The following is a 57,399-nucleotide window of genomic DNA, read 5'->3' as shown; positions in this document are numbered from 1 at the left end:
AACCTGCGCCAGCCAGGGGTAATCGGCGGCCAGGGCCAGCCGCGGGCGACGGTCGGCATGCGCTACGCGCGGGAACTGGCCGACATCGACACCGCGGGGAATGATCTGCAGTTTTTCTTCCGGCACCGTCGGATAGTGGCGTTGCACGAAGGCGCGCACGGTGTTGGACACGCAGATCACGCGTTCGCCACTGGTCATCACCGCACTGTAGCGGCTGGGCGAATTCAACCCGTGCACGGTGGTCACCCAGTGCGGGCGCTGTGCGGCGGGCATGGCGCGGATCGCGTACAGGCCCAGCCAGGCCGGCAGCCGCGAACGGGCGTGCACGATGTCCGCACCGACCTCGGCAAACAGGCGGCGCAGGGTCGGCAGATGGCGCAGGGTCAGCAGCGACTTGCGGCCGATGTCCAGGGTGAGGTGCTCGGCACCGCTGTCCAGCAGCGGCTGCACCAGGCGGCCACCGGCGGACACCACCAGCGCACGATGGCCGGCCGCGACCAGGGCAGCAGCGATTTCCAGGGTCGAGCGCTCGACACCGCCGGAGTGCAGCGCCGGCAGCAACTGCACCACGGTCAATCGGCGCATCGAAGGGGCCGCCGTTTAGTCGGCCAGCACGAACACGGAACCGCAGTACGGGCACTGCGCTTCGCCGTTGGGCTCGTCTTCGATCGGCAGGTACACGCGCGGATGCGAGTTCCACAGCGCCATTTCCGGGGTCGGGCAGCTCAACGGCAGATCGCTGCGGTGCACGGTGTAGCGCTTCTCGGCGTTGGCGGGCGCGGTGGCGGTATGGCTCATGGCGGATGTCGGTAAACGGGTTGCGAGGCCTGTGATTCTAGCATCTGGGCCGCACCGACATTGCGCCACCACGGGCCTTTGCGCGCTCCCGCGAATGTCACGCAGCTGCGCGCGGCACGCCGGGCGATGGCACCCATGGGGATTCTGCGGCAGATCCGGCAGGTTCGCTCGCCAGAATCGACTCCAGCGATATTTCCCGCATTTGGATCGAACTAAATGGCACTTGCCAGCGCGCGACGGCTGTTGCAGGATCGGGCCAGGTCGCACCCCGACCCACCCAATCCAACCCGATCGCATGGCCCGCCCCCACCGGACCGGCATCGCCTCTTCCACTGCCAGCCTGGCGGGCGGAGCGATGCTGTCCGTGGTGTCCGCCGATGCGGGTTCTGCCCGCCGCCAGCCCTTCCGGGAGACCCTTGCATGACCCTGTCCGATCCGCGCCGCGCCCTGCTTCCACTCGCCTTGGCCCTGGCCTGTGCGACCACTGCGATGCCGGTGCTGGCACAGGGGCTGCAGACCTCGTTCGAGCCCGGCGAACCTGCCCCGACGCAGGCCGCGGGTGCACTTCAGGTCACGATCGGCAACGGCCCTGCGGCGCCTTACGCGGCCAAGCGCAACGCCGGCTACAGCGGCCTGCATGCACTGCGCTACAGCAGCGAAGGCGGCAGCGCGCGGCGCGAACTGTTCAAGGCCGACCTGCCCATCGAGGCCGATACCACGCTGTCGTGGCTGGTGCTGCCGGAGATCGTCGGCAAGGACACCGTCGCTTCGACCTATGTCTCGCTGGACCTGCTGCTGGACGATGGCAGCCGCGTGTCGGCCGGTACGGCGCGCGACCAGCATGGGGTGGCGATCGGCGCGCTCGCGCAGGGCGAATCGAAGACGCTGTACCCGCAACAGTGGGCGCGCAAGGCAGTGCGGCTGGGCGACGTACCCACGCTGAAGGGCCGCCGCGTGGTGGCGATCGAGCTGGAGGTGGCCAGTGCCGAGGGCGCGCCGGTCTCTGGCTGGATTGATGACGTGCGCCTGGACGCACAGCCGCGGCAGCAGCCACAGCGCGTCTCCGACTGGGTGCTGACCACCCGCGGCACCCAGGCCAACGGCACCTTCTCGCGCGGCAACAATTTCCCGGCCACGGCGGTGCCGCACGGCTTCAACTTCTGGACCCCGGTGACCGATGCCGGCGCACTGAACTGGCTGTACCGCTGGAACGAACAGAACGACGCACAGAACCGCCCGCAGCTGCAGGCGCTTGCGCTGAGCCACCAGCCCAGCCCGTGGATGGGTGACCGCCAGACCTTCCAGGTGATGCCCTCGGCCAGCCGTGGCGTGCCGGAGGCCGACCGCCGCAAGCGCGCGCTGTCGTTCGATCGCCGCCATGAAAGCGCGCGCCCCTACCGCTACGACGTGCGCTTCGACAACGGCATCGCTGCCGCCATCGCGCCAACCGATCATGCCGCGTTGTTCCGCTTCGACTTCCCCGAAGGCGGTGACGCCAACCTGCTGTTCGACAACGTCGATGCGCGTGGTGGCCTGACCCTGGATGCCGCCACACAGACGCTGTCCGGCTACACCGATACGCGCAGCGGCCTGTCCAACGGCGCCAGCCGCATGTATGTCGTGGCCAGCTTCGACAAGCCCTGGCGCAGCAGCGGCCGCCTCGACACCGGGCGCCCGACCGGTTACATCAAGTTCGATGCCGGCAGCGAGCGGCGGGTGACGATGCGCATCGCCACCTCGCTGATCTCGGTGGAGCAGGCGCGGCACAACCTGGCACTGGAAATCGCCGCCGCCGATACGCTGGAGAGCGTGGCCGGCCGCGCACAGGACGCGTGGGACGCGCGCCTGGCCCGCTTCGACATCGGCGATGCCAGCGACGACCAGAAGACCACGCTGTACTCCAGCCTGTACCGGCTGTACCTGTACCCGAATTCCGGCCACGAGAACGTGGGCAGCGCCGCCGCACCGGAGTGGCGCTACGCCAACCAGGCCAGCGCCAGCGATGACAACACCGAAGGCAGCGCGACCCGCAGTTACGCCGGCGTGCGCGATGGCAAGGTGTTCGTCAACAACGGCTTCTGGGACACCTTCCGCACCACCTGGCCGGCCTATGCACTGTTCACGCCCGACGATGCCGGCCAGCTAGTGCAGGGCTTCATCGAGCAGTACCGCGCCGGCGGCTGGATCGCACGCTGGTCGTCGCCGGGCTATGCGGACCTGATGGTCGGTACCAGCTCGGACGTGGCCTTCGCCGATGCGTGGCTGAAGGGCATCGGCGGTTTCGATCCGGCCGAGGCCTACGCCGCCGCGCTGAAGAACGCGACCGTGGTCCCGCCCGACCGCCATGTCGGCCGCAAGGGCATGGACCGTTCGACCTTCCGTGGCTACGCCAGCGCGGACGTGCATGAAGGCATGTCGTGGACGATGGAAGGCGCACTCAATGATTTCGGCATCGCCAACATGGCCGACGCGCTGGCCAAGCGTGCGACCACGCCGGCCGCACGCGAGCGCTACAGCACCGAGGCCGACTACTTCCGCCATCGCGCCGCCAGCTACACGACGATGTTCGATCCGGCCGCCGGCTTCTTCCAGGGCCGCACTGCCGATGGCCAGTGGCGCGTGGACGCGAAGGACTACGACCCGCGCGTGTGGGGCCACGACTACACCGAGTCCAATGGCTGGACCTTCGCCTTTACCGCCGCCCACGATGGCGAGGGCCTGGCCGCGCTGTACGGTGGCCGCGACAAGCTGGCGGCGAAACTGGATGCCTTCTTCGCCACGCCGGAAACCGCGGACCCGGCACTGGCCGGTTCCTACGGCGGCACCATCCACGAGATGACCGAGGCGCGCGACGTGCGCATGGGCATGTACGCGCACAGCAACCAGCCGGCGCACCACATCCCGTGGATGTACCTGTACGCCGGGCAGCCGTGGAAGACCCAGCAGCACGTGCGCGAGATCCTGTCGCGGCTGTACGTCGGCAGCGAGATCGGCCAGGGCTATCCGGGCGACGAGGACAATGGCGAGACCTCGGCGTGGTACGTGCTGGCCTCGCTGGGCCTGTACCCGCTGCGCATGGGCGCCCCGGAGTATGTGATCGGTTCGCCGGCCTTCCGCCACGCGCGGGTGGAACTGCAGGGCGGCGCGGTGCTGACCGTGAACGCGGCCAACAATTCGCGAGAGAACGTCTACGTGCAGTCGCTGAAGATCAACGGCACGCCCTGGACGAAGACCTGGGTGCCGCACGAGCTGATCGCCAAGGGCGCGACGCTGGACTTCGTGATGGGCCCGCAGCCGTCGCGCTGGGGCAGCGGCGTGGATGACGTGCCGCGCTCGCTGACCGCCCGTGGCCAGCGCCCGCAACTGCTGCACGACCTGCTCGGCAGCGGCGCGAAGGCGACGCTGGCCGATGGCCGCGCCCTGCCGGCGCTGGTCGATGACGATGCGGCCACCACCGTCGGCCTGGATGGCGGCGCGACCATCGCACTGACCGGCCTGAGCAATGGCACGCCGACGATGTATACGCTGACCAGCGGTGACGGCCGCATCCAGGGCGGCGAATGGACGCTGGAAGCGCGCAATGGCAACGGCCACTGGATCGTGCTCGACCAGCGCAGCGGCGAAGCCTTCGAGTCTGCCCGCCAGACCCGTCCGTTCCGCATCGCCAGACCCGGTCGTTACAGCGAGTACCGGCTGCGCCTGGCCGCGCCGGGCCTGCTGCCGCTGGCGGAGATCGAACTGTTGGCGCCCAGCGCCGTACAATGAGCCCTATGCGCTACCGTCTGTTGCCTCTGGCCCTTGTTGCCCTTTCCTTCTCCAGCTTCGGCCAGACCCAGGCCTTTGATGCGCAGCTGACCCGCGACGGCGTGACGCTGAACTACCAGGACGCCCGTGGCGCCCTGGCCGCGCCGCAGCGCAAGCGGGTGATCGATACGTTCTACTTCGCCTACCTGCGCGAACGTGCGGACTTCCACCCGGCCGCGCCATCGATGGTGCGCATCGTGATCGATCCGGCCTACACCGGGATCGCCTTCGTCGGTGACAAGGACCAGGCGGCAACGATCACCATCAATCCGGGTTGGCTGGCGCAGCACCCCAACGACATCGACCTGGTCACCCATGAGGCCATGCACATCGCGCAGGGCTATCCGGGCCATGGCGACGCACGGGTGCCGGGTTGGCTGGTGGAGGGCATCGCCGACTACGCACGCGACCGCTACGGCATGGACAATGCCGCCGCGGGCTGGTCGCTGCCGGGCAAGGTCGAGAAGGGCCAGAACTTCGACAGCGGCTACCGGGTCACCGGTGCGTTCCTGAAATGGGCCGACGCCGAACACCCCGGCCTGGTGCTGGCACTGGACACGGCCCTGCGCGATGGCCGCTATGCACCGGCGCTGTGGCAGAAGCACACCGGCAAGGCACTGCCCGCACTGTGGGCCCAGTACGCCAAGCCGCGTTCGGATGCACCGCCGCCGGCCCCTGCACGCCGCGGCAAGCGGCGCTGACTGGCTGGTCAACTGGGAATTGGGGCGACTGGGTAGAGTCGACTGTTAGTCGACTGACTTTCGTACAGCCCCCGAAAACCCCGCGCTTCGCGCGATAGTCGACCAACGGTCGACTCTACCTCGCTGCTTTCTACGCCTCAGCGCGACTGCACGAAACCGGCGTACAGCGCGAACAGCTGCTGGAAATATCGCCGCGTGCCTCGATTACGCATGACACCCTCGCCCATGAAAGTTGGTCGGGCCCAGGGTGGGAAGGCCGGTCCGGTCCCTTCCCACGGCCGGGCCGCGTGGGCGTATTGGGCCGCAACGGCGTTGCAGGGAAATGACCGGGCGGCGTAGCGCGTGTGGCAGGTTCTGCGGCCGTTGCGGCAAATGAAAACACCGGGCAATGCCCGGTGTTTTCACTTGCGCCGACGTCCAGCCGCGCCAGCGCCATCATTCTTCCGACCAGGAGCCCCTTCTTGTTGAAGGGGCGCGCCGAAGGCGGGGGTAGAGGAAGAATGCGTGGGCAGCGGAAGTGGGAAAGAAGGCTTATGCCTTCTTTTCCGCTTCCAGCTGCTTGCGGATCTGCGCATCGACCGCCGCGATCGCGGTCATGTTCAGGATCCGGCGCGAAGTGGCGCTGGTGGTCAGGATGTGCACCGGCTTGTTCACGCCCATCAGGATCGGGCCGATCGCCACGCCATCGGTGAACACGCGCACCAGGTTGTAGGCGATGTTGGCCGCTTCCAGGTTCGGCAGCACGAACAGGTTGGCGCGGCCCTGCAGGGTCGAGCCAGGCAGCAGCTTCTGGCGCAGCGCTTCATCCCATGCGGTGTCGCCCTGCATTTCGCCGTCCACGTTCAGGCGCGGGTTGCGCTTGAGCAGCAGCTCGCGCACCTGGCGCATCTTCAGCGCGTCCTTCGAGTCATGGCTGCCGAAGTTGGAGTGCGACAGCAGCGCAACCTTCGGCTCGATGCCGAACAACTTCATGCGGTAGGCCGCCTGCAGGGTCGCTTCGCACAGCTGCTCGGCGGTCGGGTCTTCCTGCACGTGGGTATCGACGAAGAAGAACACGCCCTGCTGGTTGATCACGCCGGTCATCGCCGAGGTCGAGGTGACCTTCGGCTCCAGCGGCAGCACGCTGCGCACGTAGCCCAGCTTCTTGTGGAAGCGGCCGACGATGCCGGTCAGCATTGCATCGGCTTCGCCACGGGCCACCATCACTGCTGCGATCAGGGTCGGGCGCGAACGCATCAGGTTCTTCGCCGCGGCCACGGTCACGCCACGACGGCCGGTCAGGCCGTGGTAGTACTGCCAGTATTCGTTGAAGCGCGGATCATCGTTGATGTTGGTGACTTCAACGTTCTCGCCGATCTTCAGGCGCAGGCCGAGGCGCTCGATGCGCGATTCGATCACTTCCGGGCGGCCGATCAGGATCGGGTGCGCCAGGCCGTCATCGACCACGTTCTGCACCGCCTGCAGCACCACTTCCTCTTCGCCTTCGGCGTACACCACGCGCTGCTTGTCGCTGCGCGCGCGGTCGTAGACCGGCTTCATCATCAGGCTGGTGCGGTAGACGAACTGGGCCAGCTTGTCGCGGTAGGCGCCCATGTCGTCGATCGGGCGCGAGGCCACGCCCGAGTCCATCGCGGCCTGGGCCACGGCGGCCGACAGCTCCACCAGCAGGCGACGGTCGAACGGACGCGGGATCAGGTATTCACGGCCGAAGCTCGGGGTGTCACCGCCATAGGCCGAGCCCATGTCGGTGGCGGCGCGGCGGGCCAGTGCAGCGATGGCACGCACGCAGGCGATCTTCATTTCCTCGTTGATCGCGGTGGCGCCCACGTCCAGCGCACCACGGAACAGGTACGGGAAGCACAGCACATTGTTGACCTGGTTCGGGTAGTCCGAACGGCCGGTGCCGATGATCGCGTCCGGACGGGCGGCGCGCGCCAGTTCCGGCATGATTTCCGGGGTCGGGTTGGCCAGTGCGAAGATCACCGGATCCGGCGCCATGGTCTTGACCATGTCGGCGGTCAGGATGCCCGGCGCCGACAGGCCCAGGAAGATGTCCGCGCCGTCGACGATCTCGGCCAGGGTGCGCTTGTCGGTGTCGCGCGCATAGCGCTGCTTTTCCGGGTCCAGGTCGGTACGGCCGGTGTGGATCACGCCCTCGCGGTCGAAGGCCAGGATGTTTTCCGGCTTCAGGCCCAGCTGCACCAGCATGTTCACGCAGGAAATACCGGCCGCGCCCATGCCCGTGGTCGCCAGCTTCACGTCCTCGATCTTCTTGCCAGTGATCGCCATGGCGTTGAGCACCGCCGCGCCGACGATGATCGCCGTGCCGTGCTGGTCGTCATGGAACACCGGGATCTTCATGCGCTCGCGCAGCTTGCGCTCGACCACGAAGCATTCCGGCGCCTTGATGTCTTCCAGGTTGATGCCGCCGAAGGTCGGTTCCAGCGAGGCGATGATGTCGACCAGCTTGTCCGGGTCGGTCTCGTCGACTTCGATGTCGAACACATCGATGCCGGCGAACTTCTGGAACAGCACGCCCTTGCCTTCCATCACCGGCTTGCCGGCCAGCGCGCCGATGTTGCCCAGGCCCAGCACCGCGGTGCCGTTGGAGATCACCGCCACCAGGTTGCCGCGGGCAGTCAGCTCGCTGGCCTGCTGCGGGTCGGCCTTGATCGCTTCACAGGCGTACGCCACGCCCGGCGAATACGCCAGCGACAGGTCGCGCTGGGTCAGCATGGGCTTGGTAGCGGAAACCTTGATCTTTCCCGGCGGGGACATCCGGTGGTAATCGAGGGCGGCCTGTTTGAAATCTTCGTTGGACATCGATGTGGGTTACATGAATGGGCAGAAGGGACAGGGGATGATACCCCCGTTGGAGCGTCTGGACCTGTCGCTATCCTGTCGCAAGCATGCTGCGACCGCACAATTCCGTGCCGTATGCGACGGTACCGGGATGTCAGCTTCGGCGTTGCCCATGACAGCCATGGGACGCCCTGAAACGCCGCGGGGCCGTACCACTGTCGTGACCGGCCCCGCGGTACCACACACCTGGATCAGCCCTTGGCCGGCAGTGCCTCGGGCAGCGCATCGACCGGCGGCGGCAGTTCGCTTTCGCGGCCATCCAGCGCCAGCTTCAGGCGGTTGCGGTCCAGCGCGCCTTCCCAGCGCGAGACCACCACGGTGGCCACGGCATTGCCGATGAAGTTGGTCAGCGAGCGGCATTCGCTCATGAAGCGGTCCACGCCCAGGATCAGCGCCATGCCGGCAACCGGCACTTCCGGCACGACGGCCAGGGTGGCGGCCAGGGTGATGAAGCCCGCGCCGGTGACGCCGGCCGCGCCCTTGGAGCTGAGCATGGCGACCAGCAGCAGTGCGATCTGGTGGCCCAGGGTCAGTTCGGTGTTGGTGGCCTGGGCGATGAACAGCGCCGCCAGGGTCATGTAGATGTTGGTGCCGTCCAGGTTGAACGAGTAGCCGGTCGGGACCACCAGGCCCACCACCGACTTGCTGCAGCCGGCGCGTTCCATCTTCTCCATCAGCGACGGCAGCGCCGACTCCGACGACGAGGTGCCGAGCACCAGCAGCAGTTCGGCCTTCAGGTAGCGCGCCAGCTTGAATACCGAGAAGCCGCACAGGCGGCAGACCACGCCGAGGATCACCGCCACGAACAGGAAGGCGGTGAGGTAGAACGAGCCCACCAGCCAGGCCAGGTTGATCAGCGAGCCGACGCCGTACTTGCCGATGGTGAAGGCGATCGCACCGAAGGCGCCGATCGGGGCGGCCTTCATCAGGATGTGCACCAGCTTGAACACCGGAGCGACCAGCGCCTCCAGGAAGTTCAGCACCGGCTTGCCCTTCTCGCCCACCATCGCCAGCGCGATGCCGAACAGCACGGCCACGAACAGCACCTGCAGGATGTTGCCGTCGACGAAGGCGCTGAGCAGCGTCTTCGGGATGATGTCCATCAGGAAGCCGACCAGGGTCAGGTCGTGCGACTTCTCGACGTAGCTGTGCACCGCGGTCTGGTCCAGCTCGGCCGGGTTGATGTTCATGCCGGCGCCGGGCTGCACCACGTGCGCCACGATCATGCCGACGATCAGCGCCAGCGTGGAGAAGAACAGGAAGTACGCCATCGCCTTGGCAAAGACCCGGCCCACCGTACGCAGGTGGGTCATGCTGGCGATGCCGGTGACGATGGTGAGGAAGATCACCGGCGCGATGATCATCTTCACCAGGTTGATGAAGGCATCACCGAGCGGCTTCATCTTCTCGCCGATCAACGGCTCGTAATGGCCGAGGATGGCGCCCAGGACGATCGCCACGATCACCTGGAAGTACAGCTGGCGATAGATCGGCAACGGCTTTGCAGGCACCGGTGCTGCGGTCGGGATGTGCATGGCGGACTCCGGAAGGGGCGTTTTCAGGCACGTACGGCCCCGGAGCTGCACGGGAACCGTTACCGTGGAAACTGATCGCAGGCCCTGTGCAGCACGCACAGGAGGTGCGACCAATGGACGCCTTTGTACGCGCCAGGCACGCCAGCGCAGATAACCTATTGGTACTAGCCTCCCGGTTCAGGTGGCACAGGTGCCTACACTGGCGCCGCACCGCCCGATCCTGGGGAGGCTGGTGGCCCGGGCTGAACGGCTGGGTGAGTCTTTGCGAAAGTTCCGGCCCTTCCGGCCGTTGATGTCCTGTCCACACGCAATCTGAGAGAGCCGCACCCAACATGCGCCCGAATCCCACCTTGCTGGCCCTGTCGCTGGCCGCCCTTCCCGCCTTCGCCTCGGCCGCCGATTTCGACAACTGGCCGACCAAGTACACCTTCGGTGATGGCACCGAGCTGGCGGCCACCGCCAACATCGCCTACGACTACAACGACTTCTCCTCGGCCAGTGGCCTTGAGGACGACGATGCCGTGCGCCGCAAGGAATTCGGCGCGACGCTGAAAAAGAAGGGCGTCTACGATGCGATGGTCTACTACGACTTCCAGGCCGATACCTGGCTGGACGTGTTCGTGCGCTTCGAGAGCAAGGCCTTCTTCGGCCGTGACGTCGGCCGCTTCCGCTTCGGCTACATGAAGACCCCGGTCGGCCTGGATGCGAACACCTCTTCGCGTGCCGGCAGCTTCCTGGAAACCTCGCTGCCGGTGCAGGCCTTCTACGAAGGCCGCCGCACCGGCGTGGAGTGGGTGCTGGAGCGCCCGCAGTACCTGCTGCAGGCCGGGGCCTATGGCGGCAAGGACCTGCAGGGCGACAACCCCGGCACCACCCAGGCGGTGCGTGCGGTGTGGACGCCGGTGAAGGCACCAGGCGATGTGATCCACCTGGGCCTGGCCTACTCGCAGGAAAACCCGCGTGGTTACAGCGATGGCCGCGACGTGCATCACGAGGCCAGCGCCCGCCTGCGCGCGCGCCCGGAAGCCGGCCTGACCGACATCCGCTACGTCGATTCCGGTGCGCTGGTCACCGCCGACCAGATCCGCCGCACCGGCGTGGAAGGCATCTGGATCCGGGGCCCGTTCTCGCTGCAGGCCGAAGCGCTGCGCGCTACGGTCACCCGTCATGACGGCAAGCCCGACTACACCGGCAGTGGCCAGTACGCGATGGCCAGCTGGGTGCTGACCGGCGAATCGCGCCCGTACAACGCCGGCGCGGTGGCCAACATCAAGCCGGCGCACGATTACGGCGCGGTCGAACTGCTGGCCCGATACAGCCGTCTCGACCTGGACGATGGCAGCATCCTCGGCGGCCGCCAGCACGACCTGACGCTGGGTGCGAACTGGTACCTGACCAGCCACTTCAAGTTCCAGGCCAACTACGTGAAGGTCGACGCCAGCCGTCGTGGCGTGCACAGCACGCCGGAGATCTTCGAACTGCGCGCGCAGATGCACTTCTGACCCCTTCCACGTCAGACCCCGGCGGGCGTGCACGCCACGCCCGCCGGCCCTGCGTAGACTGCCGCCATGTACTGGCTCAGCCGCCACCGGATGCTGTTGCTGACCATCCTGGTGATGGTCGGCGGTACTGTGCTGTGCGCGGTCGCCGCCGGTCATTACGCCTGGCGGCGCGCGCTCGGCGAGGAAAGCAGCCAGGTGCAACGCCAGCTGCAGCTGTATGGCCAGGGCCTGCAACAGCGCATCGACCGCTTCGGCACCTTGCCGCAGGTGCTGGCACTTGACCCGGATCTGCTGCATGCACTGCGCGTGCCGCCCTCGCCCAGCGAACGGCAGCGGCTGAACCTCAAGCTGCAACGCGCCAACGAAGTCACCCGTGCCTCGACCCTGACCCTGGTCGGCCACGACGGTGTGGCGGTGGCGGCCAGCAACTGGGACCAGCCGACCACCAATGTCGGCGAGAACTACAGCTACCGCCCCTACTACCGCCAGGCGCTGGCGCAGGGCCGTGGCCGCTTCTACGGCATCGGCATGACCACCGGCGTGCCCGGCTATTACCTTTCGCAGGCCATCGAAGAAGACGGCAAGCGGCTGGGCGTGGTGGTGATCAAGGTCGAGTTGTCCGCGCTGGAACAGGAATGGCTGAGCAGCCCGGACGTGGTGCTGGCCAGCGACGACCACGACGTGGTGTTCCTGGCCAACCGGGACAGCTGGCGCTACCGGCTGCTGCGCCCGCTGGGGGCCGATGAGCGCCGCGAGATGCTGGACGCCCGCCAGTACGCCGACCGCGCATTGCAGCCCCTGCGCGCACGCACCGAAGACGTGCTGGCCGATGGCGGCCGCATGGTGCGCCTGCTGGACCCGGCGCTGCCGCAGCCGATGCTGTGGCAGAGCCTGCCGCTGCCCGCCGAAGGCTGGAACCTGCACCTGCTGCACGATGCCAGTGCCGCCACCGGCGCCGGCCGCGCCGCAGCACTCACCGGTGGCGCTGCATGGCTGGCGCTGGGCTTCCTGGTGCTGTTCGTGCAGCAGCGCCGGCGACTGTCCAAGCATCGCCTGCGCAGCCGCCGCGAGCTGGAAACCCTGCTCAAGCAGCATGCACAGGAACTGCGTACCGCGCAGGATGGCCTGCTGCAGGCCGCCACCGATGCCGACAGCGGCCTCAGCCGCAGCCTCGAACACCTGCCGCAGGGCGTGGTGGTGATCGACCGCGAACTGCGCCTGGTCGCGTGGAATTCGCGCTATCTGGAACTGTTCCGCTTCCCGCAGGACCTGGTTCGCGTCGGCCGGCCGATCGAGGAACTGTTCCGCTTCAACGCACGCCGTGGCCTGCTTGGTCCGGGCCCGGTCGATGAAGCCATCGAGCGCCGCCTGAACCACCTGCGCAGCGGCCGCCCGCACATGCGCGAGAGCGAAAAAGACGATGGCACCGTGCTGGAAATCCGTGGCAACCCGCTGCCCGACGGCGGCTTCGTCACCAGCTATGCCGACATCACCAGCTACAAGAACGCCGCGCGCGAACTGCGCTCGCTGGCCGATGCGCTGGAACACCGCATCGCCGAGCGCACACATGACCTGGAGGAAGCACGCCGCGAAGCCGAGCAGGCCAACCGCTACAAGACGCGATTCGTCGCCTCGGCCGTGCACGACCTGCTGCAGCCGCTCAACGCGGCGCGCATGTTCGTTTCGGTGCTGCGCGGCAAGCTGGGCGACCCGGCGCAGCAGCAGACTGCGGACCACATCGATGCTGCACTGGCCGCGCAGGATGCGATCCTCAATAGTCTGCTGGATATCGCGCGCCTGGAATCCGGCAGCCTGCCGACCCGAGTGCAGGCGTTCCGGCTCGGGCCTTTGCTGCAGACGCTGGCGCGCGAATTCGGCATCGCCGCACAGTCGCGTGGCCTGGTGGTCGACTGGGTCGATACCGATGCGGTAGTGGTCAGCGATGAAGCCCTGCTGCGCCGAATCCTGCAGAACTTCCTGTCCAACGCGCTGCGCTACAGCGAACGCGGCCGCGTGCTGCTCGGCTGCCGTCGCCGTGAAGGCATGCTGTGGATCGAGGTGCACGACCAGGGCCCCGGCATTCCCGACGCGTTGCAGGGCGAGATCTTCGAGGAGTTCCGCCGCCTGCACGACGGCCAGCAGCGCGGCGCCGGCCTTGGCCTGGCCATCGTCGATCGCATCGGCCGCCTGCTTGGGCATCCGATCCGGCTGCGCTCGCAGCTGGGCCAGGGCAGCGTGTTCGCGGTGGGCGTGCCGTTCGGCGAAGCCAGCGCGATTCCCGCTACTGCTCCTGTGCCGGTGCTGGTGCAGGAACCGGCGGCGGACAACCCGCTTCGCGGTCGCCGGGTGTGGGTGATCGACGACGATCCGCACGTGTGCGCGGCCAGCCGCGCGCTGCTGGAGCGCTGGGGCTGCGAGGTGGCGCTGGCCGATGGCCCACAGGCGGCGCTGCAGCTGGCAGCAACAGGCGCAGTACCGGAGCTGGTGCTGCTGGATGTGCGCATGGGCGATCACCATGGGCCGGTGCTGTACGAGACATTGGCCGAATTGTGGCAGGCCCGCCCGCCGGTAGTGCTGGTTACTGCCGAGCGCGATGCGGGATTGCGTGAGATGGCCGCCGAACGCGGCTGGGGGATGATGGCCAAGCCGGTGAAGCCGCCGGCGCTGCGGGCACTGATGAGTCAGTTGCTGATCCGCCATCGCGGGTAGTTTCCAGCCAACGGCGCAGCCCCTCGTGGGTGGTGTCTGGTTGGTCGTGGAAAGCAGAAGCCGTGGGTGGGCCGGTCGGGTTGGGTGCGCGGGGGACGCCGTGAATCCGTCCCTGGAGGCTTGGCAGCCGCTTGCTCGTGTGCGCTGTCCTGCGCACACGGCAAGACCCGGGTTGGGCGTCCTGCCCAACCCGCCCGAGGCATGCCTCGGGCCCATGCGGCTGACACCCCCGCGCACCCAACCCGACCGGCCTCCGACAGATTTCGGTGGCCTGCACCCACGGAGAAGAAAATAAGATCAAAAGCGGGTCGCGCGCTGCGCTTGCTCGTGTAGAGCCGAGCCCATGCTCGGCTTCACGGACCGGCCAGAAAGCAGCCGAGCGTGGGCTCGGCTCTGCAAAAAGCGGCCTGTCAGGCTGCCTTTGCTTTTGATCTTCTTTTCTCTTCCGTGGGTGGATGCGCACGGAACCTGTCCGTGGCCGGGCAGGTGGGCTGCGCAGGGGCGTGAGCCGCATGGATGCGGCGACCGAGCTTACATGGATGTACTTGCAGCGGCCCCTGTGCAGTCCACCTGCCCGGCCTCACCCATGAACTGCTCTACGTGTCCACCCACGAGGGGCTGCGCCGTTGGCTGGAAACTACAGCCCGATGCCGGCGTCGCCCTCGGGCTCCAGCGCCTTCACCAGCACCGCCGCCTGTGTGCGGCTGTGGCACTCGAGCTTCTTCAGGATGGCGGTGACGTGCACCTTCACCGTGTTCTCGGCCAGCCCCAGGGTGTAGGCAATCTGCTTGTTGAGCAGGCCATCGGCCAGGCAGAGCAGCACGCGGAACTGCTGCGGGGTCAGCTGGGCCAGGCGGCTGGCCAGTAGTGCATCGGCCTCGGAACGCTCGGCGGCCATCGCCGGGAACCACAGGCCGCCATCGAGTACTGCCTGCACGGCCTCGCCGATGGTCTCGGCCGGCGCGGACTTCGGGATGAAACCGGCGGCGCCGAACTGCTGGGCACGGCGGATCACCCGCGGATGGTCGTTGGAGGAAAGGATCACCACCGGGATGTCCGGATGCGAGCCGCGCACGTGCAGCAGCGCGGAAAAACCGTGCGCGCCGGGCATGGTCAGGTCGAGCAGCACCAGGTCCACGTCCGGCTGTGCGTCGAGCGCCTCGGCCAGCGCATCGGCACTGGCCACCTCGCGCACCTGCGCCAGCGGCAGGCTCTGCCGCAAGGACTGCACCACCGCCGAACGCAGCAGCGGGTGGTCGTCGGCGATCAGGATGGTGTATTCGCTCATGCCGCCATTGTACGGGCAGGCCGGAGCCTCAGCGCCCCGCCGGCTCGACGCTGCTGCGCCAGGCATCGAGGAACTGGCGGCGCTTGAGCGCATCCAGGTACACCAGCAGGCCCGGGCCGAGCTGGATCGGACGCCGGCTGCGGCCGGGCGCATCGTCGCCACGTGCGTTGCCGGTCACGATCGGCATCAGCCGCGCCTCGCGCGACAGCACCTGCTGGCCACGGGGCGACAGCAGGTAGTCGAGGAAGCGCCGCGCTTCTTCCGGGTGTGGGCCGGTACGCGGAATCACCGCGGTGCGCAGCACCACCAGCGTGTAGTCCTCAGGCTCGACGATGGCCAGTGGCGCGCCGGCATCGACCCGTGCCTGCGCGTAGGAACCAAGCACGTTGTAGACCAGCGACAGCTCGCCGCTGGCCACCTTGTCCAGCAGCACGCCGGTGCGCTCTTCGCGCACCACGTCGTTGTCGCCGAGCGCCCCCAGCAGCGCGCCGGCGATGCTGCCGCGCTGCGCATCCTGGGTTGCCAGCAGGTAGCCGACACTGCTGCGCTCGATGTCATAGGTGCCGACCCTGCCGCGCAGCGGTGCACCTTCGGCACGCAGCCGGTCCAGCAGCTGGCGGCGCGTGTGCGGCACCTTTGCCGAAGGCATTGCGCGGGTGTTGTAGACCATCACCACCGGCTCGTAGCTGATGCCGAAGGCCTCGTTGCGCCACTGCGCCCAGGCTGGCAGCGCAGCGGTCAGCGCCGAGCGATGTGGCAGCGCGTGGCCATCGTTGACCAGCTTGGTCTGCAGGTCCATGCCGCTGGAGATCAGCAGGTCCGGCGATGCCGGTCCACCGCGGTCGTGCAGGTAACGCGCGTACAGGTCCTGGGTGATGATGTCCTCGTACACCACCTCGGTGCCCGGGTGCAGCCGCTGGTAATCGGCAATCACCACCGCGAACACTTCGATGTCGGTAGTGCCGTGAATGCGCAGCTGCGCGGTGGCCGCCCCCTGTGCGGGAAAACGACGCACATCGCCGGGCGCGGCCAGCACCGGCAGGGCCAGCAGCAGGGCAACGGCCGTGGCAAACAGGCGGATCATGGACTGCTCCGTGGCAGGCGGATGGTGGCGATCAGCCCGCCCTGCGGGCGGTTGCTGAGGTCGATGCGGCCGCCGTGGCTGTCGACCACCCGCTTGACGATGGCCAGGCCCAGCCCGGCACCGCCGGATGGCGCGCCTTCGCCACGCGCGAAGCGCTCGAATACGCGTTCGGCATCGGCAGCCGCGATGCCGGCGCCATGGTCGGCGATGGTCAGCACGGCCTGCCCGCTTTCCACGGTCAGCGCGATCTGCAACGGGCCGTCGCCGCCGTACTTCAACGCGTTGTCGACCAGGTTCTTGATTGCCTCGCGCAGCAGCAGCGCGTCGCCATGCACCTGCACCGGCTCGGCAGTCATCGCCAGTTGCACGCGCGGTGCCGGGCTTGCCTGCGGCAGTGCTTCATGCAACGCCTGGTGCACGGTCTCGGCCAGATCCACCGCCGCAAAGCGCTGCAGGTGCGAACGATGGATCACGCTGGCATCGCTGAGCAGCTGGTTGAGCAGCCGGCTCATATGCGTGGCGTTGCGCTCGATCGCCTGCAGGCTGCGTCGCATGTCCTCCGGATCGTCATCATCCAGCGCCAACTGCGCCTGAGCTCGCAATGCCGCCAGTGGCGTGCGCATCTGGTGTGCGGCCTCGGCCATGAACGCGCGCAGTGTCTCGTTGCTGCTGGACAGGCGCTCCATGAAGCGGTTCAACGCGGCCACCATCTGGTCCATCTCGCGTGGCACGCGGGCATCGAGCGGCTTCAGGTCGGACGGCTCGCGGCGCGACAGCTCGCGCTCCACCCGCACCAGCGGCCGGAACGCACGATGCACGCCGAACGCCACCAGCGCCAGCAGCAGCCCGGACAACACACCGATCGCCAGCAATGCACGATTGACCATGTCCTGCGCAACGGCTTCGCGCGCGCGCCGGGTCTGGCCCACCTGCACCTGCACCTCGCCCTGTGCCGAGGCCGCGGCGAAACTGCGGCCGACCACCACGAAGCGCACGGTTTCGCCGCTGTAGGGGGCGTCGAACAGCTGCGGCTGGGTACCGGGCCTGCGCGGCGGTGTCGGCAGATCACCGTAGCCGGTGATCAGCGTGCCGCGGCTGTCGGCCACCCGGTAGAACACGCGGTCCTCCGGCGCCATCGCCAGCAGGTCCAGCGCCGCATAGGGCAGATCGACCTGCCACTGGCCGTCGACCAGGGCCACCGAATCGGCGATGGACAGCGCCGAGGACACCAGCAGGTGATCGTAGGATCGGTTGGCGGCGCGCTGGCCGTAATCGCGTGCGGCGAACAGCAGGGCCACCGCGAACACCGCCAGCAGCACGCCGAGGTAGAGCAGCAGCGTGCGCCGCAGCGAACCCGGCGCCGCAGTCGCAGCACGCGTGTCAGCCATCGGCGTCGGCATGGGTATCGCTGGCTTCCAGCAGGTAACCGACGCCACGCACCGTGGTGATGCGCAGCGGCGCGCCCGCCAGCTTCTTTCTCAGGCGACCAACGTACAACTCGATGGCATTCGGGCCCGCTTCGTCATCGAAACCAAACAGGCCGTTGCCGATCTCGTCCTTGCCGACCACCTGGCCAAGACGGCCGACCAGGATCTCCAGCAGGCGGTACTCGCGATTGGGCAGTTCGATCGGCTCCCCGTCGAGGCTGACCCGGTGCGCCGCGTTGTCGAACTGGAAGCCGCCGATCTGCACCACTTCGCTGGCCTGGCCGCGCGCACGCCGCAGCAGCACGCGGCAGCGCGCTTCGAACTCGCGGAAATCAAACGGCTTGCCCAGGTAGTCGTCGGCCCCCACATCCAGCGCCTGCACGCGATCTTCGATGCCGTCACGCGCGGTCAGCATCAGCACCGGCGTGCTGTCACCGCGCTCGCGCATGCCGGCCAGCACGCGCAGGCCATCGAGCTTGGGCAGGCCGATGTCCAGCACCACCAGGTCGAAGCTCTGGTAGCGCAGCACGCTGGCAGCGGCCAGCCCATCGGCCTGCCAGTCCACGGCGTGCCCGCTGCGGCGCATCCGGCGGATGATCGCATCGGCCAGATCCGGATTGTCTTCGACCAGCAGCAGGCGCATGGGCACACGGGTGGGAGGGGAACCGAATGCTACCGCATGCCGCCGCTGGGCTCGCCGGGCGCGGCACGGCGAGCCCAGCGGCCTGCTTTTCGCTGCACCGCACAATCCGTTGACAGGACGATGACAGCTTGCCCGACCCAGACTGCGGCCGCGCACCGTCCGGTGCCCACGATTGCCGCGCGCCTGGCGCGCACCTGGGAGGGTTTGTGGAATTCACGTTTGCCTGGCGGCGTCCTGCCGCCATGATGGCGCTGGCTGTCCTGTCGGTGCCGGCCTTCGCCGCCGAAGACGACCGTCCGGTCACCGCCACCCTGGGGGGCCGCCTGCACCTGGACTTCGCCACCTTCGACAACGACAACCGCGGAACGCCGAACAAGGATGACACCGAGATCCGCCGTGCATGGGTCGATGTGTCCGGCAAGTTCTTCGTGGTCGACTACAAGCTGGAAGCCGACTTCTCCGGCGACCGCGTCGAGGCCAAGGATGTCTACCTGGCACGCAGCTTCGGCAAGGCCGGCAAGCTGACCGTGGGCCAGTTCAAGCAGTACTTCTCGCTGGATGACCGTACCAGCTCCAACTACGGCAGCTTCCTGGAGCGCGGCAACGCCGGCACCACCCTGGCGCCGCTGTACCGCCTGGGTGCGTCCTGGCAGGCCAACCCCGGTGACTTCACCTGGGCGGCCAGCCTCTACAGCCTGGAGAGCATCGACGCCTGGCAGGTGAAGGGGCGCGCTGCCGGTGGCCGCGTCACCTGGGCGCCCTCGCCCAGCGATGGCGACGTGCTGCACCTGGGCCTGTCGCTGGCCCGCGAGGCCTACGACAACCCCGGCGCCAACGGCGTGCCCGGCCTGCGCATCCGCCCGCGCCCGGCCGGCCATCTGTCGGACGAGAGCCGCCTGACCCTGGTCGACTTCTCCGCCGGCCGCGATACCGACGTCAACAAGTGGTCGCTGGAATACGCGCAGGTGCGCGGCCCGCTGTCGTGGCAGGGCGAGTTCAGTGGCGCCACCTTCGATGACGGCGCCCAGCGCGGCGATGTGATGGCTGCCTACGGCATGCTCAGCTGGTTCGTCACCGGCGAAAGCCGCGCCTATGACCGCAAGACCGGGCGCTTCGCGCGGGTGAAGGACATCCGCCACAAGGCCGGTGCATTCGAAGTGGCGCTGCGCTACGACCAGATGTGGGGCGCGCAGCACCTCGACGGCGCGCCGGACCTGCGCCGTGGCAGCACCGAAGCCTGGACGCTGGGCGGCAACTGGTACCTGCGCGACAACCTGCGCTTCATGCTCAACGTGATCGAAAGCCGCAACCGCGACCGCCTGGCCGGGGTGACGGTGGACCGCACGCGCGCGGTCACCGGCCGCCTGCAGTACGACTTCTAGGCCCGACATTCCGGGCGCGCGGCGCCCGGCCCCTTCCACTCCCCACGTCCTGTTTTCGCAAGGAGTCCGCAGATGATGCTGAGCATCCTCGGCTTTGGCATGGTCATTACGTTCATGTACTTGATCATGAGCAAGCGCCTGTCGCCGCTCGTCGCCCTGATCACCATTCCCATCCTGTTCGCGCTGATCGGTGGCTTCGGTGCCGGCATCGACGAGATGATGCTGGAGGGCATCAAGAAGATCGCGCCGACCGGCGTGATGCTGATGTTCGCCATCCTCTACTTCGGGGTGATGATCGACGCCGGCCTGTTCGATCCGCTGGTGCGGGTGATCCTGCGCTTCGTCAAGGGCGATCCGATGAAGATCGTGCTTGGCACCGCGGTGCTGGCGATGCTGATCTCGCTCGACGGCGATGGCTCGACCACCTACATGATCACCGTCTCGGCGATGCTGCCGCTGTACCAGCGGCTGGGCATGAACGCGCTGAACATGACCTGCGTGACCATCCTTGCCGGCGGCGTGATGAACCTGACCCCGTGGGGCGGCCCGACCGCACGCGCGGCCACCGCGCTGCACGTGGACCCGGCCGACGTGTTCGTGCCGCTGATCCCGTCGATGGTGATCGCCTGTGCCGGCGTGCTGCTGCTGGCCTGGTACCTGGGCCTGAAGGAACGCCGTCGCCTCGGCGTGGTGACCCTGCCCAAGGGCGGCAGCTGGATGGACAACAGCGTGTCCGATGACAGCAACCCGCTGCCGACCGTGGAAGACGCCGAAGACATCAAGCGCCCGAAGCTGCTGTGGGTGAACCTGGCGCTGACCGTGGCACTGATGACCGCGCTGATCATCGGCGTGCTGCCGATGCCAGTGCTGTTCATGGTCGGCTTCGCCATCGCCCTGGTGATCAACTATCCGAACCTGGCCGAGCAGCGCCGCCGTGTGGTCAACCATGCCGGCAACGTGCTGTCGGTGGTGTCGCTGATCTTCGCCGCAGGCATCTTCACCGGCATCCTCAACAACACCGGCATGGTCGAAGCGATGTCGCACAGCTTCCTGGCGGTGATTCCGGAATCGTGGGGCCCGTACCTGGCGGTGATCACCGCGGTGGCATCGATGCCGTTCACCTTCTTCATGTCCAACGACGCATTCTACTTCGGCGTGCTGCCGATCCTGTCCGAGGCCGCCGGCAACTACGGCATCACTCCGGTGGAAATGGCGCGCGCCTCGCTGGCTGGCCAGCCGGTGCACCTGCTCAGCCCGCTGGTGCCGTCCACCTACCTGCTGGTGGGCTTGGCCAAGGTCGAATTCGCCGACCACCAGAAGTTCACCCTGAAGTGGGCCATCGCCATCTCGATGCTGCTGATGATCGGCAGCCTGCTGTTCGGCCTGTATCCCCTCGCCGCCTGACCCTTTGCCAAGGAGCCTTCTGCAATGACGCTTCGAATCGCTTACGTCACCAGTGGAATGGGCAGTGTCGGCACTGCCATCTGCCAGAGCCTGGCCCGCAGCGGCCACACCGTGGTTGCCGGCTGCGCGCCGAACTCGCCGCGCAAGGCCAACTGGCTGCGCGAGCAGCGCGAACAGGGCTTCGACTTCATCGCCTCCGAAGGCAACGCGACCGACTGGGCCTCGACCAGCGCCGCGTTCGCCAAGGTCCGCGCCGAAGTGGGTGAGGTCGATGTACTGGTCAACAACTCCGGCGGCAGCCGCGACCTGCTGTTCCGGCAGATGACGGTGGAGGACTGGAACGCGGTGATCGCTTCCAACCTCAACGCGCTGTTCAACCTGACCAAGCAGGTGGTCGACGGCATGGCCACGCGGGGCTGGGGCCGCATCATCAACATCGGCTCGGTCAGCGCCCACAAGGGCCAGATCGGCCAGGTGAACTACGCCACCGCCAAGGCCGCGATGCATGGCTTCAGCCGTGCGCTGGCCGCCGAAGTGGCTTCGCGCGGCGTCACCGTCAACACGCTGTCGCCGGGCTACATCGCCAGCCAGGCGATCAGCAGCTTCCCGCCGGATGTACTGGACCGGCTGGCGGCCTCGGTGCCGGTGCGCCGCCTGGGTCGCCCCGAAGAAGTGGCCGGCCTGTGCGCGTGGCTGGCCTCGGATGAAGCCTCGTACGTGACCGGCGCCGACTATCCGGTCAACGGTGGCCTGTACATGGGTTGAGCCTTTCTCCACGCTGCGCGTGGACCGCCTCCCCCACGGAGTGCGCGGGGCCGGTGAACCTTTGCTTGCGAAGGGAATCCGGCCCCTTTTTCATCCGGCTGCGGGACCTGCGCGGGTGCCCGGCACCATTCGTTGGTTTTCCGTAAAGAAGGTTTCATGTTCCGTTCGCATAGTGGCCCTGCACCGCGCACGCGTGCCGGTGATCACCCCCCATGCAACGGACCACCATGCAGACCCGACACCTGACGATCGCCGTAGCGATCGTGCTCTCCGCCGCTGCCAGCGCCCATGCCGCCACCACCGCCGATACCGGCGCCAGCACCGATGCCGCGCTGAGCGCGCAGACGCTGGATACCGTCTCTGTGATCGGCCAGGGCGAGACCCGCCAGGTGCAGCGCATCACTGCCGTGGACAAGCAGGTGCTGCCGCCGGGCACCAGTGGCCAGAAGATCCTCGATCGCCTTCCGGGCGTGTCGGTGCAGTCCAACGATGCCTTTGGCGCCAACGAGGAATCGCAGACCATCAGCCTGCGCGGCTTCGACAAGAGCCGCCTGGGCTACACGCTGGACGGCATCCCGCTGGGCGACAACAGCTACGGCAATTACAACGGCCTGAGCATCGCCCGCGCGATCATCGCCGAGAACCTGGCCGGCGCCGAACTGTCGCAGGGCATTGGTTCGCTGGGCGTGGCCTCGACCAGCAACCTGGGCGGCACCATCCAGTATTTCTCGATGGATCCATCCACCGAATTCGGTGGCCGCGCCAGCGTCACCGTCGGCGACAACCACCAGCGCCGCGGCTACCTGCGCGTGGACACCGGCGACCTCAACGGCTTCTCGGCCTATGTGTCCGGCGTGCACCAGGACCAGGACATGTGGGCCGCGCCGTACCAGAACCAGACCACCCGCCAGTTCAATGCCAAGGCAGTGTGGAACGTTGGCGACCACCGTTTCGGTGCGTTCGTGGCGACCTCGCGCGCCAGCCAGGCCAACTATGCCTACCTGTCCAAGGACATGCTGGCACGCGGACTGGGGTATGACTGGAACATCTACGCGCCGGACTGGGATCGCGCCGTCGCCGCCGCGTACTGCGCGCCTGGCACCTACAACAAGGCGCGCTGCAAGTTCAGCGGCGGCGTCAACAGCATCGACGATGCGTACTATCAGAGCCGTGCGCTGCGCGACGACAACCTGTACTCGGTCGATGCCGACCTGCGCCTGGGCGAGCAGGGCCGCCTGAAGCTGCTGGCCTACCACCACGACAACCGTGGCCAGGGCCACTGGTGGGCACCGGGCCAGCCGTCCTACCCGGGTACCGACAGGATGCTGCCGATCTCGATCCGCAGCACCAACTACACGATCAACCGCGATGGCCTGACCGCCGCGCTGTCGTGGACGGTGGGCATCCACGAGCTGGAAGCCGGCCTGTGGTACGAGCAGAACGACCATAACGTGTCGCGCAACTTCTACTACATCAGCGGCCCGTTCCTGGACGACCTGTACCTGAAGAACCCCGACCGCTTGCTGTTCAACCAGGACTTCGACATCCGCACGCGCCAGTTATACGTGCAGGACCGCATGCGCTTCCTGGACCAGCGCCTGACCGTGGACGTGGGCATCAAGAGCCCCAACACCCGCATGCGCGCCACCGCGCAGCCCGGCGTTGAAACCCGCATTGCGTCGGGCACACTGACCGCCAAGGAATCGGTGCTGCCGCAGGTAGGCCTGGGCTTCAAGCTCAACGCCAACAACGAGCTGTTCGCCTCCTACGCCGAGAACATCGCCGCCTTCGTCGGCGGTGGCAGCGGCGGCCCGCTGCAGGTGTCGCCGGAATCGTTCGCGGCCAGCGCCGGGCTGGAACCGGAGAAGTCCAAGAGCCTGGAAGCCGGCTTCCGTACCTTCGGCGAGAAGTACCAGGCGTCGATCGCTGCATACAACGTCAAGTTCGACAACCGCCTGCTGTCGCTGAACCCGTGTTCGAGCATCGAAGTCGGCACGCGCCCGGAGTGCGTGACGCGCTTCATCAACGTCGGTTCGGTGAAGAGCCATGGCGCGGAACTGACTTTCATCCTCAAGCCGATTGATGGCCTGCAGTGGTACAACGCGCTGTCCTGGAACAAGACCACCTACGAGGATGACTACACCTCGGGCGGTGCGATCGTTCCGGTGGCCGGCAAGATCACGGTGGATACGCCGCAGCGCATGGCCTCCAGCGAGATCAGCTGGAACCGCGACGGCTTCTTCGCCAGCCTGCGTGCGAAGTACACCGGCAAGCGCTACTACACCTACACCAACGACCAGTCGGTGCCGGGCGTGACCACCTTCGACGCCGGTGCGGGCTACGATTTCGGCCCGGGCCTGGGCCTGCGCAACGTGCGGGTGTCGTTGAACGCGACCAACCTGACCAACAAGCGCTACGCCGGCCAGCTGAGTTCGTTCGCACCGACTGATCCGAAGGGCACGCGCTATGCGATCCATGCGAGCGCACCGCGGCAGCTGTTCATGACGGTGGCGGCGGAGTTCTAAGTCAGAAGCGGGCGCTGCGGCGCATTGAGTGTTCCTGCATGGCGCAGGTAGGCAATTCCCAGCGCCGGCGCGGAGGCAATGGAAAGCTAGAGCAAAAGCAAAGCGCCGGGCATTGACCGGCGCTTTGCTTTTCAAGCTTTTCAAACGCAATCCCTCTGGTGGACCTGCTGCCGCGCCCGCAGGAAATTGTCTGGAGGAGGCGGGGCACCCTGGTCAGGACCGTTGGCGCCATGGATGGCGCCATCGAGCACCATGGAGGGGCTTTTGCGTGTCCTGACCAGGGTGCCCCGCCTCCTCCCAGCCGATAGCAGGCAGGCGCAGGAGGATCCGCCAACGCATTTCATTCCGGCGCCAGCTGGTCCATCCGTATCCGGTTGGCGAACAGCGAGAACGCCAGCATGCCGGCCAGGCCGTTCGCCCGACTCACCCAATGCGGCAGCCAGCGCGGCGGCTTCAGCACCCCCGCCTCGAACAGCGGCGCGAACGCGATCGCATCGGCCAGGCTCATCTTGCCGGCGAACAACCAGCGGCAGACCTGCAGGCGGTCCTCGGCCAGCATGTGCCGGAAGAAGGTATGCACCGATACCAGGCCGCGCAGGTACACCGTGTCCTTGGTGAACGCCAGGCCGCCACTCGGCGGCACGCCACGGAACACGCGCTGGGCCGAGGCGAAACTCTCTTCCGCGTTCTGCCCGGCATCGCAGAAATAGCGGAACACTTCGATGAAATCAGCGCCTTCGCGTGCCATCGCAATCGCTTCGGTACGCAGGCTGATGCGTTTCAGGCGCTCGATGTCGATGCTGCCGGTGATCTGCTCGGCGAAGGTCGCCAACCCTTCCTGGGTCGCCGTTACCCGTGGCGAGGACAACGCCAGGCTCGGCAGTACCGGCTGGCCGCGGCCATTCAATGCGGTCAGCGAATGCACCAGCGCTTCATGGTGGAACAGCTGCGCCCGGTCGTAGGCGCTGAAGCGCGCGCTGGTGCGCAGGCGGATGCGGGTCGGGCCGGCGGCGGCCTTGGACACCAGTTCCGGATCCAGCTGCACCTGGATGATGCGCGATTCGAAAAACGCATCCAGATCATTCTGCAGCTGCAGCTGCAGGGCGATGGCCGAGACCGGCACCTGCTCTTCCGGCGCCAGCAGTTCGTGGTCCAGTTCGGCGGCAATCTGTATGAAGTGGCGCGCCGCGTCGCGCGTGCTCGGGCCATTGCCCGGCAGCGGCTGCTCGGGGGCGCCGAACAGCTGCACCGAACAGGTATCAACGGCGGCGGTGCCCAGTCCTTCCAGCAGCTGCGCGGCCAGGTCCCAGCTCTGCGCTGACTGCCGCACGTAGTGGCCCAGCGGATGAGTGTCGTCGCAGTCGGCGGCGATCGCGGCCAGCGCGCGACGTTCTTCGCTGAAGTCCAGCCGTGGGTAATCCACCTTCGGCAGCACCGGCTGGCCGCGCGCCACGCTGTCCAGGAACGGTGCCTGCAGCGTGGCCGGCCAGCTGGTCAGGCCCAGCAGGCGGATGCCTCCCACGGCCTCGACCAGGCGCGCATCGAGCGCTGCATGGTGGGCCACGTCACGGTCCAGCGTCGCAGTCGGTTCCATGCGCGGACTATAACGCCGTGCCCCTGCTTTGGTAGGTGCCAACCTTGGTTGGCATCCGCCGACGGCGGGCTTGCCGACACACCCGTGCCAACCAAGGTTGGCACCTACCAGGCGCGGGCTGTTGGCACCCGCTCGAAGCAGGCAGTGGCGGGTTCATTGCAGGGGTCAGAGCCCATTGCGGCGCAATGGGATCCGACCCCGCGGTACCGATCAGCGCCTACGCGGCTTGCCTGCCGGGCGGAACTGCTGGCCCTTGCCTTTCTTGCCGCCGCGCTCCTGCGCGGTCTCGGCCTGGCGTACCGCCAGCTTGGCGGCTGCGGCAGCCACTTCTTCCTTCAGCTTGAAGTAGTTCAGCAACCGGCTTTCTTCGATCTCGCCCGCCTCGATCGCCGCACGCACCGCACAACCTGGTTCCTGCTGGTGCTTGCAGTCGTTGAAACGGCACTGTGCGGCCAGCGCCTCGATGTCCGCGAAGCCACCTTCGGACAGCGTCTCTTCACCGGTCGGCTTCAGCTCGCGCATGCCCGGGGTGTCGATCAGGCAGGCGCCCGTCGGCAACGGCATCAGCGCGCGGTGGGTGGTGGTATGGCGGCCACGCGAATCGTTGGCGCGCACCGCGTTGGTCTTCATCCGCTGCTCGCCAAGCAGGGTGTTGGTCAACGTGGATTTGCCGGCACCGGAGGAACCGACCAGCACCACCGTGCGGCCCGGGCCCAGCCACGGTTGCAGCACCGCCACGCTGTCGGCATCCAGGCCGTTGATCGCATGCAGCGCGATGCCCTGCATCTCCAGCTCTTCCAGCACCGCCAGCGCATCCTCGCTGTACTCGGTCTGGTCGGCCTTGGTCAGCACCACCACCGGTTCTGCACCACCACCGCCGACCAGCAGCAGGTAGCGCTCGATGCGGCGCGGATTGAAGTCGGCATCCAGGCCGCAGACGATGAACACCGTGTCGATGTTGGCCGCGATCACCTGCTGGTGGTAGTGCTCGCCGGCGGCGCCACGCTTGATCGCGGTGCGGCGTGGCAGCAGCGCGACGATGCGGATGCCGTCCAGCAGCACCCAGTCGCCCACTGCAGGCCGCTCGTGGCTGGGGAAGCGCGGGCGCTGCCATTCCGGCAGCGATTCGGCCTTGATCGACGCATCCGGGCCATCGGCCACCACGTAGTGGGTGCGGTGCTGTTCGATCACCCGCGCCGGGCGGGCCTGCGGGTGCGCGGCCATCACGGCCTGCCAGTCGGCCTGCTGCGCCGGGCCCGGCCAGGGCCAACCGATGGTCTGCAGGGCGATGAAATCGGGGGTCTGGGTCATCGCCGCCATTCTACCTGCGCCGGCGCCCTGCCAGCCCAGCAATGACAAGCCCGGCACCCTTGCCATGCACTGCAGCAATTCCGGTAGGATGGAATCCCCATGCCTTTTGACGGCCCAGCCCCCATGTCCACCATCTCGCCCAAGCCCCTGGCCATCCGCGAGCGCCTTTCCGAAGTGCGCTACGAAATCCGCGGAGAACTGGCGCGGCGAGCCCGGGAGCTGGAGGCGCAGGGCCGCAAGCTGATCAAGCTCAACATCGGCAACCCGGGCAACTTCGGTTTCCGCGCGCCCGAGCACCTGCAGCGCGCGATCGCCGATGACATGGGCCGCACCGATCCATACACCCACCAGCAGGGCCTGCCGGTCGCACGCGAAGCCATCGCGGCGTACTACGCCCGCCGTGGCGCACCGGATGCGCACCCCGACCGTGTGTTCGTCGGCAACGGCGTCAGCGAACTGATCGACCTGTCGCTGCGCGCATTGCTCAACCCGGGCGACGAAGTGCTGGTGCCCTCACCCGACTACCCGCTGTGGTCGGCCTCGACCATCCTCAACGATGGCCGCCCGGTGTACTACCGCTGCGCCGCCGAGAACGGCTTCCAGCCGGACCCGAGCGAGATCGAGACGCTGGTGTCCTCGCGCACCCGCGCCATCGTGCTGATCAACCCGAACAACCCCAGCGGCGCCAGCTACCCGCGTGAACTGCTCGAGCGCGTGGTCGAGATCGCGCGCCGCCACAACCTGCTGCTGCTGGTCGATGAGATCTACGACCAGATCCTGTACGACGATGCGGTATTCCAGCCGGTCGCGCCGCTGGCCGGCGACCACCCGTGCCTGACCTTCAGTGGCCTGAGCAAGGTGCACCGTGCCTGCGGCTGGCGCGTGGGCTGGGCCCACCTCAGCGGCGACGACGCGCGCCTGGGCGACTTCCGCGCCGCGCTGGACCTGCTCGGCGCGCTGCGCCTGTGCGCCAACGTGCCGGGCCAGTACGCCATCGAAGCCGCGGTGAACGGCCCGGACACCATCTCCGAACTGTGTACCCCGGGCGGCCGCCTGTATGAAACCCGCCGCGCGGTGATCGAAGCCTGCGAAGCCAGTGAGCACCTGTCGCTGGTCGCGCCGGCCGGTGCGCTGTACGCGTTCCCGGCCGTGGTCGGTGCCGCCGCCAAGGGCTTCGACGACCACAACTTCGCGCTGGATCTGATGAACAATGAAGGCGTGCTGGTGGTACCGGGTTCCAGCTTCAACGTGCCCTACCGCCATCATTTCCGCGTGACCCTGCTGCCGGAAGCCTCGGTGATGCGCGATGTGTTTGCCCGCATCGACCGCGTGCTGGCCCGCCGTGCCGAGGACGCGACCAAGGTCGTACCGTTGAAGCCGCGCCGTTCGGTGGCCTGAGCCGTGGCGCTGTCCTACCTGGCGCTGGGCGATTCGTACACCATCGGAGAAGCCGTTGCCGTTGAAGGCCGCTGGCCACACCAGCTGGCCGCCGCCCTGCGTGCGCAGGATGTGGCGCTGGCCGACCCGCAGACCATCGCCACCACCGGCTGGACCACCGACGAGCTGGACGCCGGCATCGATGCGGCCGCGCCGCAGGGCCCGTTCGATTTCGTCAGCCTGCTGATCGGCGTCAACAACCAGTACCGCGGCCGGCCGCTGGACGAGTACCGCGTACAGTTCCACGCCCTGCTGCAGCGGGCGATCGGCTTTGCCGGTGGCCGCCCCGGGCGTGTGCTGGTGCTGTCCTTCCCCGACTGGGGTGCAACCCCGTTCGGTATCGGCAGCGGCCGTGACCTGGCCGCGATCGAGATCGAGACCGACGAATTCAACGCGGCCGCTGAAGTGATCTGCACCCAGCAGGGCGTGGCCTTCGTCGACATCACCGACATCAGCCGTGACCACGGTGGCGACCCGGCGATGATCGCCGACGACGGCCTGCACCCTTCAGCACGGATGTACGCGCTGTGGAGCGCGCGCGCGCTGCCGGTCGCCGCCCACCTGCTCGGCGGAACGGACTGACCCGATGGATGGCACGCCACGGAACGGCCCGCCCCTGCCCTGCACACCCTTGAGCGCCGCGCAGGCCCGCGCGATCGCCGAGGCATTCCGCCCCGCACACGCCTGGGCCAGCCGCCGCGACTACTACTACACCCGCAGCAAGCTGGGCAGCGACCCGCTGTATGACGGCGTGCTGCAGCACCTGCCTGGCGACGGGCAACCCGTGCTGGACCTGGGCTGCGGGCTGGGCCTGTTCGCCCACGTGCTGCGCCAGCGCGGTGGCTCCCAGCCCTACCGGGGCGTGGACGTGGATGCCGGCAAGATCGCCCGCGCCCAGCGTGCCGCCACCGGCCTGCCCGCTGTGCGCTTCGACTGCCTGGACGTGCAGGCGCCGCTGCCGGCGCAGGCCGGGCATGTGCTGCTGCTGGATGTGCTGCAGTACCTGGACGCGGGCCCACAGCAGGCACTGCTGCGTGAGGCCAGTATGCGGGTCGCTCCCGGCGGCCGCCTGCTGCTGCGCACGCCACTGGCCACCGGCGATGGCCGCGACCGCACCACGCGGGTGGCGGACCGGCTGGCCTGGCTGGTCGGCTGGATGGGCACGCGGCCGCGCCACTACCCCGACCCGCAGGTGCTGCAGGCGACACTGGCCGAGGCCGGATTGAAAGTGACGGCCCCGCGCCCCCTGCACGGGCGCACGCCGTTCAACAGCTGGTTGCTGGTGGCCGAACGCCCCGCGTTGTAGCGCCGAGTGCAGCATGTGCCGGCGCTACGCTACAGGATGATCGGCAACCCCTGTAGCGCCGAGCCCATGCTCGGCTGCTCTACACCACCAGGGCCCGGCGTTACGGAACCGGCAGCCGCGCCTTCAGCCCCCGCTCGTCCAGCGCCTGCAGCACGCGTTCGATGATCGCCAGGTTGTGGCCGTGGGCGGCCCCCTCATGCAGCAGCACGATGGCGCCCGGGCGCAGGTCCGGCAGCAGCCGCGACAGCACGCCCTCCGGCGTGCAGCCGACACCGTCGTAGCCACGGGCGCTCCAGCCCACGCGCACCAGTCCCAGCGCCTTCAGCACCGGCGCCACGAACGGATTGGTCATGCCCACCACCGAACGGTACCAGCGCACCGGGCGGCCGCTTACCGCCTGCAGCGCATGCTGGCAGCCCTCGATCTCGGCACGCATCGCTGCCGGGCCCAGCCGCCAGAAGCGCGCCTGCGGATGGCTGTGGCTGTGGTTGCCCAGGTCGTGGCCGCGGCGCAGGATCTCCTGCACCAGCTCCGGCTGTGCCAGCGCACGCTCGCCCACCAGGAAGAAGGTGGCGCGGGCCTGGTAGCGGTCCAGCAGGTCGAGCACCGCACGGGTCTCCGGGCCGGGACCGTCATCGATGGTCAACCAGACGCTGTTTCCGGCCTCTCCCATCCGGCTCAGCACCGGCGCGTAGAAGCGGCTGTTGGGCAGGAATACCGGCACCAGGAACAGTGCGTGGCTGGCCACCATCACGGGCAGCCCCCAGTGCCAGCCGGCCAGGGCCCAGACCAGGATCACGGCCAGCTGCGACGCCACCAGCCAGGGCAGCCAGCGCCAGGGCCGGGTCGGGATGCGATGCAATGTTCCTGCGTTGCTCATCCCCCATGATGCCATGAGGGGTAGAATTGATGATTCGAATTCCCGGAACCCCGACGTCCATGTCCCTCGATCCCGCCCTGCGTTCGCGCATCGAATCCATCCTCAACGCCAACCGCGTCGTGCTGTTCATGAAGGGCCAGCCGTCGATGCCGCAGTGCGGTTTCTCGGCCAAGGCCGTGGGCGCCCTGCAGGACCTCGGCGTCGAGTTCGCCCACGTCAACGTGCTGGCCGACCAGGAAATCCGTGAAGGCATCAAGGCCTATGGCGACTGGCCGACCATTCCGCAGCTGTACATCGACGGCGAACTGGTCGGCGGCAGCGACATCGTGCTGCAGATGGCTGCCAGCGGCGAGCTGAGCAGCGTGCTGGGCCTGGCCGCGCCGGACCGTACCCCGCCGAGCATCACCGTCACCCCGGCGGCCGTGGAAATGCTCAAGGGCGCGCTGGCCGATGCCCCGGGCGCTGCTCTGCAGCTGTCCATCGACGCCGGTTTCCAGCCGAACTTCCAGCTGGCCCCGCACGACGAAGGCGCCATCGCCGCCGAGTCCAACGGCCTGCGCGTGCAGTTCGACCTGGCCAGCGCCCGTCGCGCCAACGGCATCACCATCGACTGGGTGGACGACATCCGCGGCAAGGGCCTGGCCATCGACAACCCGAATGCGCCCAAGCCGGTGCAGGAAATCAGCGTGCGCGATGCCGACGACCTGGTGCGTGCCGGCAACATCACCCTGGTGGACGTGCGCCCGGCCGACGAGCGTGAAATCGCCGCCGTGGGCGTGCCGTTCAAGACCTTCGACGGCAACGGCCGCGCCGCGCTGGAAGCCCTGCCCAAGGACACCGCGCTGGCCTTCATGTGCCACCACGGTGGCCGCAGCGCGCAGGCCGCCGAGCAGTTCCGCGCCCTGGGCTTCACCAAGGTGTTCAACGTCACCGGCGGCATCAACGCCTGGTCGGAAGACGTCGACAACGGCGTGCCGAAGTACTGATTGAAGGCCCGGGGTCAGAGCCCTTTCCTGCGGAAAGGCGATCTGACCCCTAAAAAGGGGACGGAGGGAATTAAGTCGTTTGTGGCAAAAACGACTTAATTCCCTCCGTCCCCTTTTTCTTAGCCGGCGAAACCGCCTTCGGCCAGGTAGTCCAGCTCTTCCGGTGAAGGAATGCGACCCAGTACGGCGTTGCGGTGCGGGAAGCGACCGAAGCGGCGGATGATGTCGCGGTGCAGCTCGGCGTACTGCAGGTATTCCTTGTCGCCCAGCACGTCGAACATCGCCACCGAGCGGTCCTGGTCCAGCGGATCCTCGGAGTGCTCGAACGGCAGGTAGATGAAGGCGCGCAGCTTGGGCACCAGCTGCAGGTCCAGGCCTTCCTCGATGGCGCGCATGGCGTAGTGCCGGGCCAGGCCATCGGTGGCGTAGGAATGGGCGCTACCGCGGAAGCAGTTGCGCGGGAACTGGTCCAGCAGCAGCATCAGCGCCAGTGCGCCCTCGGCACTGCCCAGCCAGTGTTCGCGCGCGCGCGAGGCGGCTGCGAAATGCTCATCCAGGAACAACTGGCGGAACTGCGCGTCGAACGCATCATCGCGGGCGAACCACTTCGCAGGGCCCGCCTCTTTCCAGAATTCCACCACGTGCGCGGCAACGTCCATCACCTACTCCCCAGGGCCGGCGCGCCGCGCCAGGCCATCATCATCATTCGTCGAAGCGCAGGTGGCGGACCGACTTGCCGTTGCGCCGGATAAGCTTAAGCGCCTCGATACCGATCTGGATATGGTTTTCCACGAACTGGGAGCTGACCTTGGCATCGGAGGCCTCGGTCTTGACCCCATCGGGGATCATCGGCTGGTCCGACACCAACAGCAGTGCGCCGCTGGGAATGTGGTTGGCGAAGCCAGCGGCGAACACGGTGGCGGTTTCCATGTCGATGGCCATGCAGCGCATCGCCCGCAGCCGCTCCTTGAACGCCTCGTCGTGCTCCCAGACCCGGCGGTTGGTGGTGTAGACGGTACCGGTCCAGTAGTCGTGGCCGAGATCACGGATCATGGTCGAGACCGCACGCTGCAGCGCGAACGCCGGCAAGGCCGGCACTTCCGGCGGCAGGTAGTCGCCCGAAGTGCCCTCGCCGCGGATCGCTGCGATCGGCAGCACCAGGTCACCCAGCTGGTTCTTGCGCTTCAGGCCACCGCACTTGCCCAGGAACAGCACCGCCTTGGGCATCACCGCCGACAGCAGGTCCATGATGATCGCGGCATTGGGGCTGCCCATGCCGAAGTTGATCATGGTGATGCCATCGATGGTGGCGCTGGCCATCGGCCGGTCCAGGCCGATGACCGGGGCGCCGGTCAGCGCGGAGAAGGTGTGCAGGTAGCCGCCGAAATTGGTCAGCAGGATATGCTGGCCGAACTGGTCCAGCGGAACGCCGGTATAACGCGGCAGCCAGTTGTCGACGATTTCCTGTTTGCTCTTCATGCCCGGTCCGGTTCTGCAGGGGCGCCATTGTAGGCAACGCTGCGCCTGCCCTGCCACACAAAGAGAAGGGGCGGCCCAACGGCCGCCCCTCCTGGTTTCCCTGCGGGAGCCGGTGGCTTAGAAACGCACCGACCAGCGCAGGTTGGCACCGTGGTCACGGCTTTCGTCGCCGAACTGGCCGCTGTAGCCCAGTTCCAGCTGCTGCTTGGCGGTCAGCCAGGCCGAGAGGCCCAGTTCGGCCACCACCGCGCTGTCGGCGATGGGTGCACCGTTGACCACGAAGCTGTCGCCGCCGGTGGCAAAGCCCAGGCGGGCCGACGGGTTGCGGTCGCCGCTGGCGTGGCGGTACGCCACCGCGCCGCGCACGTGCAACCAGCTGTCCTGCTGGAACGAGGCCTTCAGGCCCTTGTCGAAGCGCACGCCGGCCGTGGCCAGGGTGGTGCGCACGTCGTCCACCGAACCCTGCAGGGCCGCAGCACCGCCACGCTCGTTCACGTGCTTGGTGTCCACTTCCACGCGGGCCACCTGCACGTACGGCTCCAGGCCGGCCTCGCGGCCACCGAAGCGGTAGGCCGCTTCGATGAAGGCCTGGCGGGTACGCGCGTCGTAGCGGGCGCTCAGGGTGTCGCTGTAACCGGCGAACGCCAGCTCACGGGTGCTGTCCACATCGTGTTCGCTCCATGCCAGGCCGCCACGCAGGCCGAAACCGCCCCAGTTGTGGCTGGCGTAGGCGCCGAAGTGGGTGTTGTCCACCTTCGACCTCGCACGGCGGCCTTCGCCCTGCTTCACGTCGGTGCGGCCGGTACCGGCCAGCACGCCCACCTGCCAGCCGCCGAACTCGCGGTCGGCACCGACCAGCAGGCCGTTGCTGTTGGCTTCGGTGCGGGCGGTGTTGGTGTTGCCGTCCAGCGTGGTGCTGCCGGCCAGGGCCTGCACCCACACACCGGTGGCGTCGCCGCCTTCGGCACCCGGTGCAGCGGCACCGGCACGGCGGGCCAGCGCGGCATCACGCACGTAGCGGCTGCCTTCCAGCAGGGCCGCGCTGGTGGCGGCATGCAGCTCGCCGCTGAGGCTGTCCAGTGCGCTGCCCACCTGTTCCGGGAACAGCATGGTCAGCGGACGCGGCAGGCCCTGGTTGACCGCCAGACCGTCGACCACGGTGGCCACGGCCAACTGGTTGGCGGTGGTGGCCGCGGTAGCCAGCGCGTTGCCGCGGGTCACTTCAATGCGCGCGCCGGCGGCGGAGTAGGCCAGGCCGAACTGCAGGAAGGGCGAGAAGGCGCTGAAATCGGTGCTGGCGAACCGACCGTTCACGCCGCCGTCGGCCTGGATGAAGTTGAACTGCTCGCCCAGGTAGTAGGTGCCCGGTTCCGGCAGCGCCACCAGGGTGCCGCCCAGGGTGGCGGTGCCGGTCACGTGCAGCTGGTCGCTGCGGCTGCCCGGGGCCACCTCGGCCTGGTACACGCCAGTGGCGGTCTGCACATAGTCACCGTTGATGGTGAGCGTGCCGATGGAGTTGCCCGGAGCGATGATGCCGGCCACGGTGGTGTTTCCCAGCTGGCCCACGCCCTTCAGCGTGCCCTTTTCACCCACGAAGGTGCTGCCGCCGGTCTGCACGCCGTTGAAGGACACCACGCCGCCGGTGACGGTCAGGTCCGAGCCGTCCAGCACACCGGTGGCGGTGATGCGGCTGCTGCCGCCCAGGCTGTTCAGCGCTGTGTTCTGCAGGGTGCCGTTCAGCAGGAAGGTTCCGCCGGTCACGTCCACGGCGCTGGTCAGCGTGTTCACGCCGTCCAGTTCCAGCACGCCTTCGCGCACCACCGCGCCGTTGAAGCTGTTGTCGCCGCTCAGGCGCAGCCAGCCGATGCCGCTCTTGGTCAGTTTGCCCGGGCCGCCGATGTCATTGGTCCAGTCGTCCCATGCATCACCTTCCCACACCTTCAGGCCGCCGGCCTTCTGGTTCATCACCACTTCGGTGTCCACGCGCAGCGAGCCGTAGCCTTCGACGGCCGCAGCCAGGTTCATCAGGCCCCAGCCGTAGACATCGTCCACGCCTGCAGCACCCAGGTCGGTGGCGGTGGTCAGCAGCACGTCGCGCACCTGCGCGCTGTCCAGGTACGGGAAGCGCTCGAACAGCAGGCCCAGCGCGCCGGTGACGTGCGGGGCGGCCATGGACGTGCCGCTCAGTTCCTCGTAATCGGACGACGGGGTCTGGCTGATGATGTCCACCACCAGGTTGCCATTGTCATCGTAGAAATCACCTTCGATCACCGAATCGGGACCGTACACGGTCGAGTTGATGTTCGAGCCGGGCGCGGCGAGGCACCAGTTCGCCGCCAGGCCACAGCGCATCGAGCGGTTGCTCAGCTCCAGGTCCTGATTGACGTTGACCACGGCCAGCCAGTACGGCTCGACGTCGGCGACGGCGCGCGGCAGCGAGGCATACATGCCGGCAATCGGCGCTTCTTCCGGCGAAGTGTTGGGCGAATCGGTGTTGCCAGCGGCCCATACCTGGATCAGGCCGCTGCTGCGCGAACCTTCGGCCATCGCAGCCAGACTGGCGGCGAACACCGGGTGCGACTGGTACATGTCCAGGTCTTCCGCTGTGGTCGGCTCGTTGGCCAGGCCCCAGCTGTGGTTGATGGCGCGCACACCCTGCTCGTTCATCTGCGCATACAGCTGCGGGTAGATCGAATCGTCGGCCTGGATGGCGGCGATGGTCTGTTCGTCCAGATACAGGGAACCGCCGATATTCACCACCGACAGGTAGGTGGCGCTGTTGGAGAACAGGCGGGCCACGCTCAGGTCGGCGCCGAAGGCAACACCGTGGGTGCCGTGGCCATCACGGTTGGCGGCGATGGTGCCCGACACGTGGGTACCGTGCACGTTGTAGCTCAGGCCTTCGTAGAAGCCATTGCGCTCCAGCAGATCGGCATAGTCCGGGTCGAGCAGCTGGTAGGACACGGCCACCTGGCCACCGTCGCTGGCGAAGCAGGCGTCCGGGCCACTCAGCACTTCGCGCGCGCACAGGCTGCCATCGGCCAGCACGTCGGCCAGATGGATGCTGCGGTGGTCCTTGCCGGCGAACTCGTCGTGGTCCAGGCCGGTGCCGCTGTCGAACACGCCCAGGCGGATGCCGGTGCCGGTCAGGCCGCGTGCGTAGGCCACATCGGCGTTGATCGCCTGCAGGCCCCAGTCGCTGTTGAATTCGGTGGTGCGCCAGCTGGCGGCATCACCCGGCTTGCCCATGATGGGTTCCGGATCGACTTCCACATCGGCGGCGGCGACGGCCAGCGACGGCGAAGCGGTGAGGACCGGTGCGGCAAACGCGGCCTGCAGGCTGCGCTGGAACTGGTAACGCGACAAGGCGTCTGCGTTGCTGTCCTGGGCCAGCGCCGGCAGAGCGGCGGCCATCAGCAGCGAGCCAACAATGGCCGAGGCCAGGGGTGAGGGGAGGATCGAGCGGCGGGAAGCGGTGGAGCGATACGACGGGAAGACAATCATCTGCAGTTACGTCCTTGATTCCTTGAAATATTTCAGGTGCAGCTCCGTCATGGAGCAATGCAAAGCACACCTCACGGCGGGTCAGCGCTCGCTGTCCCACCCGTTGGTAGCGGCAGGTGTCACAAAAAATTAATGCTTCGTTCAGAATTTTTGTATAGGAAAATCCCCACCCCTGCCCCTGCCCAAGGTCACTTGGCAAGTGGTATCGACGACGGATAGCGTCGGCGGATTCACGCGTGGGTTGGGGATCTCTGCATGGCATCGATGGTGTTGCGCGCCGCTCTTGGGATGGCGCTGGTTTCGTTGAGCACGGCACCGGCGGTGGGCGCCTCGCGCTTCGTCGCCGATCCCTACCCCAGCACCTACCAGGCGCATCCCGATGCGCCGGTGCTGATCCAGAACGCCACCGTGCTGACCGGCACCGGCCAGCGCCTGGACAACGCCGACGTGCTGCTGCGCGAGGGCCGCATCGTCGCCGTGGGCCGCCAGCTGCAGGCCGATGCCGGGGTCACCCGCATCGATGCGCGGGGCAAGTGGGTCACCCCGGGCCTGATCGACGTGCACTCGCACCTGGGCGTGTACCCCAGCCCGGGCGTCGGCGCGCACAGCGACGGCAACGAGATGACCGCACCGGTCACCGCCAATGTCTGGGCCGAGCACTCGGTGTGGCCGCAGGACCCGGGCTTCGCTACAGCCCTGGCCGGAGGCGTGACCAGCATGCAGGTGCTGCCTGGCTCGGCCAACCTGGTCGGTGGCCGTGGCGTGACCCTGAAGAACGTGCCGGCCATCACCTACCAGGCCATGAAATTCCCGGGTGCTCCGTGGGGGCTGAAAATGGCCTGCGGCGAGAACCCGAAACGGGTTTACGGCGAAGGCAAGAACGTCGCCCCAGCCACGCGGATGGGCAACGTTGCCGGCTACCGCGCCGCCTTCATCGATGCTGCCGACTACATCGCCAAGAACAAACCCAAGCCGGCCAAGCGCAAGGGCTGGTTCGGCAGCGACAAGGGCGACAGCGCCGGTGATGCCGGCGGCAAGCGCGATCTCAAGCTGGACACGCTGGCCGGCGCGATCGAAGGCGACATCCGCGTGCACATCCACTGCTACCGCGCCGACGAGATGGCCACCATGCTCGACCTGGCCAAGGAATTCGGCTTCAAGGTGGCGGCCTTCCACCACGGCGTGGAGGCCTACAAGCTGGCCGACCGGCTGGCCGCCGACGGCGTCTGCGGTGCGCTGTGGGCCGACTGGTGGGGCTTCAAGATGGAAGCCTTCGATGGCATTCCGGAGAACATCGCACTGGTCGACCGGCCGAAGAACAGCTGCGCCATCGTCCATTCCGATTCGCCCGAAGGCATCCAGCGCCTGAACCAGGAAGCGGCCAAGGTGATCGCCGCCGCGCGCCGCGCGCACATGCCGGAGATCACGCCCGAACATGCCATCACCTGGATGACGGCCAATGCCGCCAGAGCGCTGGGCATTGAAGGCCAGACCGGCACCCTGGAGGCCGGCAAGATGGCCGACGTAGTGGTGTGGAACGGCAACCCCTTCGGTTCCTACGCGCTGGCCGAACAGGTCTTCATCGACGGCCGCCGCCTGTACGACCGCAGTGCGCCGGCAGCGACGCCGCGTTCCGATTTCCAGCTCGGCCAGGAGGTGCACTGATGGGCGCGTTGAACAAGCGTCGCCGGGCTTGGCTCGGCGCTACGGTCATGGTGCTGGTCTACCTCTCCGCAGCTGCGCAGGCGCAGGACCTGCTGGTCCGCAACGCCACCGTACATACGGCCAGCGCGCGCGGCAGCCTGCAGCACGCCGATGTACTGGTGCAGGGCGGCATCATCCGCGCAGTCGGCAACGGGCTGTCCGCACCGGCCGGGGCCAACGTCGTCGAGGCCGATGGCCGCCCGCTGACACCCGCGCTGTTCGGGGGCATCACCGAGATCGGCATCGAAGAAGTCTCCGGTGAAGCGAGCACGGTCGACAGCACGCTGAAGATCGGCGAACAACCGTTGCGCCCCGAATTCGATGTCACCCTGGCCTACAACCCGGCCTCGGTGCTGATCCCGGTGGCGCGCCTGGACGGCATCGGCTTCACCGCCCTGGGGGCCGCCACCGGTGGCGGCTTCGTCGCTGGCCAGGGCGGTGTGATGCGGCTGGACGGCAGCGCCGATCCCCTCGGGCCGCGCGCGCTGTTCCTGCGCCTGGGGTCGGCCGCAGTGGAACTGACCGGGCATTCGCGTGCGGCGCAATGGATGCTGCTGCAGCAGATGGTGGCCGAGGCGCGTGGCCAGGTCGCCGCGGACTCACCGCATGCGCTGCTGACCCCGGCCGGGCGCCGCACGCTGGGCCGCTACCTGGCCGGCCAGGGCCGCATCGTGGTGGAGGTGGACCGTGCGGCGGACATCCGCCAGCTGCTGCGCTGGGCCGCCCGCGAGAAGGTGAAGATCGCCATTGCCGGTGGCAGCGAAGCCTGGCAGCTGGCACCGGAGCTGGCCGCCGCGCAGGTGCCGGTGTTCGTCGACGTGCTGTCCAACCTGCCGGCCAGCTTCGACCAGATAGGTGCAACCCTGGAAAATGCGGCACGCCTGCAACGGGCCGGCGTGGCGGTCTCGTTCGTGCAGCGTGGCGACGCCTCGCACAACGCCCGCAAGATGCGCCAGCTGGCCGGCAATGCCGTGGCCAATGGACTGCCCTGGGCCGACGGCCTGGCCGGCCTGACCCGGGTGCCGGCGCAGGCGTTCGGTGTGGCCGACCAGATCGGCAGCATCGAGCCGGGCAAGCGTGCCGACCTGGTGCTGTGGGAGGGCGACCCGCTGGACGTGGCGCACTATGCCGAACAGGTCTGGCTGGGCGGGCGGGCGATGCCGATGCGCTCGCGCCAGACCGAGCTGCGCGATCGCTACCTGCTGCGCAACGCGCAGCCCTGACCGCATTGAAGGACACCACCATGGCCACCCTGCGCTGGTATTTCGACTTCGTTTCGCCGTACTCCTACCTGCATTGGCAGAAGCTGAAGCAGCTGCCCGAGTTCCCGCGGATCCAGCCGGTGCCGATCGCCTTTGGTGCCGTGCTGCATCACCTGGGCAACCTCGGGCCGGCCGAGATTCCGGCCAAGCGCCGCTTCATCTACCGCCAGCTGCTGTGGACCGCGCAGGCCGAAGGCACACCGCTGCGGTTCCCGCCGGGCCACCCGTTCAATCCGCTGTCTGCCCTGCGCCTGTGCCTGGCCGCGGGTGGCAGCGCACAGGCGGTGGACGTGCTGTTCGACTGGATCTGGCGCGACGGCAATGCCGCCGACAGCGCCGAGGCCCTGCGCGAACCAGCCGCGCGGCTGGGGATCGAGGATGTCGCCAGCGCCATCGCGACTCCCGCGGTCAAGGAGCAGCTGCGGAGGAACACCGAGGCCGCCATTGCAACCGGCGTGTTCGGCGTGCCGACCCTGGCCATCGATGGCGAACTGTTCTGGGGCAACGACGCCCACCCACTGATGGCGGCGGTGCTGGCCGACCCGGATCTGCTGCGGCAGCCCGAATGGCAGCGCCTGGCCGAGCTTCCGGTGGCCGTGCAGCGCAGTCGCTGAACAGGGCGTGCCGCGTTTCCCTCGCGCGCCACGCCAGAATTTGAGATAGATTTCACATTTCCGAACCTACAACCGCCCTGGAGGGGGAGCCGCGGATGCGCATCGGAATCGTCGTCGACTCGGCCTGCGACCTGCCGCAGGACTTCATTGCCGAGCACAACATCGTGCTGCTGCCGATCACCGTACGGATCGGCGAAGCCGTGCTGGCCGATCATCGCGATGAGCAGGCCACCCTGAGCTTCCTGCACGCGCATGTGGCCGAACATGGCGCTGAAGCGGAAACCATCCCCTTCAGCGTCAACCAGATCCGCGACCTGTTCCTGCAGCAGCTGGTGATCGATTACGACCACGTGTTCTGCATGACCATCACCAAGACCCGCAGCCCGATCCACGACAACGCGCTGCAGGCCAGCTTCGCCATCCTCAACGATTACAAGCCGGTGCGGCAGGCAGCGGGCTACAACTCGCCGTTCGCGCTGCGCGTACTTGATACCCAGAACCTGTTCGCCGCGCAGGCCGTGACCGCGGTGGAGGCTGTCCGCCTGCGTGACAGTGGCGCCAGCGTGCAGCAGATCCGCGAACGGCTGGAAGAACTGGCGGGCAACGTGCACGGCTACATGATCACCCGCGACCTGTACTACATGCGCGCACGCGCGCGGCACAAGGGCGACCGCAGTGTCGGCCTGCTCAGCGCGGCACTGGGCAGTGCACTGGACATCAAGCCGGTGCTGCACGGCTACCGTGGCGAGACCGGGCCGGTGGCCAAGATCAAGGGCTTCGACAGCGCCGTGCAGAAGCTGTTCGCGGTGGTCGGCCAGCGCGTGCGTGCCGGGCTGATGACGCCGACGGTGTGCGTCAGCTACGGCGGCGAACTGGACGAGCTGCGCAGCCTGCCCGGCTATGCACAGATGAAAGAGGTCTGCGCCGGCCATGGCGTGACCGTGTACGAATCGGTGATGAGCCTGACCGGCATGGTCAACGTCGGCAAGGGCGCGGTCACCGTGGGATTTGCCGATGGGCCGCATCGGTTCGAATGAGCGCTGGCCACGGCCGGAATCTGCACATCGATTCCACCCCGACTGTGCCAGCCTTGCCGCACTTCAAGGAGAACTCCATGCCTGCGCAGTACCACATCAGCCTGCCCGATCCGTCCAAGGCCCGCGGCAACGACCCTGACCTGTCCTTCCATTCCCAGGGCGCCGCCGGTTTCGCCGAAGAGCTGCAGGATGCCCTGCGCAGCGGCACGCTGTTCGAACGCTGGAAGGCCAAGCAGCCCGACCCGGATGCGGTGGAACCGCAGTGGGGCGTGACCGACCCGGAGGCCACCGTGACCGGCGAGCAGAAGGACCTGCGCATCAACCTGGTCGCCACCACCCGCATCGACAGTGACGTGTTCAAGCAGCGCCTGCGCCTGCTGGCCGGCAGCCACTGGGAACTGCGCGACGTGCGTTGAGGCACCCGCCCGCCGGGCATGGCCCGGCGCTACCGTCCCCGTGTCGTGATCGACCCGGTGCCGATGACCATGCTCTGGTAGACGCCAACCTTGGTTGGCGCTTGCACAAACGGCTGCCAACCAAGGTTGGCCACTACTGACGCGCCGCCGGACATGGCCCGGCGCTTCCGAGGGCTGCTCCGGTAGATGCCAACCCTGGCCGGCCACCACCCTGAGAATCCAGCGTGCCTGCGCCCAATCGCTCATCAGCGCCTGCGCAAATCTGATCCAGTCGCGGCCCGCTTCACAAGCTACTGTGCGGGTAACCTGCTGCATCGCCCAGCCAGGGATGTTCTCCAGCGAGATTTGCCTTTACCTGGACGAAGCGTACTTCCAGGGCCACGTCGCCTCGACAGCGGATGGCCAGGTCACCGCCATCACCTCGCGCAGTCTTTCCGCCGAATGGCAGCTCGTCCTACCCCAAGGCGTTGAGGAGCGAGGTGTGCAGGTCAGCATTCCTCCCACCGACCACGACGACGGTCTGGAACAGGAATACTGGTTTTACGGCGAGGTAGCGGACCGGCGTTGATGCGTCCACCGGGTCCACAGCACGTGGCCCGGCGCACGACGGGCTCTGGTAGACGCCACCCTTGGTTGGCGCTCCAAAAAAACTGCCAACCAAGGTTGGCAACTACCGACGAACCGCCGGGCATGGCCCGGCGTTTCCCTATCGCTACCAGCCACCACCCAGCGCGCGGTACAGCTCCACCCGCGCGATCGCGGCGGCGGCCTGGCTGTTGGCCAGCGCGGCCTGGTTGTCCAGCGCGATGCGCTGGGTGGTCAGCACGTCCAGCATGTCGACCACGCCGGCCTGGTACTGCCGGCGCGCCGCCCCCAGTGCCGTCTCGCTCTCATCCACCGCCACGTGCAGCTGCACCGTGCGCTGCTGCTCGGCACTGTAGCCATCCATGGCGTCGTCCACCTCATGCCAGGCCTGCAACACGGTACGGCGGAACTGCAGGGCCGACTGTTGCTGCTGCAGCCTGCTCAGCGCGAGGTTCGCCTTCAGCCGCCCGCCCTGGAAGATCGGCAGGCTGATCGACGGCCCGATGCTGAAACGGTGCGCGTTCCAGCCATCCAGGTCATCCAGCTGCTTGGCCTGGAAGCCTGCGTCACCATTCAAGGTGATGCGCGGCAGGAAACTGGCCTCGGCCACGCCGATGCCGGCCGTTGCCGCATGCAGTGCCGCCTCGGCACGACGGATGTCCGGGCGACGCTCGGCCAGTTCACTCGGCAGACCCACCGCCACCGCTGGCAACGCCGGCCAGTCACGGCGTACATCCTGCAGCTGCGCGTCCAGTGCCTGCGGCGGCTGTGCCAGCAGGAACGCCAGCGCATTGCGCAGCTGCGATTCGCGATGCCGCAGCGGCGCAATGCGCGCCTGCAGCGAAGCCACCTGCGCGGCCGCGCTGGACACCTGCAGCGTGCTGGCCACGCCCTGCTTCTGGCGCGCCTCGGTCAGCCGTTTGATGTCATGCGCGATGCTGAGGTTGTCCTCGGTGATCGCCAGCAGCTGCCGCGTCGCACGCAGCTGCAGGTAATCACGCGCGGTTTCCGCCAGCAGCGCGATGCGCACGGCGTGTGCATCCTCTTCGGCCATCTGCACGCGTGCGTCGGCCGCTTCCACCTGGCGCCGCACGCGGCCCCACAGGTCCAGTTCCCAGCCCAGGCCGATACCGGCCTGGAACAGCCCGTAGTCATCACGGCCGCCGTTGCCGGACGGATCATTCAGGCCCACCTCGCTGTTGCGTGCACGCACGCCACTGGCGCTCGCGCTGACGCTGGGCAGGCGATCGGCGGCGGTGATGCCGCGCGTGGTGCGGCTCTGCTGCACGCGGTTGGCGGCCAGCTGCAGGTCCAGGTTGGCCGCCAGCACCTGGTGGGCCAGCTGCCCCAGCAGCGGATCGTCGAAGCCGGCCCACCAGGCGGCGTCCTGATCGATGGCGTTGCCGGCGACAGCCCCACCCCGCCAGTGGCCGGGCAGTTCCGCCTGCGGGCGTACGAAGTCCGGACCCATCGCGCAGGCAGCCAGGGCCGTGCACAGGGTGGCCGCAACGAAGGTGCGGAACACGGTGATGGCGCTCATGCGCCCTCCCCGCGCTTGTGGCCCGGTCCGTGCTGCACGCTCTGCGCACGCGCGCGGCTGCCCAGGTCAACGCTGGCTTCCACCGACATGCCGGCACGCAGCTGGTCCAGCAGCGGCTGGCCCGGCTCCAGCACGATCTTCACCGGAATGCGCTGCACCACCTTGGTGAAGTTGCCGGTGGCGTTCTCTGGTGCGACTGCAGCAAAGGTGACGCCGGTGGCTGGTGCAATGCTGTCGATGTGCCCGCGCAGCGGCGTGCCCGGGAATACGTCCACCTTCAGTTCGACCTGCTGCCCGGCGTGCATGCGGGTCATCTGCGTTTCCTGGAAGTTGGCGACCACGAAGGCGCGCTTCAGCGGGACCACCGCAGCCACCGGCGTACCCGGGGTCAGGTAGGCACCGACGCGCACTGCGCGGCGACCGACCATGCCATCGATCGGCGCGCGCAGCACGGTGTGCGACAGATCCAGTTCGGCGCGTGCCTGTGCCGCTTCTGCACGCTGCACCGCCGCCTGTGCAGCCTGCACGCCCGCGCTGAGGATGTCGGTGCGCTGGCGTGCGGTCGACAGTGCGGCCTGGCCCTGCTGCAGATGCGCACTGGCCACGGCCTGCTTCGACTGCGCCTGCTGCGCGTTCTGCACGGTACCGGCGCCATCACGGGCCAGTTCGCGGTAACGCTGCTGGTCGGCACTGGCCAGGGTCAGTTCGGAACGGCTGACATCGACGCTGGCCCTGGCCTGCGCGATCAGCGAGTCCTGCTGGGCCAGTGCGGCCTGCGCATTGGCCAGCTGTGCACGGGCATTGGCAAGGTCGGCACGCGCAGCCTGCAATGCCACCTGGTAGTCGCGGTCGTCGATGCGGGCAAGCACGTCGCCGGCCTTCACCGACTGGTTGTCCTCTACCTCCACGGCACTGACGAAGCCGGCAATCTTCGGCGCTACCAGGGTGTAGTCGGCCACCACGTACGCATTGTTGGTGGTCTGGTGACCGCCATCGCGCAGCAGCAGCCACGCGCCGATGGCCAGGGCCAGCACGCCCAGGCCCAGGCCGGTGTTGAGAGGGGTTCGATTGATCGTCATGAGGGGTTCCTGCGAAAGGTTCAGGCCACGGCGCGTGGCGGATGGATGCGGGTGGGCATCCAGGCAATGAGGGGAATGAAGGCCAGCGCCACCAGTGCGACCACCCAGTACAGGTCGGCAGAAGTCAGCGCCTGTACCTGTGCATGCAGGCGCGCGCCCAGCTGCGGGCCATCGGCCAGCCACGGTTGCTCGCCAAGGCGGTCGACCAGCACGGTGGAATGGAAATGACGGCGGCCTTGGGCGATGGCATCCAGTACGCCACCGGCGAGCACCGCAGCGAAGCCCTTGACCGTGTTGAACCAGGCCGAGGCAAACGGGCCATCCTGTGGCGCCAGGCCGCCGGTGGCCAGCATCAGCAGCGGCAGCACCGCCATCGGCTGGGCAAACACCTGCAGCAGCTGCACCCACAGGAAGTTGTCGCGGATCCAGGCCACGTCCAGGTGCGAGCCCAGCCAGCAGGCCAGTGCCAGCATCGCCAGGCCGGTGGCCTGCACCCAGCGGCAGTCCACCGCGCGGATGTTCAACAGGGCCGCCACCAGCGGCAGCGCGATCACCTGTGGCAGTGCCACCCACAGCAGCATCGGTGCGGTCTGCAGCGGCCGGTAGCCCTGCACGCTGGCCAGGAAGCCGGACGGGATCGAGATCACCGCCAGCAGCACGAACAGCACGCCCCCCAGCGTGACCAGCGAGTAGCTGAGATTGCGATTGGCCAACAACTGCAGCTTGAAGAACGGCAGCGGGTGGAACCATTCGTTGATCATGAACAGCACCATCAGGCCGGCACCGCCACCGATCATCAGCGTGATCATCGGCGAATCTAACCAGTTCAGCCGCGGGCCCTGCACCAGGCCCAGCACCAGCAGCACCAGCGCCGGCAGGCCGAGCAGCAGCCCAACGCCATCGAACTGGGCGAAGCGTTCCAGCCGCAGCGGGTCCTGTGGCAGGCCCCAGCCGACCATCGCCATGGCGGCCAGGCAGTACGGCACGATCTGCCAGAACGCCCAGTGCCAGCCCACCTGCTCGACCCAGAACGCGGCCAGCGGCGTGCCCATGCTCGGGCCGAACGTCGCCGTCAACGCGTAGCCGGCCAGGCCGTACAGCTTGATGCCAGGCGGCAGGAAGCGCAGCGCCACGCTCATCAGCAACGGCGGCAGTGCACCGCCGCACAGGCCCTGCAATGCACGCAGCAGCAGGAACACCTGCAGGTTCGGGGCGAGCGGGCACAGCACGCCCAGCACCATGAAGCCACCGATCATCGCCAATGCGAAGCGGCGCAGCGAGAAGGTGGCGGCACACCACGGCGCGAAGGCCATCGCGCTGACCGACATCGCGCTGTAGAGGGCGACGATCCAGCTGCCGTCGTCGACGCTGAAACCCATCGCGCCACGGATGTCGGCCAGCGCGACCTTGGTGATGTTCTCGTTGAAGCCGGACACCAGCACCGCCAGCAGCACGCCACACAGGCCGACCAGAATGCGGCGATCGAGCCCGGGGGCGGCGGCAGGACGGGGCGCTGCGGCGGCCGGGACAGCGGCGGCCGGCGCACTCATCGCCAGGCACCGATCCGTGCAGTGCACGGCATGTTGAGGGTCATTGGAATGCGCTCAGTGAAACTCCGGGGAGCGCAGTCTAGGGAGCCGGTACCCAGTGAAAAATGGCGTCGCCGGCATCCCAGGCGTGCGTCCAGCGCACGCCTGCGGGTCTCAGCGGTGGGCGTCCTCGACGCGCTCGCACATGGTCTTGATCGAACGGCGAAGCCACTGGTGCGCGGCATCGTTGTCCAGCCGCGGATGCCAGGCCTGCACGATGGCCGCGGTACGCACCGGGATCGGCAGCGGGAACAGGCGCAGCGGCAGGCGCATGCTGACGATCCGCTCCAGCATCACGCTTGGCATCTGCGGCAGGATCAGGTCTGATTCGGCCGCCGCGAAGATCGCACCGTGGAAGGTCGGGCTGATCAGCGCCACGCGGCGCTGCAGGCCGAGCGTGGCCAGGTCATCATCGATCGGCCCACGCGGCAGGCCACGGCGCGACACCGCGATGTGGTCGCACGCGGCAAAGCGCTCTGCACTGATCTCCTCGTCGAACAGTGGATGGTCCTCGCGCGCGGCGCCCATGAACGAGGTACTGAACAGGTTCTGCACCTTGGTATCGGGCGCATGCTTGCCGGCGGTGCTGATGTACAGGTCGATCCGGCCCTGCGCCATCGCATCATCGTCGGTATCGCCCTCGGGTACGAAGCGCAGCACCGCGCGCGGTGCCTGCTGGCGGAAGATCTCGCGCAGGCGACCGCCAAATCCACCGATGAAGACATCATTGGCGCGCACGCTGAAGGTTCGCTCGAGCACGCGCATGTCCACTTCACGACCGGCGTTGAAGACGCGGTGGGCCTGCTCGATCACATCGCGGACCTGCTCGCGCAGCTGCAGCGCGCGGGGCGTGGGCGCCAGACCGCGGCCGGCACGCACCAGCACCGGGTCACCCAGCGCAGTGCGGATCCGGCCCAGGGTGCGGCTCATCGCCGGCGCGCTCAGGTTCATGCGGCGCGCGGCGGCGGCCACGCTGCATTCGTCAATCAGCACGTCCAGTGCCAGCAACAGGTTCAGGTCCGGCAGGGGCATGACAGTCTCCAGTAAATCAGATGACTCTACGGCACTTGCAACCACCGTGGGTTGCGTTCGACGCATTCATTGACTGCCGCGCACGGCATGGGTGCGCGCGGTGACATCGGCGACCATCCCCGTCCTGCCAAGGAGACATCCATGTTCACTACCCTGCTGGTCGCCCTGGATGGTGGCCCCCAGCACGCACGCGTGCTGGACCTGGCCGCCGCCATCGCCGGCCCCCACAGCCGCCTGCACCTGCTGTGCGTGCTCGACCCCGAATTCGCGCTGGCGGCCGATGCCAGCGAAGCCGATCGCACCGAGTATCCGGAAGCCGCCCGCCAGCGCTCCCGCGCCGAGGCAGTATTGGCCGAAGCCCTGGCCGAACTGCGCGAGCGCGGCGTCGATGCCATCGCGCAGATCCCCTCCGGCGATCCCGGCGAAGTGATCAGCGAGCAGGCCCGGCGCCTGAAGTGCGACCTGATCGTCATCGGCCATCGCCACCTGTCCCGGCTGGAACGCCTGTTCGAACCCTCGATCGGGCAATGGACCATCGACCACGCGCCCTGTCCGGTGCTGGTGGAATCCCGCGACCCACAGCCCTAGCCACCATGGCCTCCCGTTCCCCCTTGTTTCCCACCCGGGTCAACTACCGCGCCTTCGGTCGACAGTTCGGCCGGGGCGAGCAGGCGCTGCTGGCAGCGATACGCCAGCTGCGTGACCCCGATCTCGTAGCCGATGGACTCGCACAGCTGAGCGGCCTCGGCCTTGATCCTGAAGGCTGCGACGCGTTCATCAACCTGCTGCCGCTGCTGGCCGCGCCGGCGGCACCGATCGACCTGTTGCCCGCCGGCTCCCCCTTCATTGCCGCCAGCGAACTGGACCTGCTGGTCTGCCTGCTGCGCATCGCACAATGGCGGCATGCGCGGCCCCGCGAAGACGACACGCTGGCACCGTTGCGCCGGCAACTGGCACGCTGTGCGATGGCCGTGCAGGCGGCAAACCTGCCGTTGCGGCAGCGCTCATTGTCACCGGTCGGGCTGAGGCTGCTCGATCCGACCGGCTGGTTGCGGCAGCGATAAGCCGTCGCGCCCCCCGTGTGATCGCATGCAGAGAGCTGCTCAGCAGTCCATCGTTCCGTGCGTGCTGCCCTCGTCATCCAGCACGTGCGCATGCAGGATCACCTGGTTGCGGCCAGCCCGCTTGGCGGCATACAGGCCGGCATCGGCGTCTGCCAGCAACTGATCGGCACTGGCCAGAGCCGGCGGATGCAGGTAACCCACGCCGATGCTGATACTGACCGATCCTTCCGGCAACGGCAGCGCTTCCACCGCCTGGCGCAGGCGCTCGGCCAGCGCCAGAACGCCCGACAGCGCGCTTCCGGGCACGATCACCGCAAATTCCTCGCCGCCATAACGTGCGACGCTGTCACCGGCGCGACCGGCGCTCGCCTTCAGTACCGCTGCCACGGCCTGCAGGCAGCGGTCGCCGGCGGGATGGCCGTGGCGGTCGTTGAAGGCCTTGAAATGATCGATATCCAACAGCAGCAGGCCCAGCTCGGTGCCACTGCGCCGTGCGCGATTCCACTCGGCCAGCAGCAGCGCGTCGAACTCGCGCCGGTTGGCCACGCCTGTCAGGCCATCCTGGCGCGCCAACTGGTCCAGCGAGGCCTGCCGTTCCATCAGGTCCACCTGCAGCAGGATGCTGCGCAGGCCGAACCCCAGCGTCGCCACCACGAAACCGCTCACGGCCAGGGGCCGGGCATGGTCGACCACCAGGGTGCCCACCACCAGCAGCAGCAGCGGCAGGATCATCGGGCCCGCCGCCTGCACCGTGCGCGCCATCCGCGGATGCGGCGTCAGGACCCGCGCCGGTGCCTGGCTGAGTGCGAGCAGCGCCAGCAGCAGGAACGGCAGATCGATCAGCAGATCCGCATAGGCACCGAACGCATCACCGGAGGTGTAGTGGTTGATGTAATACGCCACCAACAGGTAGGTCGCCGCATACATCGCCAGCGCGCGGAAAAAGGTACGCCGCTCGGGAACGTCGCCGGCCAGCCAGCGCACCACCGCGAACACGGCGATGCACAGGTTCTGGATATCGAACATGCGTTGCATGTTGGACAACGCGTGGTCGTCGATGTCAACGCGGGCGGCGAACGACTGCGCGTGCACGAAGAACAGCACGCCCAGCAGCGCCGCCATGGCCGCATCGATCAGGCTGATGCTGACCCGTTCCCGGCGCGCCCTGGCCAGGATGAACACCAGGGGCACACCGTAGAGCACGTAAAGGAACAGGCTTGCGCGCGGGGTGAAATCGGCACGCCCGGCGCCCAGGGCGTCGATCATGTTGAACGCCATGCCGCCGGCCCACAGCAGCAGCGCCAATGCCGTGGCGCGCCACCCCAGTGCCGCGCGGTCGCGGCGGGCCCGCCACAGGCAGGCGGCCGCCGCCAGCAACGGGGCACCGGTCAGGAAAACGAAGGAGCCTACCCCGGCCGGACCAGGCCACAAGGCCAGCACCAGGCCATGGCACAGCACATACAGCAGCGCCAGCACTACCGGCATGCATCCCCCGATCCGCAAGGCCGTCTACGCGCACGATAGCGCGGGGCGGCGCCACGAGGGTGTGATCCATCGCTGAAAAAGGGGACGGAGGGGATTAAGTCGTTTGCGGCACAGCGGCAAATGCGACTTAATCCCCTCCGTCCCCTTTTTCCCGGGGGCTCAGCCGTGCAGGGCGCGGGCGTGGTGGGCGATGTGCTCGCCGATGAAGCTGCCAATGACGTAGTAGCTGTGGTCGTAGCCGGGCTGCAGGCGCAGGGTCAGCGGATGGCCGGCAGCGGCGCAGGCCTCCTGCAGGCGCTGCGGCTGCAGCTGGGTCTGCAGGAACTCGTCCGCCTCGCCCTGGTCGATCAGCAACGGCAGGCGCTCGCTGGCCGCGGCAATCAATGCGCAGGCGTCCCATTGCGCCCAGTCGGCCGGGTTGTCGCCAAGGTAGGCGTGGAAGGCCTTCTGCCCCCACGGAACATGGCTGGGCGCGACGATCGGCGAGAACGCCGACACGCTGCGGTAGCGCCCCGGATTGCGCAGCGCGATCACCAGCGCACCGTGGCCGCCCATCGAGTGCCCGCTGATGGCGCGTGCGCCGGTCGCCGGGAACTCCGCTTCGATCAGCGCCGGCAACTCCTGCACTACATAGTCATGCATGCGGAAGTGCTTCGCCCACGGTGCACGGGTGGCGTTGAGGTAGAACCCTGCGCCCTTGCCCAGGTCGTAGCCTTCGGCATCGGCCACGTCATCACCGCGCGGGCTGGTATCAGGCGCGACAATGATCACGCCGTGTTCGGCCGCATAGCGCTGCGCGCCCGCCTTGGTGATGAAATTCTGCTCGGTGCAGGTCAGTCCGCTCAGCCAGTACAGCACCGGCAGCGTCTGCGTTTCCGCCTGCGGCGGCAGGTACACGGCGAACTGCATGTCGCAGCCCAGCGTGATCGAATGATGGCGGTAGACATCCTGCCAACCGCCAAAACAGGCGCGGTGTTCAATGCGTTCCATGGTGCTCTCCTGCGCGGCGCGTCAGCGCACGCGTGCTTCTGGTAGATGCCGACCTTGGTCGGCTTATCCACGCCCGGCGTGGACGCCTTGGTTGATCAGTTCATCCAGCTGTGCCAGCAGGCGCAGCAACGATTCGACGCCAGGCTGGCCGTCCAGGTTGCGATACGCCGCGACCGCCACGTCGCTGCGCGGTGGCCACAGGCCGTCGGCGCGGGCTTCGTGCAGGCGCGGCAGGAATACCTGTGCCAGCCAGTGCTCGAACGGCATTTCATCAATGCCGAAGGGCGAGTCCACCACGCGCGGTGGACCCACGCCGCCCTCGACCCAGCCCAGCGCGCGCAGCGCCTGCTCGATCGGGTCGACCAGGGCCGCGCGCGGATCCTTCGCACGCGGCCTGCGCAGGGCGTCGAACCAGCCCACGCCGCGGCTCAGTAGTGGACCACCGAACGGATCGACTTGCCTTCATGCATCAGGTCGAAGGCGTCGTTGATCTTGTCCAGGTCCATGGTGTGGGTGACGAACGGGGCCAGTTCGATATCGCCCTTCATCGCATCCTCGACCATGCCCGGCAGCTGGCTGCGGCCCTTCACGCCACCGAAGGCGGTGCCCATCCACTTGCGGCCGGTCACCAGCTGGAACGGACGGGTGGAGATCTCCTGGCCCGAACCGGCCACGCCGATCACCACGCTCTGGCCCCAGCCACGGTGCGCGCATTCCAGCGCCGCGCGCATCACGTTGACGTTGCCGATGCACTCGAAGCTGTGGTCCACGCCCCAGGTCGTCATCTCGACGATGACCTGCTGGATCGGCTTATCGAAATCCTTCGGGTTGATGCAGTCGGTGGCGCCGAATTCGCGCGCCAGTTCGAACTTGGACGGATTGGTGTCCACCGCGATGATGCGGCCGGCCTTGGCCTGGCGCGCGCCCTGGATCACCGCCAGGCCGATGCCGCCGAGGCCGAACACCGCCACGCTGTCGCCTTCCTGCACCTTGGCGGTGTTGTGCACCGCGCCGATGCCGGTGGTGACGCCGCAGCCGAGCAGGCAGACGTGTTCCGGGTTTGCTTCCGGATTGATCTTCGCCAGCGACACTTCGGCCACCACGGTGTACTCGCTGAAGGTCGAGCAACCCATGTAGTGGTACAGCGGCTCACCGTTGTAGCTGAAGCGGCTGGTGCCATCGGGCATCACGCCCTTGCCCTGGGTCGCGCGCACGGCCACGCACAGGTTGGTCTTGCCGCTCTTGCAGAACAGGCACTCGCCGCACTCGGCGGTGTACAGCGGAATCACGTGGTCGCCCGGCTTGACGCTGGTCACGCCCTCGCCCACTTCAACCACGATGCCGGCGCCTTCATGGCCCAGCACCACCGGGAACAGGCCTTCCGGATCATCGCCGGACAGCGTGAACGCATCGGTGTGGCAGACACCGGTGTGGGTGATCTTCACCAGCACTTCGCCCTTCTTCGGCGGGGCGACGTCGATCTCGACGATCTGCAGCGGCTGGCCGGGACCAAAGGCGACGGCGGCACGGGACTTCATGGTGGACTCTCCAGAGACAGGCAATGACAGGATGGGCGGCGCCATGTTGCGCCGTCGTTTATTTCAGGTATGAACGGATCAACGCGCTCATGTCGCGCACGCGTTCGGCGCGTTGTTCATCGGAGGCGGCGGGTTGCCCGAACTCCTCGCGCAGATGGGCCTCCATCACCTCGGACATCAGGCCGTTGACCGCGCCACGGATGGCGGCGATCTGCTGCAGCACCGGCCCGCAGTCGGCGCCAGCTTCCAGCGCGCGGTCCAGCGCATCGCACTGGCCACGGATGCGGCGCACGCGGGCCAGGACCTTCTTCTTCTCTTCGGGGGAGTGCGGCATGGCGGCGCCACCTCGGAACTATACTGGGGGATAGTATACACGGATGTTTTTAAGGTGACGGGAATGGCATCTCCGGGCTCCGCAACGGCGCCCTTGAATTCATCAAGATCAATCACTTACAGAAACCCAGCTTCTACCATCAACACATGAGGCATGCTCTGGGAACTGCAGAATCAGGAACAGGTAATGGGCGTTGGTATCCAGCTCGGGCGCATCACCGATGAGATCGGCAGCGGCGACTTTCTGTACGCGTTCTTCTCGACGATCACCGGCAATCTGGAACCGGATGGATGGGGAAGCCGATTCCCTATCCTCATGAGGCAACTGTACGCCGGCGGACTGCAGCAATCAGATGCTGCCGACGCGCTGGCCGAACTGCATAGGGTCCGCCGCGAGCTGGCCGAGCTTCCGCCAGCCCGTGTCATATGGTCGTTCGAGGATCGAACCCAGCGTCCACCGTGGGGAAACGATATCGCTGGCGACATCGACAGCCTGGCGACCTACTTCGTCACCTCACATGGGCGCGATCTGATCGCGCTTCTGGCTGAGGTGTTTGAAGCACTTCAGGAAGGCGAAGACACGTCCGCCCGGATCGTCGACTACTGACGCCCTACGCTCAGTCAAACAGGCCCTGACCCGCCAGCCGCGCCAGCTCATCCACCACATAGCGCACCTTCGGCCGCAGGTGCCGGGTCGGTGGCCACAGCGCATGGATGTCGATATGCCGCTGCATGTGCGCATCCAGCACCGAGCGCAGCGCGCCGGATTCCAGATGTCGGCGTACCAGTGAAATGGGCATCTGGCAGATGCCCAGTCCTGCGATGGCCGCATCGATCACTGCGTCACCATCGTTGAGCTGGTAGGCCGCGTTCGGGATGAACGTTCCCTCCGCGTCATCACTGCCAATCCGCCACGCCACCGGTTGCCCATGGCGGAAGCCGACGATGCTGCGATGCTGCGCCAGTTCCTCCACGGTCGCTGGCACGCCATGCGCCTGCAGGTACTCCGGCGATGCGCAGGTGACCAGGCGCTGGCGACCCAGCCGGCGCGCGACCAGGTGCTCGGCCTGGTGCAACCCGCCGAAGCGGATCAGCAGGTCGATGCCCTCTTCGACCGGATCGACGAAATGATCGGTGAAGGTCATCGTCAGTTGCAGGTCCGGGTACTGCCGGCACAGGCGCAGCAGCACGGGCAGCACCACCAGCCGCCCGAACGAGGACGGCATGTCGATGCGCAGCCGTCCGCTGGGCAGGCCGGCCGACCCCAGGCAGGCTTCGGCGGCGGAGATTTCTTCCAGCGCCGCCGCGCACGATGCGTAGTACGCCTCGCCGTCGGTGGTCAGCGCGATGCGCCGCGTGGTGCGGTGGAACAGGCGCACGCCCAGCCGCGCTTCCAGCCGGGCGATGGCCTTGCCCACTGCCGAGCGCGAGATGCCCAGCGCGTCGGCAGCCTCGGTGAAGCTGCCTGAGCGGGCCGTGGTAACGAAGGTCACCAGGCCATTCAACGATTCCAGCGGCAGCATCTATCACGCTCCATTGGGGACAAATAGTCCCGCGCCCAGGGAGATCGAAGCGCTTTATGCGTCCGCATGTCAACTCCATCCTGTGTGCATCGCGCCGCTGGCGCCTTCCCCCACACCGAGATGACCGACATGATCGCCGCCCTGTTCCGCCCCTTCGATCTGGCAGGCACCGCCCTGCGCAACCGCATCGCGATGGCCCCGATGACCCGCGCCCGCAACCCCGGTGCGGTCGCCAACGAACTCACCGCGCAGTACTACCGGCAGCGCGCCAGCGCCGGCCTGATCATCAGTGAAGGCACCCCGGTCTCGCCGCAGGGCCAGGGCTACATCGACGTCCCGGGTATCTGGTCGGCCGAGCAGGTGGCCGGGTGGAAGCTCGTCACCGAGGCGGTGCATGCCGCACAGGGCACGATCTTCGCCCAGCTCTGGCACGTCGGCCGCATGTCGCATTCCTCGCTGCAGCCCGACGGTGGGCAACCGGTCAGCGCCGGTACCCGCCCGGTGGCCAGCGCACCGAAGAACACCTCGTTCGTGTACCTGGACGATGGCAGCCGCGGCCACGCCGATCCCACCCCGGCACGTGCACTGGAGACCGCAGAGATCCCCGGCATCGTCGACGACTTCGTGCGCGGCGCAGAGAACGCCATCGCCGCCGGCTTCGACGGCATCGAACTGCATGCCGCCAACGGCTACCTGTTCGAACAGTTCCTCAACCCGGTCATCAACCAGCGCGAAGATCACTACGGCGGCTCGCTGCCCAACCGCGCGCGCTTGATCCTGGACACCGTCGATGCGATGGCCCAGCGCATCGGCGCGCAGCGCATCGGCGTGCGCCTGGCACCGAACAATCTCACCTTCGACATGCCGTTCTACCCCGACAACGAGGCCACCTATCTGTACCTGGCCGAGGAACTGGGCAAGCGCGGCCTGGCCTATGTGCATCTCAACGACAACCAGCAGGCGGGCCAGTCGGTGCTGGGCGAGGCCTTCCTGCAGCAGTTCAAGCAGGCCTACGGTGGCACCGTGATCCTGGCCGGCGGCATGACCCGCGAACGCGCCCTGCAGCTGGTCGAGGCCGGCACCATCGACCTTGCCGCGTTCGGCCAGCCGTTCATCGCCAACCCGGATCTGGTCGAACGCCTGCAGCGCAACATCGCGCTGGCCACGCCCGACCGCAGCACCTATTACGGGGGCGGCGAGGCGGGCTATCTCGATTACCCGGCCGCAGGCTGATCCCGCACGGGGCCCGCACGGGGTCGGATCCCCTTCCAACGGAAAGGGCTCTGACCCCTGTCCGGCGAACAAGGAGTCAGAGCCACGCTGCGCCCGGATCCGACCCCAGCCCTCAGGCGTCCTCGCGCACGTAGGCGAACGACTCGTCCAACCGCTCGAAGCCGATCACTTCAGCGACGATGGCCTGTGCCTCGTCTTCGCTGAAGTTGCCTTCTTCAATATCGTCAACGCGGGCGAACAGCCGCTGCAATGCCGCGTACTGGTCGCCGCGCAGGAAGGAATGGTGAGTCTGCAGCCAGCGCTGCAGATTCCCGGCCAGCTTGCCGTGCGACAGCAGTGTGTACGGCCGCTGGTAGTCGGCAACCGCTTCGACCATCTTGCGGAACACGAAATCCTGGTAGCTGGCGGCCAGCACGTCGGCACGGTCGTCGTCATGCCACACCATCACCACCGGCGGTTCGCTGAAACCGGGCGCGTTGCTCCAGAAGCAGTAACTGTCACCCGCACCGGTCCGCGCAAAGGGCAGCAACTGCAGGTCAGTGCGCAAGGGATTGTAATGATCCTCCGCGGTCAGCTCCTGCCACGCCTCGAGCAGTTCATCGTGTTCCAACGGCTCATAGTCCTGGGCGTACAGCAGCACCGGCGGTTCTGCCTGCAGCGCCGGGAATACCACCTCGGACCATTCCGGATGGGGAGCACCCCAGCTCAACCGACCCGCTGCATGCAACTGCTTGAACAGGGGCGGGAAGGTCTGGCCGGTGGCCTGTTCGATGCCGGATAGCGCGCTCATGGATGTCCTTGTCGATCGAGACCGCCCAGCTTGCCCGAATCCGCGCAGGAGATGAACCGGCAGCACCACGCGGCAGGACTAGACTGCGACCACCGGATGCCGCCCATCGCTGCCATGAACGCCACTGCCCACAGCTTCATCGTCAACATGGACGTGCCCGACCTGGCCGCCGCCGAAGACTTCTACATCCGGGCCTTCGGCCTGCGCATCGGCCGCCGTCTCGGCCCGGGCGCCGTGGAGCTGCTCGGTGGGCCAACGCCGCTCTACCTGCTGCACAACGACGCCGGCAGCGCCGCCACGGAAGACGGCGACGTGCGCGACTACGAGCGCCATTGGACGCCGCTGCACCTGGATTGGGTGGTGGATGACATTGAAGCCGCGCTGGCACGTGCAGTTGCGGCCGGGGCGACACTCGAGCAGTCCGTGCGCGAGCGTCGCTGGGGACGCATCGCCGTACTGGCTGATCCGTTCGGGCATGGCTTCTGCCTGATCCAGTTCAGTGGCGAAGGCTACGATGCGCTGGTTGAATGACCGGCGCGCCGTTCACCACGGCAACGGCACTGCTTCGCCGTTGGCGCGCTCGCCGTAGTACAGCGAAGGCAGCAGCCGCGACAGGAAACTGAACTCCGTATAGCAGTGCCTGAGCAGGCCCAGGCCGA

General features: G+C 67.6%; 48 protein-coding genes and 1 pseudogene (1 of these 49 only partly in view). 23 read left to right on the top strand and 26 right to left on the bottom strand.

Annotation, left to right across the window (positions count from 1 at the left end; genetic code table 11):
- A protein-coding gene (locus VG556_RS17515; RefSeq protein WP_100450585.1) for a glycosyltransferase crosses the window boundary here: on the bottom strand, positions 1-585 show its 5' portion. It extends 531 nt beyond the left edge of the window; the window shows 585 of its 1,116 coding nt (coding positions 1-585); it begins with the start codon at positions 583-585; its stop codon lies off the left edge, out of view.
- Between the two features lie 15 nt (positions 586-600).
- Positions 601-798, bottom strand: coding sequence for a zinc-finger domain-containing protein (locus VG556_RS17510; protein ID WP_005410967.1), 198 nt, complete (start codon positions 796-798; stop codon positions 601-603).
- A 420-nt stretch (positions 799-1,218) separates the two neighbouring features.
- Between VG556_RS17510 and VG556_RS17505 the strand changes: the two genes are divergently transcribed.
- Together VG556_RS17505 and VG556_RS17500 are read left to right on the top strand one after the other, a co-directional pair.
- A complete protein-coding gene (locus VG556_RS17505; RefSeq protein ID WP_242883981.1) occupies positions 1,219-4,563 on the top strand; it encodes a GH92 family glycosyl hydrolase in 3,345 nt (1,114 codons plus the stop codon).
- The gene (locus VG556_RS17500) at positions 4,560-5,303 is read left to right on the top strand and encodes a basic secretory protein-like protein (RefSeq protein WP_100450587.1); all 744 of its coding nucleotides are present in this window, start codon (positions 4,560-4,562) and stop codon (positions 5,301-5,303) included. Before VG556_RS17505 ends, VG556_RS17500 begins: the two co-directional genes overlap by 4 nt.
- Before the next feature lie 531 nt (positions 5,304-5,834).
- On the opposite strand, the gene VG556_RS17495 is transcribed toward VG556_RS17500, so the two are convergent.
- Positions 5,835-8,126: an NADP-dependent malic enzyme gene (locus VG556_RS17495; protein WP_014648356.1), complete on the bottom strand. Its 2,292-nt coding sequence runs from the start codon at positions 8,124-8,126 to the stop codon at positions 5,835-5,837.
- A 230-nt stretch (positions 8,127-8,356) separates the two neighbouring features.
- Complete coding sequence (locus VG556_RS17490) at positions 8,357-9,700, bottom strand: dicarboxylate/amino acid:cation symporter (RefSeq protein WP_014648357.1); 1,344 nt, start codon at positions 9,698-9,700, stop codon at positions 8,357-8,359.
- 332 nt (positions 9,701-10,032) lie between these two features.
- Between VG556_RS17490 and VG556_RS17485 the strand changes: the two genes are divergently transcribed.
- Entirely contained in the window at positions 10,033-11,202 is a 1,170-nt protein-coding gene (locus VG556_RS17485) for an OprO/OprP family phosphate-selective porin (protein WP_100450588.1), read from the top strand.
- 66 nt (positions 11,203-11,268) lie between these two features.
- Positions 11,269-13,911, top strand: coding sequence for a hybrid sensor histidine kinase/response regulator (locus VG556_RS17480; protein ID WP_100450589.1), 2,643 nt, complete (start codon positions 11,269-11,271; stop codon positions 13,909-13,911).
- Positions 13,912-14,548: 637 nt separating this feature from the next.
- Here VG556_RS17480 and VG556_RS17475 read toward each other — a convergent pair.
- Genes VG556_RS17475 through VG556_RS17460 form a run of 4 tightly spaced genes read right to left on the bottom strand, consistent with a single transcriptional unit; the run spans position 14,549 to position 18,353 of the window.
- Entirely contained in the window at positions 14,549-15,199 is a 651-nt protein-coding gene (locus tag VG556_RS17475) for a response regulator (RefSeq protein WP_014648360.1), read from the bottom strand.
- A gap of 28 nt (positions 15,200-15,227) precedes the next feature.
- The gene (locus VG556_RS17470; protein ID WP_014648361.1) at positions 15,228-16,283 is read right to left on the bottom strand and encodes an ABC transporter substrate-binding protein; all 1,056 of its coding nucleotides are present in this window, start codon (positions 16,281-16,283) and stop codon (positions 15,228-15,230) included.
- Positions 16,280-17,671 (bottom strand): sensor histidine kinase, encoded by a 1,392-nt coding sequence (locus VG556_RS17465; protein ID WP_014648362.1) that lies wholly within the window; start codon positions 17,669-17,671, stop codon positions 16,280-16,282. The genes VG556_RS17470 and VG556_RS17465 overlap by 4 nt, the downstream gene beginning before the upstream one ends.
- Entirely contained in the window at positions 17,664-18,353 is a 690-nt protein-coding gene (locus tag VG556_RS17460; protein ID WP_005419188.1) for a response regulator transcription factor, read from the bottom strand. The genes VG556_RS17465 and VG556_RS17460 overlap by 8 nt, the downstream gene beginning before the upstream one ends.
- A 242-nt stretch (positions 18,354-18,595) precedes the next feature.
- Between VG556_RS17460 and VG556_RS17455 the strand changes: the two genes are divergently transcribed.
- From VG556_RS17455 to VG556_RS17440, 4 genes are all read left to right on the top strand, one after another.
- A complete protein-coding gene (locus VG556_RS17455; protein WP_032956563.1) occupies positions 18,596-19,735 on the top strand; it encodes an OprO/OprP family phosphate-selective porin in 1,140 nt (379 codons plus the stop codon).
- Between the two features lie 75 nt (positions 19,736-19,810).
- Complete coding sequence (locus VG556_RS17450; protein WP_005419191.1) at positions 19,811-21,139, top strand: CitMHS family transporter; 1,329 nt, start codon at positions 19,811-19,813, stop codon at positions 21,137-21,139.
- A gap of 24 nt (positions 21,140-21,163) precedes the next feature.
- Entirely contained in the window at positions 21,164-21,904 is a 741-nt protein-coding gene (gene phbB, locus VG556_RS17445; protein WP_005419193.1) for an acetoacetyl-CoA reductase, read from the top strand.
- 227 nt (positions 21,905-22,131) lie between these two features.
- Positions 22,132-24,429 (top strand): TonB-dependent receptor, encoded by a 2,298-nt coding sequence (locus tag VG556_RS17440; RefSeq protein ID WP_100450590.1) that lies wholly within the window; start codon positions 22,132-22,134, stop codon positions 24,427-24,429.
- A 340-nt stretch (positions 24,430-24,769) separates the two neighbouring features.
- Here the strand turns inward: VG556_RS17440 and VG556_RS17435 are convergent, their stop codons facing one another.
- A complete protein-coding gene (locus VG556_RS17435) occupies positions 24,770-26,023 on the bottom strand; it encodes a flavohemoglobin expression-modulating QEGLA motif protein (protein WP_075076345.1) in 1,254 nt (417 codons plus the stop codon).
- A 210-nt stretch (positions 26,024-26,233) separates the two neighbouring features.
- The gene (gene rsgA / locus VG556_RS17430) at positions 26,234-27,343 is read right to left on the bottom strand and encodes a ribosome small subunit-dependent GTPase A (protein ID WP_032956568.1); all 1,110 of its coding nucleotides are present in this window, start codon (positions 27,341-27,343) and stop codon (positions 26,234-26,236) included.
- Between the two features lie 114 nt (positions 27,344-27,457).
- Here rsgA and VG556_RS17425 point away from each other — a divergent pair, with 114 nt between their 5' ends.
- From VG556_RS17425 to VG556_RS17415, 3 genes are read left to right on the top strand one after another with little or no spacing between them, the layout of a single operon-like run.
- Positions 27,458-28,732 (top strand): pyridoxal phosphate-dependent aminotransferase, encoded by a 1,275-nt coding sequence (locus VG556_RS17425; RefSeq protein WP_032956570.1) that lies wholly within the window; start codon positions 27,458-27,460, stop codon positions 28,730-28,732.
- Positions 28,733-28,735: 3 nt separating this feature from the next.
- Positions 28,736-29,353 (top strand): SGNH/GDSL hydrolase family protein, encoded by a 618-nt coding sequence (locus VG556_RS17420; RefSeq protein WP_032956572.1) that lies wholly within the window; start codon positions 28,736-28,738, stop codon positions 29,351-29,353.
- 4 nt (positions 29,354-29,357) lie between these two features.
- Positions 29,358-30,077: a class I SAM-dependent methyltransferase gene (locus VG556_RS17415; protein WP_046432455.1), complete on the top strand. Its 720-nt coding sequence runs from the start codon at positions 29,358-29,360 to the stop codon at positions 30,075-30,077.
- 100 nt (positions 30,078-30,177) lie between these two features.
- Here the strand turns inward: VG556_RS17415 and VG556_RS17410 are convergent, their stop codons facing one another.
- Positions 30,178-30,957, bottom strand: a complete 780-nt coding sequence (locus VG556_RS17410; protein ID WP_032956574.1) for a polysaccharide deacetylase family protein — start codon at positions 30,955-30,957, stop codon at positions 30,178-30,180.
- Positions 30,958-31,016: 59 nt separating this feature from the next.
- Between VG556_RS17410 and grxD the strand changes: the two genes are divergently transcribed.
- Entirely contained in the window at positions 31,017-31,943 is a 927-nt protein-coding gene (gene grxD / locus VG556_RS17405) for a Grx4 family monothiol glutaredoxin (protein ID WP_032956577.1), read from the top strand.
- Positions 31,944-32,062: 119 nt separating this feature from the next.
- On the opposite strand, the gene VG556_RS17400 is transcribed toward grxD, so the two are convergent.
- The 3 genes from VG556_RS17400 to VG556_RS17390 form a co-directional block, all read right to left on the bottom strand.
- A complete protein-coding gene (locus VG556_RS17400) occupies positions 32,063-32,602 on the bottom strand; it encodes a DUF924 family protein (RefSeq protein WP_014648372.1) in 540 nt (179 codons plus the stop codon).
- A 43-nt stretch (positions 32,603-32,645) separates the two neighbouring features.
- The gene (locus VG556_RS17395; protein ID WP_005419211.1) at positions 32,646-33,422 is read right to left on the bottom strand and encodes an AMP nucleosidase; all 777 of its coding nucleotides are present in this window, start codon (positions 33,420-33,422) and stop codon (positions 32,646-32,648) included.
- 117 nt (positions 33,423-33,539) lie between these two features.
- Positions 33,540-36,926, bottom strand: a complete 3,387-nt coding sequence (locus VG556_RS17390) for an autotransporter domain-containing protein (RefSeq protein WP_046432460.1) — start codon at positions 36,924-36,926, stop codon at positions 33,540-33,542.
- Positions 36,927-37,181: 255 nt separating this feature from the next.
- Here VG556_RS17390 and VG556_RS17385 point away from each other — a divergent pair, with 255 nt between their 5' ends.
- From VG556_RS17385 to VG556_RS17360, 6 genes are all read left to right on the top strand, one after another.
- The gene (locus VG556_RS17385; RefSeq protein WP_049405624.1) at positions 37,182-38,591 is read left to right on the top strand and encodes an amidohydrolase; all 1,410 of its coding nucleotides are present in this window, start codon (positions 37,182-37,184) and stop codon (positions 38,589-38,591) included.
- Entirely contained in the window at positions 38,591-39,853 is a 1,263-nt protein-coding gene (locus VG556_RS17380; protein ID WP_100450591.1) for an amidohydrolase family protein, read from the top strand. The genes VG556_RS17385 and VG556_RS17380 overlap by 1 nt, the downstream gene beginning before the upstream one ends.
- A 20-nt stretch (positions 39,854-39,873) precedes the next feature.
- The gene (locus VG556_RS17375) at positions 39,874-40,506 is read left to right on the top strand and encodes a 2-hydroxychromene-2-carboxylate isomerase (protein ID WP_032956588.1); all 633 of its coding nucleotides are present in this window, start codon (positions 39,874-39,876) and stop codon (positions 40,504-40,506) included.
- Positions 40,507-40,601: 95 nt separating this feature from the next.
- Complete coding sequence (locus tag VG556_RS17370) at positions 40,602-41,543, top strand: DegV family protein (protein WP_032956590.1); 942 nt, start codon at positions 40,602-40,604, stop codon at positions 41,541-41,543.
- Positions 41,544-41,620: 77 nt separating this feature from the next.
- Entirely contained in the window at positions 41,621-41,959 is a 339-nt protein-coding gene (locus VG556_RS17365) for a hypothetical protein (protein WP_005410998.1), read from the top strand.
- Positions 41,960-42,053: 94 nt separating this feature from the next.
- Positions 42,054-42,527, top strand: coding sequence for a DUF3916 domain-containing protein (locus VG556_RS17360; RefSeq protein ID WP_238381488.1), 474 nt, complete (start codon positions 42,054-42,056; stop codon positions 42,525-42,527).
- Between the two features lie 144 nt (positions 42,528-42,671).
- Here the strand turns inward: VG556_RS17360 and VG556_RS17355 are convergent, their stop codons facing one another.
- From VG556_RS17355 to VG556_RS17340, 4 genes are all read right to left on the bottom strand, one after another.
- Positions 42,672-44,084, bottom strand: coding sequence for an efflux transporter outer membrane subunit (locus VG556_RS17355; protein ID WP_100450592.1), 1,413 nt, complete (start codon positions 44,082-44,084; stop codon positions 42,672-42,674).
- Positions 44,081-45,163 (bottom strand): HlyD family secretion protein, encoded by a 1,083-nt coding sequence (locus tag VG556_RS17350; RefSeq protein ID WP_100450593.1) that lies wholly within the window; start codon positions 45,161-45,163, stop codon positions 44,081-44,083. Before VG556_RS17350 ends, VG556_RS17355 begins: the two co-directional genes overlap by 4 nt.
- Positions 45,164-45,183: 20 nt before the next feature.
- The gene (locus tag VG556_RS17345) at positions 45,184-46,713 is read right to left on the bottom strand and encodes an MFS transporter (protein WP_100450594.1); all 1,530 of its coding nucleotides are present in this window, start codon (positions 46,711-46,713) and stop codon (positions 45,184-45,186) included.
- Positions 46,714-46,866: 153 nt separating this feature from the next.
- Complete coding sequence (locus VG556_RS17340; protein ID WP_014648381.1) at positions 46,867-47,784, bottom strand: LysR family transcriptional regulator; 918 nt, start codon at positions 47,782-47,784, stop codon at positions 46,867-46,869.
- Between the two features lie 141 nt (positions 47,785-47,925).
- Between VG556_RS17340 and VG556_RS17335 the strand changes: the two genes are divergently transcribed.
- Positions 47,926-48,372, top strand: coding sequence for a universal stress protein (locus VG556_RS17335; protein WP_100450595.1), 447 nt, complete (start codon positions 47,926-47,928; stop codon positions 48,370-48,372).
- Between the two features lie 5 nt (positions 48,373-48,377).
- Positions 48,378-48,848 carry a hypothetical protein gene (locus VG556_RS17330; RefSeq protein ID WP_100450596.1) on the top strand — a complete coding sequence of 157 codons (471 nt, stop codon included), beginning with the start codon at positions 48,378-48,380 and terminating at the stop codon, positions 48,846-48,848.
- 39 nt (positions 48,849-48,887) lie between these two features.
- On the opposite strand, the gene VG556_RS17325 is transcribed toward VG556_RS17330, so the two are convergent.
- From VG556_RS17325 to frmR, 5 genes are all read right to left on the bottom strand, one after another.
- Positions 48,888-50,333 carry a GGDEF domain-containing protein gene (locus VG556_RS17325; RefSeq protein ID WP_049408786.1) on the bottom strand — a complete coding sequence of 482 codons (1,446 nt, stop codon included), beginning with the start codon at positions 50,331-50,333 and terminating at the stop codon, positions 48,888-48,890.
- A gap of 159 nt (positions 50,334-50,492) precedes the next feature.
- Complete coding sequence (fghA, locus tag VG556_RS17320; protein ID WP_100450597.1) at positions 50,493-51,323, bottom strand: S-formylglutathione hydrolase; 831 nt, start codon at positions 51,321-51,323, stop codon at positions 50,493-50,495.
- Positions 51,324-51,386: 63 nt separating this feature from the next.
- On the bottom strand, positions 51,387-51,743 hold the full coding sequence (locus tag VG556_RS17315) for a YqcC family protein (RefSeq protein ID WP_049408784.1): 357 nt from the start codon (positions 51,741-51,743) through the stop codon (positions 51,387-51,389).
- Between the two features lie 8 nt (positions 51,744-51,751).
- Positions 51,752-52,861: an S-(hydroxymethyl)glutathione dehydrogenase/class III alcohol dehydrogenase gene (locus tag VG556_RS17310; protein ID WP_032960685.1), complete on the bottom strand. Its 1,110-nt coding sequence runs from the start codon at positions 52,859-52,861 to the stop codon at positions 51,752-51,754.
- Positions 52,862-52,919: 58 nt separating this feature from the next.
- The gene (gene frmR / locus VG556_RS17305) at positions 52,920-53,195 is read right to left on the bottom strand and encodes a formaldehyde-responsive transcriptional repressor FrmR (protein ID WP_005411009.1); all 276 of its coding nucleotides are present in this window, start codon (positions 53,193-53,195) and stop codon (positions 52,920-52,922) included.
- A gap of 153 nt (positions 53,196-53,348) precedes the next feature.
- Between frmR and VG556_RS17300 the strand changes: the two genes are divergently transcribed.
- The gene (locus VG556_RS17300; protein WP_234413084.1) at positions 53,349-53,801 is read left to right on the top strand and encodes an Imm70 family immunity protein; all 453 of its coding nucleotides are present in this window, start codon (positions 53,349-53,351) and stop codon (positions 53,799-53,801) included.
- A 10-nt stretch (positions 53,802-53,811) separates the two neighbouring features.
- Here the strand turns inward: VG556_RS17300 and VG556_RS17295 are convergent, their stop codons facing one another.
- Complete coding sequence (locus VG556_RS17295; RefSeq protein WP_100450598.1) at positions 53,812-54,717, bottom strand: LysR family transcriptional regulator; 906 nt, start codon at positions 54,715-54,717, stop codon at positions 53,812-53,814.
- A gap of 129 nt (positions 54,718-54,846) precedes the next feature.
- On the opposite strand from VG556_RS17295, the gene VG556_RS17290 reads away from it, so the two are divergent.
- Positions 54,847-55,950: an alkene reductase gene (locus VG556_RS17290; protein ID WP_049408792.1), complete on the top strand. Its 1,104-nt coding sequence runs from the start codon at positions 54,847-54,849 to the stop codon at positions 55,948-55,950.
- 112 nt (positions 55,951-56,062) lie between these two features.
- On the opposite strand, the gene VG556_RS17285 is transcribed toward VG556_RS17290, so the two are convergent.
- The gene (locus tag VG556_RS17285; protein ID WP_100450599.1) at positions 56,063-56,740 is read right to left on the bottom strand and encodes an SMI1/KNR4 family protein; all 678 of its coding nucleotides are present in this window, start codon (positions 56,738-56,740) and stop codon (positions 56,063-56,065) included.
- A gap of 114 nt (positions 56,741-56,854) precedes the next feature.
- Here VG556_RS17285 and VG556_RS17280 point away from each other — a divergent pair, with 114 nt between their 5' ends.
- Positions 56,855-57,271, top strand: a complete 417-nt coding sequence (locus tag VG556_RS17280) for a VOC family protein (RefSeq protein WP_014648391.1) — start codon at positions 56,855-56,857, stop codon at positions 57,269-57,271.
- A gap of 12 nt (positions 57,272-57,283) precedes the next feature.
- Here the strand turns inward: VG556_RS17280 and VG556_RS17275 are convergent.
- Positions 57,284-57,399 (bottom strand): annotated as a pseudogene (locus tag VG556_RS17275) (hydrolase); the annotation flags it as partial.

The sequence above is a fragment of the Stenotrophomonas sp. CASM106 genome, from assembly GCF_049384825.1.
Lineage (GTDB): Bacteria > Pseudomonadota > Gammaproteobacteria > Xanthomonadales > Xanthomonadaceae > Stenotrophomonas > Stenotrophomonas muris.
This window is presented reverse-complemented; position numbering and strand designations above follow the sequence as displayed.

Coding starts and splice junctions, on each gene's coding strand:
- fghA (WP_100450597.1), bottom strand. CDS start 51,323: ATGGAACGCATTGAACACCGCGCCTGTTTTGGCGGTTGGCAGGATGTC.
- VG556_RS17370 (WP_032956590.1), top strand. CDS start 40,602: ATGCGCATCGGAATCGTCGTCGACTCGGCCTGCGACCTGCCGCAGGAC.
- VG556_RS17465 (WP_014648362.1), bottom strand. CDS start 17,671: ATGGCTGACACGCGTGCTGCGACTGCGGCGCCGGGTTCGCTGCGGCGC.
- VG556_RS17410 (WP_032956574.1), bottom strand. CDS start 30,957: ATGAGCAACGCAGGAACATTGCATCGCATCCCGACCCGGCCCTGGCGC.
- VG556_RS17375 (WP_032956588.1), top strand. CDS start 39,874: ATGGCCACCCTGCGCTGGTATTTCGACTTCGTTTCGCCGTACTCCTAC.
- VG556_RS17310 (WP_032960685.1), bottom strand. CDS start 52,861: ATGAAGTCCCGTGCCGCCGTCGCCTTTGGTCCCGGCCAGCCGCTGCAG.
- VG556_RS17395 (WP_005419211.1), bottom strand. CDS start 33,422: ATGAAGAGCAAACAGGAAATCGTCGACAACTGGCTGCCGCGTTATACC.
- VG556_RS17470 (WP_014648361.1), bottom strand. CDS start 16,283: ATGATCCGCCTGTTTGCCACGGCCGTTGCCCTGCTGCTGGCCCTGCCG.
- VG556_RS17505 (WP_242883981.1), top strand. CDS start 1,219: ATGACCCTGTCCGATCCGCGCCGCGCCCTGCTTCCACTCGCCTTGGCC.
- VG556_RS17285 (WP_100450599.1), bottom strand. CDS start 56,740: ATGAGCGCGCTATCCGGCATCGAACAGGCCACCGGCCAGACCTTCCCG.
- VG556_RS17365 (WP_005410998.1), top strand. CDS start 41,621: ATGCCTGCGCAGTACCACATCAGCCTGCCCGATCCGTCCAAGGCCCGC.
- VG556_RS17300 (WP_234413084.1), top strand. CDS start 53,349: ATGCTCTGGGAACTGCAGAATCAGGAACAGGTAATGGGCGTTGGTATC.
- VG556_RS17290 (WP_049408792.1), top strand. CDS start 54,847: ATGATCGCCGCCCTGTTCCGCCCCTTCGATCTGGCAGGCACCGCCCTG.
- VG556_RS17380 (WP_100450591.1), top strand. CDS start 38,591: ATGGGCGCGTTGAACAAGCGTCGCCGGGCTTGGCTCGGCGCTACGGTC.
- VG556_RS17455 (WP_032956563.1), top strand. CDS start 18,596: ATGATGGCGCTGGCTGTCCTGTCGGTGCCGGCCTTCGCCGCCGAAGAC.
- VG556_RS17295 (WP_100450598.1), bottom strand. CDS start 54,717: ATGCTGCCGCTGGAATCGTTGAATGGCCTGGTGACCTTCGTTACCACG.
- VG556_RS17385 (WP_049405624.1), top strand. CDS start 37,182: ATGGCATCGATGGTGTTGCGCGCCGCTCTTGGGATGGCGCTGGTTTCG.
- VG556_RS17500 (WP_100450587.1), top strand. CDS start 4,560: ATGAGCCCTATGCGCTACCGTCTGTTGCCTCTGGCCCTTGTTGCCCTT.
- VG556_RS17340 (WP_014648381.1), bottom strand. CDS start 47,784: ATGCCCCTGCCGGACCTGAACCTGTTGCTGGCACTGGACGTGCTGATT.
- frmR (WP_005411009.1), bottom strand. CDS start 53,195: ATGCCGCACTCCCCCGAAGAGAAGAAGAAGGTCCTGGCCCGCGTGCGC.
- VG556_RS17390 (WP_046432460.1), bottom strand. CDS start 36,926: ATGATTGTCTTCCCGTCGTATCGCTCCACCGCTTCCCGCCGCTCGATC.
- VG556_RS17460 (WP_005419188.1), bottom strand. CDS start 18,353: ATGCGCCTGCTGCTGGTCGAAGACAATCCGGATCTGGCCGATGCGATC.
- VG556_RS17335 (WP_100450595.1), top strand. CDS start 47,926: ATGTTCACTACCCTGCTGGTCGCCCTGGATGGTGGCCCCCAGCACGCA.
- VG556_RS17485 (WP_100450588.1), top strand. CDS start 10,033: ATGCGCCCGAATCCCACCTTGCTGGCCCTGTCGCTGGCCGCCCTTCCC.
- VG556_RS17330 (WP_100450596.1), top strand. CDS start 48,378: ATGGCCTCCCGTTCCCCCTTGTTTCCCACCCGGGTCAACTACCGCGCC.
- grxD (WP_032956577.1), top strand. CDS start 31,017: ATGTCCCTCGATCCCGCCCTGCGTTCGCGCATCGAATCCATCCTCAAC.
- VG556_RS17450 (WP_005419191.1), top strand. CDS start 19,811: ATGCTGAGCATCCTCGGCTTTGGCATGGTCATTACGTTCATGTACTTG.
- VG556_RS17440 (WP_100450590.1), top strand. CDS start 22,132: ATGCAGACCCGACACCTGACGATCGCCGTAGCGATCGTGCTCTCCGCC.
- VG556_RS17495 (WP_014648356.1), bottom strand. CDS start 8,126: ATGTCCAACGAAGATTTCAAACAGGCCGCCCTCGATTACCACCGGATG.
- VG556_RS17400 (WP_014648372.1), bottom strand. CDS start 32,602: ATGGACGTTGCCGCGCACGTGGTGGAATTCTGGAAAGAGGCGGGCCCT.
- VG556_RS17480 (WP_100450589.1), top strand. CDS start 11,269: ATGTACTGGCTCAGCCGCCACCGGATGCTGTTGCTGACCATCCTGGTG.
- VG556_RS17510 (WP_005410967.1), bottom strand. CDS start 798: ATGAGCCATACCGCCACCGCGCCCGCCAACGCCGAGAAGCGCTACACC.
- VG556_RS17325 (WP_049408786.1), bottom strand. CDS start 50,333: ATGCCGGTAGTGCTGGCGCTGCTGTATGTGCTGTGCCATGGCCTGGTG.
- VG556_RS17345 (WP_100450594.1), bottom strand. CDS start 46,713: ATGAGTGCGCCGGCCGCCGCTGTCCCGGCCGCCGCAGCGCCCCGTCCT.
- rsgA (WP_032956568.1), bottom strand. CDS start 27,343: ATGGCGGCGATGACCCAGACCCCCGATTTCATCGCCCTGCAGACCATC.
- VG556_RS17355 (WP_100450592.1), bottom strand. CDS start 44,084: ATGAGCGCCATCACCGTGTTCCGCACCTTCGTTGCGGCCACCCTGTGC.
- VG556_RS17425 (WP_032956570.1), top strand. CDS start 27,458: ATGTCCACCATCTCGCCCAAGCCCCTGGCCATCCGCGAGCGCCTTTCC.
- VG556_RS17435 (WP_075076345.1), bottom strand. CDS start 26,023: ATGGAACCGACTGCGACGCTGGACCGTGACGTGGCCCACCATGCAGCG.
- phbB (WP_005419193.1), top strand. CDS start 21,164: ATGACGCTTCGAATCGCTTACGTCACCAGTGGAATGGGCAGTGTCGGC.
- VG556_RS17490 (WP_014648357.1), bottom strand. CDS start 9,700: ATGCACATCCCGACCGCAGCACCGGTGCCTGCAAAGCCGTTGCCGATC.
- VG556_RS17475 (WP_014648360.1), bottom strand. CDS start 15,199: ATGAGCGAATACACCATCCTGATCGCCGACGACCACCCGCTGCTGCGT.
- VG556_RS17280 (WP_014648391.1), top strand. CDS start 56,855: ATGAACGCCACTGCCCACAGCTTCATCGTCAACATGGACGTGCCCGAC.
- VG556_RS17350 (WP_100450593.1), bottom strand. CDS start 45,163: ATGACGATCAATCGAACCCCTCTCAACACCGGCCTGGGCCTGGGCGTG.
- VG556_RS17415 (WP_046432455.1), top strand. CDS start 29,358: ATGGATGGCACGCCACGGAACGGCCCGCCCCTGCCCTGCACACCCTTG.